Raw genomic sequence first — 46,849 nt, forward strand, 5'->3', positions numbered from 1 at the left:
TTGCGTCTGAGATTGGCCCATCTGGTGCGCAAAAGTCTATCCTTCTGCCGCAAACAAGCCAACCTTGAGACGCTGCTTTGGCTTTTCATCCATCGCTACAACGCGTCATTACCCTGAACCCTCGACCCGTCCCGGCTGCCCGGGCCGGCCCTGGCGGGACCAGGGGAGCGGCCCCAGTCAGCGGCGCAGATATGCCCGCACGTCCCGGTCGAAGGCCCCGAGCAGCATGACGATGCCCAGCAGCGTGCCGACGGGAAAGATCAGCAGGCTGAACACGGCGATGACAATGCTCGCCACCCAGCCCCAGCTCCGGCCCTCCAGCACAGCGCGGCGGGTGAAGTAGAGCAGCAGGATCAGGGCCGCCGTGAGAAAAAACGCTGTCCACAGCACAGTGGTGAGCTGCCCCGACGTCAGGCTGATGGAGGGCTGCCCGGTCGCGGTATTCAGCTCCGCCAGCACCCGGTTGAGGGCTTCACCGGAAAAGGGCAGCGTCAGCAGCGAGAGGGCATTGTAGAACAGGTCGATCAGCAGGGGGACAGTCAGGAACGCGAGGCGCGGTGGGCGCGGGCGGGGGACGGAGGGGGGCGTCGTCATGCGCGCAGGCTAGCGCGGCGGCACGGCCAGGCCAAAAAAGAAGAGGGGAGGAAGCCCGGCTGGACCTCCTCCCCTCTCCCACTGGGAGAGACGTTCTCGCTTCGCCCTAGTCATCCGGGGGGATGACCGCGAAGACTTACTTCTTCATCAGTTGCTGCGCGAGGTTGTTCGGCACCTGAGTGTAGTGGTCGAAGAACATCGAGTAGCTGGCGCGGCCCTGCGTCTTGGAACGCATGTCGGTCGCGTAACCGAACATCTCGCTGAGGGGCACGAAGGCCTTCACGATCTGCGCGTTGCCGCGGGCTTCCATGCCCTGGATCTGGCCGCGGCGGCTGTTCAGGTCGCCGATGATGTCGCCCATGTAATCCTCGGGGGTGGTCACTTCCACGCGCATGACGGGTTCCAGGATGGCGGGGCTGCCCTTCTGGACGGCTTCCTTGAGGCCCATGCTGCCGGCGATCTTGAAGGCCATTTCCGAGGAGTCCACCTCGTGGTAGCTGCCGTCATAGATGGTGACCTTGAGGTCCACGACGGGGAAGCCGAGCATGGGGCCGCTCTGCATGGCTTCCTCGACACCCTTCTGGGCCGGCCCGATGTACTCCTTGGGCACGGTGCCGCCCACGACGGCGTTCTCGAAGATGAAGCCCGCGCCGGGTTCCAGGGGTTCCACGCGCAGCTTCACGTGGCCGTACTGACCGCGACCACCGGACTGACGGGCGAACTTGCTGTCCACCTCGACCTGCTTGGTGATCGTCTCGCGGTAGGCCACCTGGGGCGCGCCCACGTTGGCCTCCACCTTGTACTCGCGCTTCAGGCGGTCCACCAGGATTTCCAGGTGCAGCTCGCCCATGCCCGCGATGGTGGTCTGACCGCTCTCCTGGTCGGACTCGACCTTGAAGGTGGGGTCTTCTTCCGCGAGCTTCTGGAGGCCGATGCCCATCTTCTCCTGGTCGGCCTTGGTCTTCGGCTCGATGGCGAGCTTGATGACGGGCTCGGGCACGTCGATGCTTTCCAGCAGCACGCGGTCCTCACCGTCGGCGATCAGGGTGTTGCCGGTGCCCGCGTCCTTGAGGCCGATCACGGCCCCGAGTTCGCCCGCCTTGAGTTCGGTGACTTCCTCGCGGCTGTTGGCGTGCATCTTCAGCAGGCGGCCGACGCGCTCGCGCTTGTCCTTGGAGGCGTTGTACACGTACGAGCCGCTCTGGAGGGTCCCCGAGTAGATGCGCACGAAGGTCAGGCGGCCCACGTAGGGGTCAGCCATGATCTTGAACGCCAGCGCGGCCAGCTTGCCTTCGGGGTCGGCGGGGAACTCGACGGTTTCCTCGCTGTCTTCGAGCTTGCCCTTGATGGCCGGCACTTCCAGCGGGCTGGGCAGGTAGTCCACGACCGCGTCGAGGAGGAGCTGCACGCCCTTGTTCTTGAGGGAGGAGCCGCACAGCACCGGGAAGATCTTCTTCTCGACGGTGCCCTTGCGGATCGCGGCGACGAGCTGCTCGACGCTGGGTTCCTCGCCCTCGAGGTACATCATCATCAGGTCTTCGTCGACCTCGGCGGCGGCCTCGATCAGCTGCTGGCGCATCTCCGCGACCTTGGCCTCGAACTCGGCGGGCACGTCGTGCTCCTCGATTTCGGTGCCCAGGTCGTTGGTGTAGGTGTAGGCGCGGCGGCGCACGATGTCGATGATGCCCTTGAACTCGTTCTCCTGGCCCATTGGGTACTGGATGGGGGCGGGGATCGCGCCGAGGCGCTCGCGAATATCGTTCACCACGAGTTCGAACGAGGCCCCCGTCTTGTCCATCTTGTTGGAGAACGCGATGCGGGGCACGCCGTAGCGGTCGGCCTGACGCCACACGGTTTCACTCTGCGGCTCCACGCCCTGCGAGGAGTCGAACACCGCGACCGCGCCGTCCAGTACGCGCATGGACCGCTCCACCTCGATGGTGAAGTCCACGTGGCCGGGGGTATCAATGATGTTCACGACGTACTCGTCGTTCGTGCCCGAACGGGTCCAGCGGGCGGTGGTGGCGGCGGCGGTGATGGTGATGCCGCGCTCGCGCTCCTGCTCCATCCAGTCCATCGTGGCCGCGCCGTCGTGCACCTCGCCGATGTTGCGGTTGCGCCCGGTGAAGAACAGGATGCGCTCGGTGGTCGTGGTCTTGCCCGCGTCGATGTGCGCGGCAATCCCGATGTTGCGGAAGTGGGTGAGATAGCTCTGGGCTTTGGTGGTCATATTGACTCCCTTGGGTGCTGGCTGCCTGAAGCTCTCAGCGATCAGCCTTCAGCCAGAAAAGGTGTTGCTGGGTGCTGACCGCTGACGGCTCGCAAAGAGGCGACCTTGCGCCGGACGCGACAGGCCGCCGAGCTTTGCCGCCGGATTACCAGCGGTAGTGGGCGTAGGCGCGGTTGGCTTCCGCCATGCGCTCCACGTCGTCTTTTTTCTTGATGGCCCCGCCACGGCCCTGCGCGGCGTCCATGATCTCGCCCGCGAGGCGCTCGATGGCGGTGCGCTCGGGGCGGCCTTCCACGGCGGCGAGCATCCAGCGCAGCGTCAGGCTCTGCTGACGGCGGGCGCTGACCTCGACCGGCACCTGGTAGGTGCTGCCACCCACGCGGCGGCTGCGAACCTCGACGCGGGGCTTGACGTTGTCGAAGGCCTGCTTGAAGACCTTGAGCGGCTCCTGGCCGGTGCGCTCCTGCACCAGGCGGCAGGCTCCGTAGAAGATGCGGCTGGCGAGGTTCTTCTTACCGTCTTCCATGATGCGGTTGATCATCGCGCTGACCAGCACGTCCTGGTAGACCAGGTCCGGCTGGATGGGGCGCACTTCTGCTCTGCGGCGACGTGCCATGTTCTCTCCTTACAGGTCCTGCTGGGTGTCAGTGGCTGACTCGGTACATGGGCCTCACCCCCGTGGGGCTGGCCCCGATCCGCCGGCTGAGCGGCGGAGGGGACCCGTGCCTCCCCCGGCGCTCGGCGCGGGAGGGGACTTACTTCTTCTTCGCGCCCGCGGCGGCAGCGCCAGCCTTGGGCTTCTTGGTGCCGTACTTGGAGCGGCTCTTGTTGCGGTCCTTGACGCCCTGGGTGTCGAGGGTGCCACGCACGATGTGGTAGCGCACACCGGGAAGGTCCTTGACACGGCCGCCGCGGATCAGCACGACGCTGTGTTCCTGGAGGTTGTGGCCCTCGCCGGGGATGTAGGCGGTCACTTCGAAGCCGCTGGAAAGGCGCACGCGGGCAATCTTACGCAGCGCCGAGTTGGGCTTCTTGGGGGTGGTGGTCTTCACGACGGTGCAGACGCCGCGGCGGAAGGGGCTGCCCTTGAGGGCCGGGACCTTGCTCTTCTTCTGGAGCGTCGCGCGCCCCTTACGGAGCAGTTGCTGGGTGGTAGGCAGGGTGAATCACTCCTCGTCTTGGCAGATGTGCGCGTGGGCCGGCCGAGGCCGGTGAGGGACCGCCCACACAGGGAAACCCTCCTGGGGCCACCCGGGGGCGGGGTCGGGTTGGCAGTGAAGCCTGAGGTGATCGACGCACGTCACCGGAAACTGTCAGCATCAGCGCGGGACGTGGCGTGCCGAGAAACTCCCCTGGTGCAACCCTGTACCGGGCAGTTTTCAACCGGAGAAGTATACCGTGCCGGGGCGGGCGAGCGCAAGAACGCGCCGCGGGCATCAGGCCCCCGGATATCAGGGCGTGGCCGCGACCATCTCCGCGCCGCCGTCCTCGTCCACCCGGAGGCGCGGCGCACCAAAGGCGACGGGCAGCGTAATGCCCGCCAGGTAGGCGCGCAGCCGCTCCGGCACCTCCGCGAGCTGAAAGGGCGTGCGGGGCGCGGCCACCAGCCGGTACACGCCCGCCTCTCCGGGAACGTGGTCGTACACGTAGGCCCCCCGACGCTGCGGCGGCGTGAGATGTTCGTCGAAGCCGCCCGCCGGAGCATGGGCCTCCTCGGTTTCGGGGCGGGTGTCGATCCAGACGTGCAGGGCTTCGAGGAGTTCCTCGGAAGCGAGGGCGGCGGCGGGCACGTAGGGATCGCCCGCGGCGAGGAACTGCGCCACGTGGCCCTGCGCGTCGGTGGCGAACCAGTCGAACTCCACGCCCGTGATTTCCTCGCGGGTGATGACGGTGTGCCCCCCCGTGCCATGCTCGCCCGTCACTCCGCCCCTCCGGCACGGAAGGCCGCGTCCACGACCTCGCGGGCTTCCTCCATGACCTGCCGCAGGTGGTCTTCCCCCCTGAAGCTCTCGGCGTAGATCTTGTACACGTCCTCGGTGCCGCTGGGGCGGGCCGCGAACCAGGCTGCGGCGGTCGTGACCTTCAGGCCGCCGATAGGTTCGCCGTTGCCGGGGGCGCGGGTGAGTTTGGCGGTGATGGGATCGCCCGCCAGGGTGGAGGCCGTGACCTGTTCGGGGCTGAGGTTCGCCAGCACCTTCTTCTGGGCGGCGTTGGCGGGCGCGTCCTGCCGCGCATAGGCGGTTTCCCCGTACTGCGCGGTCAGGGCCGCGAAGCGTTGCGAGGGCGTCTGCCCGGTCTTCGCGGTGATCTCGGCGGCCAGCAGGCCGGGGATGATGCCGTCCTTGTCGGTGCTCCACGCGCCGCCGCCCAGCCGCAGGAAGCTCGCGCCCGCCGACTCCTCGCCGCCGAAGCCCAGCGAGCCGGTCAGCAGCCCCTCCACGAAGTACTTGAAGCCCACCGGCACCTCCACCAGCCGCCGCCCCAGGCCCGCCGCCACGCGGTCGATCAGCGCGCTGCTGACCACCGTCTTGCCCACGCCCGCCCCCGCGCTCCAGCCGGGGCGATGCTGGAAGAGGTAGTCGATCATCACGGCGAGGTAGTGGTTGGGGTTCATCAGCCCGTCCGCCGTCACGATGCCGTGGCGGTCGGCGTCGGGGTCGTTGCCGATGGCGACGTCGAAATCGCCTTTGAGGCGCAGCAGGCCCGCCATCGCGTAGGGGCTGGAGCAGTCCATGCGGATCTTGCCGTCCCGGTCCACCGACATGAAGGCGAACTGCGGGTCAATCACCCGGTTGACGAGGGTGAGGTTCAGGCCGTGCGCCGCCCCGATGGCCTCCCAGACGGGCAGGCTGGAGCCGCCCAGGGGGTCCACGCCGATACGAACGCCGCTCTGGCGGATAGCGTCCAGGTCGATCACCTGATCCAGCTGAGCGACATACGGCGTGATGAAGTCGAAGGGGTCCAGGGCCGCCAGGGCCTCGGCCAGCGGGACCCGCTTCACGTCCCGCAGGCCACCTTCCAGCAGCTCGTTCGCGCGGTTCTGCACGGCCTTCGTGATGTCGGTGTCGGCGGGGCCGCCCGAGGGGGGGTTGTACTTGAAGCCGCCGTCCTGGGGGGGATTGTGGCTGGGCGTGATGACGATGCCGTCCGCCGTGCCCCCCTGCCCCGCCCGGTTGTGGTTCAGGATCGCGTGGCTCACCAGTGGCGTGGGCGTGAAGAAGCCGGGCTGCGCGCGCACCCTCACGCCGTTGGCGACCAGCACCTCCAGGGCGGTGATCCAGGCCGGTTCGCTCAGGGCGTGGGTGTCCAGGCCCATGTACAGCGGCCCGGTCACGCCCGCCGCCGCGCGGTGTTCGGCCACCGCCTGGCTGATGGCGAGGATGTGCGCCTCGTTGAAGGAGCCGTCCAGGGAGGTTCCCCGGTGGCCGCTGGTGCCGAAGGCCACCCGCTGGGCCGGGTCCTGCATGTCCGGGCGTTTCTCGTAGTAGTAGGCGACGAGGCGGGGAATGTTCGTCAGCAGGGATTGCGGGGCGGGTTGCCCGGCCAGAGGACTCAACGTCATGAAGGCAGTGTAAGCAGCGGGGGCACGGGAGGCACGCCCGGCCCGCTTCAGCGACGGCTCATGCGGCCCCTGGCCCGGCTCTCCTCCCCATTTTCCTCTCCCCCGCCCTGCTACCCTCGTCCCATGCGCGAGTTCCTGAACGACTGGTGGCGGCTTCTCAAGCTGGTTGCCGGCACACTGGCGATTCCGGTGCTGATCTGGGGGCTGCTGGTATTGACCGGCGTGCTGCGGTGAGGCGGGCGGCACGATTCTTCGGGCTGGAGGAGGTCGCCGGGGCCGCCCGCCGGGGCGAACTGGCGGGCTGGGTGGACGCGCACCTGCGGCAACCCGGCGGCAATCTTCCGCTGGCGGACGGCTTGCGGCTGGCCCCCCGCCGCTGGGAACGCTGCGGCGCTCCTGCGGGCCAGAACCGCACCTGGAGTACGTGGAGCCGCCCGAACGGTGAAACGCGCGGGTGGGGGCGCTGGCTGCCTTTCTGGAAAGCGGGGGCCGCTGCGCGCCGCTTATCGTCCAGCGGCGACCCGATGGCCTGTCGGTCCGGGACGGCAACCACCGGCTGGCCGCATTGGAACGGCTGGGCGAGCGGGAAGCCTGGGTGCTGATCTGGGCCGACGGACCTGCCACCTGACCCCGCCCAGGTGACGTATGGAACCGTTGCCAGCGGCCATTTTCGGCCCCGGCGTGGTACGGTCCTGGGTATGACGGGCAAAGGCAAGGGGCCGGGAACAGCGGCCAGAACGGACAACTTCGAGCACGCGCTGGTGCTGGAAACGGCGCGGGTCACCGAGGGCGCGGCGCTGGCGGCCAGCCGCTGGGTCGGCATGGGCGACAAGAACGCGGTGGACGGCGCGGGCACCGAGGCCATGCGCGAACTGCTGAACACGCTGGACATCCGCGGCACGGTGGTGATCGGTGAGGGCGAGATGGACGAGGCCCCCATGCTGTACATCGGCGAGACGCTGGGGCAGGGGCAGTACGAGGTGGACATCGCCGTGGACCCGGTGGAGGGCACCAGCGTGACCGCCAAGGGGCTGCCCAACGGCCTGGCCGTGATTGCCCTCAGCGAGAAGGGCGGCCTGATGCACGCGCCCGACTGCTACATGGAAAAACTGGTCGTGCCGCCCCCCGCCGCGGGCCGCGTCCACCTGGAATGGCCGGTGGAGGCCAACCTGGCGGCCCTGGCGCAGAGCCTGGACCGCGGCGTGGAAGACCTGCTGGTCACGATTCTGGACCGCGAGCGGCACGCCGACCTGATCCGGCGGGTGCGGGCGGCGGGGGCGCGCGTCAAGCTGATCGGCGACGGCGACGTGGTCGCCAGCCTCGCGGTCGGCGTGCGCGGCACGGGCGTCCACGCGCTGATGGGGTCGGGCGGCGCGCCGGAAGGGGTGCTGTCGGCAGCGGCCATGAAGTGCCTGGGGGCCGAGATCCAGGGCCGCTTCATCGCGGAGGACGACGCCATGCGCGAGCGCTTCCAGGCGATGGGCGTGGACGAGAACCGGGTGTACCGGACCGAAGAGCTGGCCTCGGGCAGCCAGATGGTCTTCAGCGCGACCGGCATCACCTACGGCGAGCTGCTCAGCGGTGTGCGGCGCTTCGGCGGCGGTGCCCGCACCCACACGCTGGTGATGGGCTACGCCAGCCGGGTGGTGCGCTTTATCGACACCGTCCACTTGGAAGACGACGGGGCGCGCGTCACCATCCGGGTCTGATACGGATTCCAACCGCACCGGGAGCCGGGGCCAGAGCGTCCCGGCTCTTTTCGTTCCCCGAACAGAGTGTGCTTTTACTCAATGAATCCCCAAATTGTTTAATGTTGAATAAATTGGAACGGGCGTGTACTGTGCCGGTATGACGAACTCCAGTCCGGTCCGACTCACCATCGTCTACTACTCCACCTACGGCACCAACCACCAGATGGCCGAGGTGGCGGCCGAGGCGGCCCGCGAGGCCGGGGCAGAGGTCCGCATCGTGAAGGCCCGCGAGACGGCCCCGCAGGAGGTGGTCAACGGCCAGGACGCCTGGAAGGCCCAGCAGGAGCGCACGGCCCATATCCCCGAGGCCACGCCCGCGGACCTGGAGAACGCCGACGCCATCCTGTTCAGCAGCCCCACCCGGTTCGGCGGCGCGGCCAGCCAGATTCGCGCCTACATCGACACCCTGGGCGGGCTGTGGGCGACCGGCGCGCTCGCCAACAAGACCTTCAGCGCCATGACCAGCGCGCAGAACCCCAACGGCGGGCAGGAAACCACCCTCCAGACCCTCTACATCACCGCGATGCACTGGGGTGCGATTCTGGTGCCCCCCGGCTACACCGACCCGGCCATCTTCGCCTCGGGCGGCAATCCCTACGGGGCCAGCGTGACCGCGAACGGCCAGCCGCTCAGCGAGGCGGACCGCGACACCATCCGCCACCAGGCTCGGCGACTGGTCGAGGTCACGCAGAAGCTGAAGGGCTGATACCAACTTGCTCTGATTCCAGAACATCCGGACAAAACACCGGATGTTCTGTAAGGCCACAGGCTCAGGGGCGGCCCTTCGCCTTTCTTGCCGCGAGCAACGTAGGCGGACTCGCTCATGGTCCATCGCCGCAAGCCGGTCTTTTCTTCTTCTCGCTCTGCTCCGCAGCTTTGCAAGTCCGCTCGGGTTCGTCTACGACTCACCTGAAGTTGGTATGAGGCCCCCACAACCTAACCCCCGCGCTTCCCGACACCTGACCGGGGGCGCATTTTTTCAGCTAGCCCTCCTCACCCCGCCCGGCAAAGGTGCCCGAGTGCAGGAGGCGGCCCTCGCCCTCCCCGAAGGGACTGTGTTGCTCCGACCATCGCACGGCGGCCTCGATGTCGTAGGGCACGGCGCGGAAGTCTACGCTCCAGCCTCCCGGCCCGCGCATCAGCAGGGTCCAGCGGGCACGGGGGTCGCCGTCCACCTGGTCGCTGACCGCGCCCGCGTTCACCACCAGCGTGTCGCCCACCCGGGTCGCGCCGGGGCGGTGGGTGTGGCCGCACAGCACGACCTCTGCCCCCAGCGGCCCGACCAGCGCGCACAGCTCGCGGGGTTCGCGCGCCCGGTAGAAGCCGCCGCCCGCGCCATCCGGCTGCCAGACCCACAGCAGGCTGTCCCAGGCACTCTCAGGGGTGCCGTGACAGGCAAAGAGTGCCCCGTCCAGCGCCCGCGCCGTGAGGGGCAGGGCGGCCAGGCGTGCCCGCTCCGGCGCGTCCAGTTGTGTCTCCAGCCACGCGCCGTACTCGCGCGCCAGCGGTGAGCGCCGCCCACCCGGCCAGAACCGCTCCTCGTTGTTGCCGCGCACCTCCACCGCCCCCGCCCGCGCGAGGTCCCGTTGCCGGGCGGCGGCCCGCGCCGGGTCGGCGGACCCCTCGACCTGATCGCCCAGATTGACCGTCAGGTCGGGCGCGGCGGCTTGGAGGTCCCGCAGCACCGCCTCCAGCGCAAAGGCGTTGCCATGCACGTCACTGATAACGGCCACCCTCATACCGGCCAGCCTACCGCCCCACGTTCCGCCCGCTAGCATGCGGCCCATGAGCATCCTCCCGGACTGGCGCATCCGCGAACTCGCGCAAAGTGGCATGATCGACCCCTTCGAGGACCGCCTGGTGCGCACGGCGGAAAACGGCCACGTCATCAGCTACGGCCTTTCGAGCTTCGGCTACGACCTGCGCTGCGCCGACGAGTGGAAGGTCTTTACCAACGCGCACGGCAACACCATCGTGGACCCCAAGGCCTTCGACGAGCGGGCCTTTATCGACATCCAGGCCCCCGAGATCATCATTCCGCCCAATAGTTTCATCCTGGCGCGAAGTGTGGAATACATGCGGATTCCGGAAAACGTGATGGTGGTGGCGCTGGGCAAAAGCACGTACGCCCGCGTGGGCATCGTCGCCAACGTCACGCCGCTGGAACCGGGCTGGGAAGGCCACGTCACGCTGGAATTCAGCAACACCACGCCCCTGCCCGCCAAGATGTACGCCTTCGAGGGCTGTGTCCAGCTGCTCTTTTTCGAGGGCGAGCGGCCCGAGGTCACGTACGGCGACCGCCAGGGCAAGTACCAGAAGCAGACCGGCGTGACCCTGCCCCGCCTGTGATCCGCCGCCGCCAGCCTGAGGACCTGCCCGCCTGCGTGACTGCGCTGCGGCAGGTGTACGCCGCCGACGGCTATCCCTCGCGCTGGCCGGACGACCCGGCCGCCTGGCTGACCCCGCCGGGCGAACAGGCCGCCTGGGTTGCCGTGGCCGCAACTGGCGAGGTCCGGGGGCACGTCCTGCTGCGCCGGGGGAGTCAGGACGCGCCCGCCTGGATGTGGGCGGAACAGCTTCGCCCGGACGGGGTGGCTTACGTGGGCCGCCTGTTCGTGGCCCCGGCGGGACGCGGCATCGGGGCAGGCGCGGCGCTGCTAGCGGAGGCCCTGGCTTTCGCACGTGCGAGGGGCTGGCGCGTGGCGCTGGAAGTCGCGGCGCAGGCTGGGGCCGCCGTCCGCCTGTACGAGCGGGAGGGGTGGCGGAGAGTGGCGACCCAGCAGGCCGGGTGGCGGGACGCACGAGGTGAGTATCCCCTGATGCACGTTTATCTCGCACCGCCCGCCTGACTTCACCACCTCTTCATTTGTAAATCCGGCTTCAGCCTCCGCTCGTATGGGCGGGGGCAAAGGCTGTCAGGCTCGGGCCATGCCGGACAAGGACGACAAGAACAAGGGCCACACCAGCCTCCCCGACGAGTTCGATCGCAACAAGAAGGAAGTCCACGATATCGAGGACGGCCACCAGCCTTCCTTCAAGGGCGTGAACGACCGCGAGGCGAAGGCCGCCCGCAACACCGAACACGACGACCGCAAGGAAGAGCGGGACGTGGAGCAGGCGCGCAACGTGCCCGCCACCAACCAGGGCTGAACGCAGCCATCACAGAAGGGTCGGGCGAGAGGTCCGGCCCTTTCTGCTGCCGCAGAGGGAGAACGTATGCCAGAACTCCAGAAGCCGACGCCGGGCGTGCTGCTGCTCGCGGCCCTGTTTGTCGGGGCGGGCGTCCTGCATTTTGTCCGGCCGGAACCTTTTGACCGCATCGTGCCGCCAGGGCTGCCGCTGCCTGCCCGCACCGCCACCCTGCTGAGCGGCGCGGCGGAACTCGCGGGCGGGCTGGGGCTGCTGCATCCAGCCACCCGGCCTGCCGCCCGCTGGGGCCTGCTGGCCCTGCTGGTGGCGGTCTTCCCGGCGAACGTGTATATGGCGCAGCACGCGGAACGCTTCCGGCCGCTGCCCACCTGGGGCCTGTGGGCGCGTCTGCCCCTGCAACCCCTGCTGATGCTGCTGGTGTGGCGCGCAGGGCGAAAAGGCGACTAGACCCGCAGCCCCTCCAGCGCGGCCCGCAGCACCCCCGGCAGTTCCACCGGGCGGCGCGTTTCCCGGTCCACGTACACGTGAACGAAGTGCCCCTGCGCGCAGGCCGTCTCCTCCCCTTCCCGGAACACCGCCAGCTCGTAGCGCACGCTGCTGCGGCCCAGGTGGGCGACCCGCACGCCGACGCCCAGCATCTCCGGAAAGGCCGCCGGGGCGAAGAACGCGCAGCCCGTTTCCACCACCAGGCCGATAACCGCACCTGCCTGAAGGTCCAGCGCCCCCCGAGCGGCGAGATAGGCGTTCACGGCCGTGTCGAAGTAGGCGTAGTAGGTGACGTTGTTGACGTGCCCGTACATATCGTTGTCGGCCCAGCGGGTGGGGGTGGGGTGGTGGTAGGGATAGGCGCGGCGGGCCTCCGGGGTGGGGCGGGTCATGGGGGCAGCGTAAAGGACCGGCGGCGTTCCGGAAACGGTGACGCGGGGTGTCACGGCGCACCTGCCCCTCCCCGCTAGACTGCGCGCATGGAAACTCTGGTCATCACGGCGGCGCGGCGCACGCCCATCGGCAGCTTTCTCGGTTCGCTGGCGGACGTGAGCGCGGCCGACCTGGGCGTGACAGCGGCGAGGGCCGTTCTGGACGGTGTGAATGGCAACGACGTGGCCGACGTGATTGTCGGGAACGTGCTTCAGGCGGGGCAGGGTATGAACGTGGCGCGACAGATTGCCATCAAGTCCGGGCTGGCGGACCACGTGCCGGGCCTGACGGTGAACCGGGTGTGCGGCTCGGGCCTCCAGGCCATCATCAGCGCGGCGCAGGGGCTGCGGGCGGGTGATGGGCGGCTCTATCTGGCGGGCGGCACCGAGAGCATGAGCCGCGCCCCCTACCTGCTGCCCGGCGCACGCAAGGGCTACCGCCTGGGCCATGCACAGGCCCTCGACTCCATTCTGGTGGACGGCCTGACGGACGTGTTCAACGACTACCACATGGGCATGACCGCCGAGAACATCGCCGCGCATTGGGGCCTCACGCGCGAGGAGCAGGACGCCTTCGCCCACGAGAGCCAGCAGCGCGCCGCACAGGCCATCGAGGCCGGGCACTTCCAGAGCGAGATAGTGCCGGTGGAGGTGCCCGGAAAGAAGGGGCCGACCCTCTTCACGCAGGACGAGCATCCCCGCGCCTCCACCCTGGATGCCCTCGCCAAACTCAAGCCCGCCTTCAAAAAGGACGGCGGCACCGTGACCGCCGGGAACGCCAGCGGCCTCAACGACGGCGCGGCCATGCTGACTGTGACCACCGAGGCTTACGCGCAGGCCAACGGCCTCCCCATCCTGGCCGAGATTGCCAGTTACGCCGCTATTGGCGTGGACCCCAAAGTCATGGGCATCGGCCCCGCCAAGGCCGTGCCTATCGCGCTCGAAAAGGCCGGCATGACCATGAGTGACGTGGACCTGCTGGAGCTGAACGAGGCCTTCGCCGCCCAGAGCCTCGCCGTGGTGCGCGACCTCGGGGCCGACCCCGCGCAGGTGAACGTGACGGGCGGCGCGATTGCGCTGGGCCACCCCATCGGCGCTTCGGGCGCGCGCGTGCTGGTCACGCTGATTCACGCCCTGCGCCGGCTGGGCAAGGAAACGGGCGTGGCGAGCCTGTGCATCGGCGGCGGCATGGGGATTGCCGTGGTGGTGCGGGCGAGGAACTGAGGGCCGGGTGGCTCTTATCGCGCATATCACCACTGGGGCAGCCTGGCAGGAAGCGCATCAGGCCGGGCAATACATCCATCCCAGCCTGATGACGGATGGGTACATTCACTGCTCGACCCCAACCGAGGAGCAGCTTCTCGCGGTCGCCAACGCGCACTTTGCCGGACAAGCTGGCCTGGTGGTGCTGCTGATTGACCGTCAGCGCCTCACCGTGCCGGTCAGGGACGAGGAGTTCGAAGACAGCGGCCGCTTCTATCCACATGTTTACGGCCCCATTCCTGTCGGTGCCGTGGTGCAGGCGCTGGACTTTCCAGCGGGGGTAGGTGGCCGCTTCAGCCTGCCGGACGCCCTCCAGGCTTTCCCGCGTACCCTGTTCCCATGACCTCCGACGCTGCCACGGACCTGTTTCAGGCCATTCATGCCAACAACCTGGAAGGCGTGCGCCTCCTGGTCACGGCCGAGCCGCGCCTCCTGACGGCAGTCAGCCCGACCGGCCTCTCCCCCGTGCTGTTTGCCACCTACTACCGGCGGCCCGAGGTTCTGCGCCTGCTGCTGGAAGCGGGTGCGCCGCTGAGTGTGTTCGAGGCGGCGGCCACCGGCCAGCTCGCGGTGCTGCGGGAGCATCTGGACGCGCGGCCCGATCTGCTGGACACCTTCAGCCCGGACGGCTTCACGCTGCTCGGGCTGGCCGCCTTCTTCGGGCATGAGGAGGTGGCGGCCGAGCTGCTGGCCCGCGGGGCCGAAGTAAACCGCCCCAGCACGAACGCCATGCGGGTTCAGCCGCTGCATTCCGCCGTGGCAGGCGACCACACCCCGCTGGCGCTGCGGCTGCTGGCGGCGGGTGCGGACGTGAACGCGGCCCAGCACGGCGGCTTCACCCCACTGATGAGCGCGGCGCAGAACGGCAACACGCGGCTCGTGGAGGCGTTGCTGGCGGCCGGGGCTGACCCGGCGGCTACCACGGAAGACGGACAGGACGCGGCCGCCCTGGCCCGCGAGGAGGGGCACCAGGCCGTGCTGGACATTCTGAGTGCGCCCCCGCACGACCCTGAAGAAAGCCGGAATGCGCCGCCCCCGCCCACGCGGGAGACTGAGGCATGACTGACCCCCTGCGAGACGGCAAGCCCGACCGTGCGCCCGCCGACGGCGAACAGGTCAACGAGCTGACCGGCACCCCCGACTACAAGACCGGCTACCAGATGCCGGACCCCAAGGACGTTCACGTCGAGCACTACACCACCACGCCCGCCGAGGACCGGGTGGGCAGCGCTGACCAGCAGGAGTACCAGCCGGTCCAGTCCCAGGACCCCAAGGAAGTCACCGGGCAGTTCGACCGCCTTGCCACCCGCGACCCACAGCAGATGGAGCAGGCGCTTCAGGGAACTCCCGAGTTCGCCGGCGCGCAGACCGTGGCGGGCGTGGGTGTGGACACGGCCGCGCCGATGGACCTGGTCGCCCCGGTCGCTATCGGCATGGGCGTGACCTCCAGCATGGCGACCGCCCAGGAAACCGAGGTCGAGGTGCGCGACCCCAACGCCGGCTATATCCCCCCCAGCAAGGAAGTCACGCCCCACGTCCGCGAGCAGCCCGGCGACCTGCTTCCCGGAACCCCCCCCGAAATCAAGGCCGAGGTCGCGGGCGATACCGACAAGCCACTGTAAGCTGCACCCCATCAGCCGCCTTCCAGAGTGAGGGCGGCTTTTTGCTGCCGCGAGAGAAGCGGCTAGCAGAAAGCCCCCACCACATGGGCGGGGACTTTTTTGCTGGCTGCTCGAAGCTGGCGGCTGGCCGCTCAGAGCGAGATCAGGAACGGATCTTCCAGCGACTCGCAGATGGAGCGCAGGAAGCGGGCCGCATCTGCGCCGTCGATCAGACGGTGGTCGTAGGTGAGCGAGAGGGGCAGCATGTTGCGCGGTTCGAAGCTCCCCGTTTCCCGGTTCCACACCGGCTCGATGCCGCCGCGCGACACGCCCAGGATGGCAACCTCGGGCGCGTTCACGATGGGCGTGAAGCCGGTCCCGCCGATGCCGCCCAGGTTGGAGATGGTAAAGGTCGCCCCCTGCATCTCGTCGGGCTTGAGCTTGCGGTCGCGCGCCCTGGCCGACAGCTCGCCCAGCTCCAGCACGATCTCGGTGATGCTCTTGCGGTCGGCGTCCTTCAGCACGGGCACCAGCAGGCCCTGGGGGGTGTCCACGGCCACGCCCAGGTTCACGTAGTCCTTGTAAATCACCTGCTGCGCCGCCAGGTCGAGGCTCGCGCCGAACTTGGGGAACTTGCGCAGGGCGTTCGCCACGACCTTCATCAGGATGTGGGTCAGGGTGAGCTTGCCGCCCGCCTTCTCCACCCGCGCGGCGAACGCCTTGCGGGTCTCCTCCATGCGGGTCACGTCGGCCTTGTCGAAGTGCGTGACCATCGGGATGGTGGTCCACGACTGGGTCATCGAGCGTACCGTGGCCTTGCGGATGCCGCTCATGTCCTCGCGGCGCACCTGGCCCCACTTCTCGAAGTTGGGGAGGGGCTGGGCAGCCACGGCGGGAGCCGGAGCGGCCGCCGCCGGACTGCTGGCCGCTGGCGGCTGGACGCTGGTCGCCGCGACACTGGGCGTCCCCGCCGCCCGGCGCACGTCCTCCTCGCTGATGCGTCCGGCGATGCCGGTGCCATGAACGTCGTGGATGTCCACGTGCATTTCGCGGGCCAGGCGGCGCACGCTGGGCGCGGCGGGAATCACCGGGCGGCCATCGTAGGTCTGGGTGTCGTAGGGGCGCTGGGCACCGGGAGCCTGGGTCGGGGCCGTCGGAGCCGTCACCGTGCCGGAAGCCTGCGCCTTCTGCGCCTCCTGCTGGGCCTGCGCGACCCGGTTGGCGGTGCTGGCGTCAGCGGCCACAGGTGCACTGTCCGGCTCGGCAGCGGGAGCCTGCGCGGTTCCCGGCTGGCCGCCCTGTGCGGCTCCTGCCTGTGCCGTTCCTGCCTGGCCCGCCAGCGTCAGAATCACGCCACCTACCGCCACCGTGTCCCCCACCTGTACCCGCACGTCCTGCACAGTCCCGCCCGCGTTGGCGGGCACCTCGACGACCGCCTTGTCCGTCTCGATCTCGATGACGGGTTGCCCCTCGGCAATCTGGTCGCCGGGCTTGACCAGCACCGTCACGACCGTGCCCTGGGAGATGTTGTCGCCCACGTCGGGGAGGGTAACCTGGGCACCGCTGGCTGGAGTGGCACTGGCTGGCGCGGGGGTAGCAGTGGGCTGACCCCCGGAAGCCGCCTGCGCCTTCTGCGCGGCCTGCTGCTCCTGCGCGACCCGGTTGGCGGTGGCCGGGTCAGGCGCGACCGCCGTGCTTTCCGGCTCGGCCGACGGGGACGCCGGGACAGTGCCGGGCGCGGGTGGCTGGGTAGCGTCCTGCCCTGCCGGGGCTGCCCCACCCCCCGCCAGCGTCAGAATCGTGCCGCCCACCTTCACCGTGTCGCCCACCTTCACGCCCAGGGCCTCGACCGTGCCGCCCTGACTGGCGGGCACCTCGACGACCGCCTTGTCCGTCTCGATCTCGATAACAGGTTGCCCCTCGGCAATCTGGTCCCCAGGGTTGACGAGAACCGTCACGACGGTGCCCTGTTCGATGTTGTCGCCCACGTCGGGCAATTTCAGTTCTGTGGCCATAAGTGGCTCCTTTGGAATGCAGAAGGCGGAAAGCAGAAGGCAAAAGGCCCGGACAGGCTCAAGCTAAAGCGGCTTTTCCCCTTCTGCCTTTAGCCTTCTGCCATCTGCCGGTTAACGCAACACCGGCGCTTCGCGCTCCGGGTCGATCCCGAGGTCCGCCAGGGCCTTCGCCACCACGTCCCCCTTCACCTTGCCGTCGCGCTGGAGGGCGTACAGCGTGGCGAGCACCACGTGCCGGCTGTCCACCTCGAAGAAGTCGCGCAGTTCGGCGCGGTCTTCCGAACGGCCAAAACCGTCGGTGCCCAGCGTCCAGAGCTTGCGGTCGAGGTGCCCGTTCAGGCCGTCCGCGCCCAGCTTCACGTAGTCGCTCACGCTGATCAGCACGCCGGGGGCGTTCTCCGCGCTGAGCTGCCCCGCCACGTAGCTCACACGGGGTTGGTCAGTGGGGTGCAGCATGTTGTGGCGCTGCACCGCCAGCGCGTCCTGGTGGAGTTCCTTGTAACTGGTCACGCTCCACACGTCGGCGGCCACGCCGTAGGCTTCGAGCTTCTGCACGGCGTCGAGGGCCGCTCCCATCGCGGGGCCGCTGGCGAGAATCTGCGCGCGCAGCTTGGCCTTTCCCTTGCCTTCAGACGCTGCCGCGCTGGCCTGGAAGCGGTACATGCCCCGGATAATGCCGTCACGGATCTCGTCGTGGCTGCGGCCATCCTCCGGCATGGGCGGCTGCACCTCGTTCTCGTTGTCGATGGTGACGTAGTAGAACTCGTCGATGCCGTCCACGTACATGCGCTGGATGCCCGCCTCGACAATCACGGCGAGTTCGTAGGCGAAGGCCGGGTCGTACACCTTGAGGTTGGGCACCACGTAGGCCTGGAGCAGGCTGTTGCCGTCCTGGTGCTGCAACCCCTCGCCCGCCAGGGTGGTGCGGCCCGCCGTCGCGCCGAACAGGAAGCCGCGGGCGCGCTGGTCGGCAGCGGCCCACACCAGATCGCCAATGCGCTGCATGCCGAACATCGAGTAGAAGACGTAGAAGGGAATGGTGGGCACGCCGTGGTTCGCGTAGGCGGTGGCGGCGGCGATCCACGAGGACATCGCGCCGTCTTCCGTCAGGCCCTCTTCCAGCATCTGGCCGTCCACGGCTTCCTTGTAGACCATCAGGCTGCCGGAATCGACCGGCGTGTAGGTCTGCCCGCGCGGGGAGTAGATGCCGATGCGCGGCACCAGCGCGTCCATGCCGAAGGTGCGGGCCTCGTCGGGCACGAGGGGCACGATCAGCTTGCCGATTTCCTTGTCGCGCAGCAGCTTGCTCATGATCTGCACGGCGGCCATGGTGGTGCTGACCGCGCGGCCCTTGCTGCCCGCCGCGAATTCCTCGTAGAACTCGCCGGTGGGGACGGTGGGGCGGGGGTACTCGACGATACGCTCGGGCACGAAGCCGCCCAGCGCCGCGCGGCGCTCCAGCATGTACTTGATCTCCGGGCTGTCGGGGCCGGGGTTGTAGTACTCCAGATGCTCGACCTGCTCGTCGGTCAGGGGCAGTTCCAGCAGGTCGCGCAGGTCCTTCATCGCGTGGAAGTCGAGCTTCTTGACCTGGTGGGCCACGTTGCGCGCCTGCGCCGTCTCGCCCAGGCCGTACCCCTTCACCGTGCGCGCGATGATGACGGTGGGGCTGCCCTTGTGCTCGACGGCGGCCTTGTAGGCGGCGTACACCTTCTTGACATCGTGGCCGCCACGGTTGAGCAGTTCGAGGTCGGCGTCGGTCCAGCCCTCGATCAGGGCCTGGAGTTCGGGCGTGTTGAAGAACTTCTCGCGCAGTTCCTTGCCGCCGAAGGCCGCGTAGCGCTGCGACTCGCCGTCCACCAGCGCCTCGAAGCGCTTGACGATGGCCCCGTTGTAGTCCTTGGCGAGCAGCTCGTCCCACTTGGAGTCCCACACGACCTTGATGACGTTCCAGCCCGCACCGCGGAACAGCGCCTCGAACTCCTGAATCACCTTGGAGTTGGCGCGCACCGGCCCGTCGAGGCGCTGGAGGTTGGCGTTCAGCACGAAGACGATGTTGTCGAGGTTCTCGTAGGCGGCAAAGCGCAGCGCGCCCACCGACTGCGGCTCGTCCATCTCGCCGTCGCCCAGGAAGGCCCAGACCTTGGCGTCCCCCTTGGCCTTGAGGCCGCGGTTTTCGAGGTACTTGATGTAGCGCGCCTGGTAGATCGCCTGAATGGGGCCGAGGCCCATGCTGACGGTAGGGAATTCCCAGTAGTGCGGCATCAGCCAGGGGTGCGGGTAGGAGCTGAGGCCGGGGCCGTCGGGGCTGAGTTCCCGGCGGAAGTTGTTCATCTGCGCCTCGCTGAAGCGGCCCTCCAGGAAGGAGCGGGCGTAGATGCCGGGGCTGGCGTGGCCCTGGAAGAAGATCAGGTCGCGGTCTTGCCCCGCGCCGTGCCCGCGGAAGAAGTGGTTGAAGCCCACCTCGTACAGCTCGGCCGAGGAGGCGTAGGTGGCGAGGTGGCCGCCGATGCCCTCCGCCCGCTTGTTGGCCCGCAGCACCATCGCCACGGCGTTCCAGCGCACGGCGTTGCGAATCTTGCGCTCCAGCTCCAGATTGCCGGGGTACTCCGGCTGCGCCTCCACGTCAATCGTGTTGATGTAGGGCGTGTTCTGCTTGAACAGGATCGGCGCGCCGTGAAAGTAGGCGTAGTGGTCGAGGTCTTCGAGCAGTTGCGCGGCCCGGTCGTCGCCCGCGTTCGCCAGCACGTAGGCCAGCGAGTCGAGCCATTCCTGCGTCTCCACGGAGTTGAGCTGCTCACGCTCCTGCGGAGACAGCCCCGTGCGCGGTGGCGTTTTTGTCATGCCTGTAGTGTATGCCCCACCATTCACTGCTTCCAACAGCCAGAATGAGGCAATTCACCATCCAGGCTGGTGAGTGTGGCAGGGTGGGGAGGGTGCGCGGGAGGCAGTGCGCGGTGCGCGGGAAAAGCGGAAAGGCCATAGCTCTTCCCTCTCCTTCCTCTTCTGACTTCTGAAGCCCAGCCCTCACCGCGCACCGCGTCCTGCGCACCGCGCACTGCCTCCCGGAAAGGACCCCGCATGGAACTGCGTCACCTCCGTCATTTCGTCGCGCTGGCCGAGGAAGAACACTTCGGGCGGGCCGCCGAGCGTGTGTTCGTGGTGCAGCAGGCGCTCAGCAACTCGATCAAGAACCTGGAGGACGAGGTGGGCGTGCCGCTGGTGCTGCGGACCACCCGGCGGGTGCAACTGACCCCGGCGGGGCGCGAGTTTCTGGTGGGGGCGCGGGAGACGCTGGCGCAGGCGGCGCAGACGGTGGAGCGGGCGCGGCGGGCGGCGCGGGGCGAGGTCGGGCGGCTGACGGTGGGCTTCGTGAGCGGCCTGGCCTTCGGGGGCCTGCCGGAAATCGTGCGGGCCTTCCGGGAGCTGTACCCGAACGTCAGCGTGGACCTGCGCGAACTGACCGCCCAGGAACAGGAGGCGGCGCTGCGCGGCGGGCAGATCGACGTGGGCCTGCTGCTGCTGCCCGTGCGCGACCCCGGACTGGATACGCAGCCCCTCTGGCGGCAACCGCTGGTGGCGGCCCTCCCCGCCGGGCATGAGATGGCCCGCAAACGTCGGCTGCGCATTGGCGACCTGAGAGACGAGCGCTTCGTGTTCTTTCCCCGCCACCTGCGCGCCACCTATTTCGATCAGGTCATGCGCTGGTGCTCTGGCGCGGGCTTTACACCCAACGTCGTGCAGGAGGCCATCGAGATTCCCACCCTGCTGTCGCTGGTCGCGGCGGGGGTCGGCGTGTTCCTGCCCATCCAGTTCTTCGAGCGCCTCTCGCTGCCCGGCGTGGTGTACCGCCCGCTGGAGGACGCTCCCCTGATTGACATCGTGGCCGCGTGGCGGCGGGACGAGGAAGACGAGCATCCCATCGTCCGCGCCTTCCTGAGGGTGGCGCAGGAGGCACTGGGGGGGCAGGCGGGGGGGTGAGCAGTCAGGGCCATTCCTGGGTCAACTGGTCCAACCACCTGTTCACCTGTCGCACGCCCTCACGCAATTCCTTGGGTTTTGTCAGGGCATAGAGGGCTTCGAGGCGTCGAAGGTCGTCAGCGGGCAAATCAGTAGAAATGTGCTTGAGTCCGTACCCAGGCTTCCCTGGGCAGTAACGCAATCGGAGGAGGTGGACCAGCGGCTCCAACACTTCCCGGTGGTAGTACGCCAGTGCTTCCAGTAGGTGTTCGCGCTGAAGCTCCTTCTCCACCAGGAGGTGCCGCCATCGCTGGTTCAGAATGGCCCGGACTTCCGCCCCCAGATTCAACAGCGTGGACGCTTCGCGTCGCAAAACTCCGGCTCTATCAAACAGGGGCAGGAAAGCGTCTGCCGGGCCGAATACCACGTCCCGCCCCTGCGTCTGCACACACACATCCACGAACAGAAAGGGCGGCAGACCTGACGAACGGTAGAACCGTTGCTGGACCAGGGGGTCAGGGTGCGATCTTTCCTGCGCTACATCCAGTGAACCGAAAGCCTGGAGGACCGTCCCCACCACCTGGAAGGTTCCCTCCTCCTGCCCGGCACTCACGTCCAGCCACAGGTCAAGGTCGGAATACGCATCCACTTTGCCCAGGGCGTCGGCCCCTTCCAGCCACATCGCATTCACGAAGGGTCGGGCCTCAAGCGCCTTCCGGAGTCGCTGGATAAGGTCTTGGCGGAGAGCCAGAGTCAGCATGCACAGACTCTAGGGCGGCGCTCCGTTGCGTTGCCGCAGGTCTCAGGTGTCCACTCCACTGCGCGCCGCCATTGTTGCGCTTCTCGCTTCGCTCGGAGAGGTTGCCAAAAGGCGGCAACCTTTCTGCACCCCGCCCTTCTCCGCCATCTGACGCATTCCCGCCCGGTCCCCACCTCCCTATCCTGCCCCCCATGCAACGTGTCCTGATCATCGGCAGCCCGGGCGCGGGCAAAAGCACCCTGGCAAAGGGGCTGGCGGCGAGAACAGGCCTGCCGCTGATCCATCTGGACGACCTGTACTGGGAAAAGGAGCAACTGGGCCAACAGGAAGTCGCCCGCAGCGTCTGGCAACAGCGGTTACAAGATGCGCTGGACGGCGACGACTGGATCATGGACGGCAACTACAACAGCACCATCGCCATGAGGGCAGCGCGGGCAGACACCGTGCTTTTTCTGGTACCACCGCGTGAACTCTGTCTGTGGCGCGTGTTGCGGCGCGAGCTGTCAGGACGGCATCCCCACTTTGCTGGAACACGCCCCCGCTGGCCGGGTTGGGATTTTCTCCTTTATACCTGGCACTTCCCCAAAAAGGTGACGGCAATGCTTGAGCGGGTGACTGAGCATAGACCCTTAGATCTGGTCATCCTGAGAAGCGACCGAGAAGTGCGGGCCTGGCTGAATACGGTGCAGAACAGCTATGGCGGGCCGGCGGAAGAAACCGCCAGCCCACAAGGCATCCCAGGGAGCGACGATGTTGGGGCGTCCGCCGAAAAACAAAGAGAGGGACACCGCCCATGAAAACCCACCTCCTTGCCCGCGCTGTCATTCAGGACGCCGGGCATGTGCTGGTCGCCCAAGCGCGCGGCTTCGGCCATACCTTTTTGCCCGGAGGACATATCGAACCCGGCGAGGGGATGCAGGCGGCCCTCGCCCGCGAACTCTCCGAAGAACTGGGCCTCAGCGTAGAGGTAGGCAGATTTCTGGGGGTCGTGGAGTTCTGGTGGACGGATCAGCAGGGACAGAAGCACCACGAACTCAATCACCTCTTCTCTGCCTGTTCGCCCCAGCTCCGGCACGACCTCCCCGTGGCGTCACAGGAGGCGCATCTGTCGTTCGACTGGGTGCCGCTGGGACAACTGGACGTCCGGCAATTGGAACCCTTTCCCCTGCGGAACCTGATACGGGAGGGGGCAGCCCACGCCTGGTTCGCCTCCGCCGTGCAGTGAACCTCGCTGTCCCTCCGCCATCCCGCTTACCTTCCCCTTACGCTGTAGGCGTAAACTGGAAGGATGCTCAGGGTCAAGTCCGACTTCACACCGTCCGGCGACCAGCCGACCGCCATTCGCAGCCTGGTGGACGGGCTGGAGTCGGGGCTTCGGTTCCAGACATTATTAGGAGCGACAGGTACGGGCAAAACATACTCCATGGCGAAAGTCATTGAGGAAACCGGCCGCCCCGCCCTGATCATGGCCCCCAACAAGATTCTCACCGCCCAGCTCGCCTCCGAGTTCCGCGAGTTCTTTCCCGATGCAGCGGTCGAGTTCTTCATCAGTTACTACGACTACTACCAGCCCGAAGCGTATGTGCCGGGCAAGGACCTGTTCATCGAAAAGGATGCGGCCATCAACCAGGAGATCGAGCGCCTGCGCCACTCCACCACCCGCAGCCTGCTGACGCGGCGGGACACCATCGTGGTGGCGTCGGTGTCGTGCATCTACGGCCTGGGCGACCCCGCCGAGTACCGCGCGCTGAACCTGATTCTGAAGGTGGGCGAGAAGGTGAGCCGCGACGAGATTCTGGGCCGCCTGGTGACGATGCAGTACGAGCGCAACGACATCGAACTCGCGGCGGGACGGTTCCGCGCCAAGGGCGACACGATTGAGGTCTGGCCCAGCTACGACGAGCAGCCCCTGCGCATTGAGCTGTGGGGCGACGACGTGGACCGCATTCAGGTGGTGCATCCGCTGACCGGCGAGAAGCTGGGCGACCTCGACGCCACCATCGTCTATCCCGCCAAGCACTACGTGTCCAGCGCGGGGAACATCGAGCGGGCCATCGTGACGATTCAGGAGGAACTCGACCAGCGGCTCGAATACTTCAAGTCGGTGGGCAAGCTGCTGGAGGCGCAGCGCATCAAAGAACGCACCCTCTACGACCTGGAGATGCTCAAGGTGCTGGGCTACTGCTCGGGCATCGAGAACTACTCGCGGCACATCGACGGGCGCGCGCCGGGGGCCACGCCGTACACCATGCTGGACTACTTCCCGGACGACTTCATCACCTTCATCGACGAGTCGCACGTGACGGTGCCGCAAATTGGCGGAATGGCGAACGGCGACCGGGCCAGGAAGCAGACGCTGGTGGACTACGGCTTCCGCCTGCCCTCCGCGATGGACAACCGGCCCCTGAACTTCGACGAGTTCATGAGCAAGACCGGGCAGGTCGTGTTCGTGTCGGCCACGCCCGGCCCCTTCGAGCGCGAGCACAGCGACAGCGTGGCCGACCAGATCATCCGCCCGACCGGGCTGGTGGACCCGCCCGTGTCCATGCAGCCCATCCAGGGCCAGGTGGAGGATCTGCTGGGCCGCATCCGGGCACGCTCGGCGCGGGGCGAGCGCGTGCTGGTCACCACGCTGACCAAGCGCATGTCGGAGGACCTGACGGAGTACCTGCTGGAAAAGGGCGTGCGGGCGCGCTACATGCACTCCGACATCGACTCCGTGGAGCGTCAGGTCATCATCCGCGACCTGCGGCTGGGGCACTACGACGTGCTGGTGGGCATCAACCTGCTGCGCGAGGGGCTGGACCTGCCCGAAGTGTCGCTGGTGGCGATTCTGGACGCCGATAAGCCCGGCTTCCTGCGCTCGGAACGCGCCCTGATCCAGACCATCGGCCGCGCCGCCCGCAATGTGAACGGCGAGGTGGTGCTGTATGCCGACACGGTGACGCCCGCGATGCAGTCCGCGATGGAGGAAACGGCCCGCCGCCGCGAGAAGCAGATCGCCTACAACGAGGAACACGGCATCACGCCGACCACGGTCCGCAAGGGCGTGCGCGACGTGATTCGCGGTGAGGAAATCGCGGAAGCCGAGGGAACCGCCGAGCTGGGCAACGACCGCGACGCCCTGACCGCCCAGCTCACCGACCTCGAACTCGACATGTGGCAGGCCTCGGAAGACCTCGACTTCGAGCGGGCCGCCAGCCTGCGCGACCAGATTCGCGCCATCGAGGCCAAGCTTCAGGGCAAGGAGTTCAAGCAGGCGACGGTGCCGGGGCAGAAGGCGCGGGGGCGGCGGAAGGGCGGGGTGCGGTAGGAACTATTAGCGGATGCGCTGGAGGGTGCAGGTGCCATCGCTCAGAGGCTTGAGTCCCCACAGTAAGGCTCGCCGGGAGAGATCCGTGCCGAGTTGAGCCTTTCTCAGTCGCTCGTCCCCCCATTCCGACGAGCCGTAGAGGAGATAGCCCTGGGCGACGTTCGAGCCTGCCGCGAACTGGGCGAAGCAGCGCAGGCTGTTGAGTTTAATGACGGTGGCGTCTATGCCACGCTCCTTGGAATAAGAGTTGATGTTTCCGCCGCCTATTAGCCCTTCTGCGGCGTAAACCTGGCCCGAAGCGTCGTTTGAAAGCGGCTTACCGAGTTTCAACTGCAGGCTGACGCTCAGGCCGTCCTTCCGGGTGGCTGTCAACTTCCACACCTGCCCGGCAGAGAGCGGGAAGCCGGGGCGTGGGCCAGCGCCCCCAGCGAGGGCAGCAGGAGCAAAGAGCAGCAGGGCAACCAGAAACAGGGGACGCATGGGCAAAGCCTACGCCAGCAGCCCTGTACCATTAACCCATGAGCGACCCCGCCTTCAAACGCATGAGCGTGGAGGAGTATCTCCGCACCGAGGAGAAAAGCCCATACAAGCGGGAGTACGTGGGCGGGTTCGTCTATCCACTGCACGGGCAGGCGGGCGTGAGCCAGTCGCATTCCCTCATCAGCGGTAACATCTTTGCCGCCCTTCACCGGGATGCCAGAGCTGCCGGGTGCCGAGTGCATCTGGCCGATATGAAGCTGTTCATGGATGCCAACGGCACGTTCTACTACCCGGACGTCATGCTTGTTTGCGGGCACGACGCCCCAGACAGGTACTACGAAACCTCTCCCTGCCTCCTGGTGGAAGTGCTGTCGGGCAGCACCGCCAGCAATGACCGCGTGGGCAAGTACGCCACCTACACCGCCCTCCCCACCCTGCAAACGTACCTGATCGTCGAGCAGGCCGAGCGGCGCGTGTACGCCTATGGGCGTGAGGGCGGCAAGTGGGAATTGACGGAACTCGCCGGACAGGGCGAAATCTTCCTCCCCTGCCTGGGCCGGACGCTGACGCTGGAGGAGATTTACGCCGGGGTGCTGTAAGAGGGGCCGCCCCATTCCCCCAGAGCGGCCCCCCTTCCTCCCAATGGTCAGTGCAGCACCCGCTCCGGCTCCCCTTCCCCGTCCACTTCCGCCCTTTGCGCGGGCAGCAGCAGGTTCGCCACGATGCCGACCAGCGCGGCCAGGGCCATGCCGTGCAGTTCCAGGGTGGTCCCCGCCGCGTGAATGGGAAAGGACGCCCCGCCCAACCCCAGCACCAGAATCAGCGACACGATAATCAGGTTCCGCGAGTGTGCGAAGTCGATGCGCGCCTCGGCCAGGGTGCGGATGCCCACGCTGGCGATCATGCCGAAGAGCAGGATGGACACGCCGCCCAGCACCCCCGGCGGCAGGCTTTTCAGCACGGCGGCCAGCTTGGGCGAGCAGCCGAACAGGATGGCGAAGACAGCCCCGATGCGGAGAATGGCGGGGTCATAGACGCGGGTCAGCGCCAGCACGCCCGTGTTCTCGGCGTAGGTGGTGGCGGCCGGACCGCCCATCGCGGCGCTGGTCATGTTGGCGATGCCGTCGGCAAAAAGGGTGCGGCTCAGGCCGGGGTTTTGCAGGAAGTTCTGGCCCACCACGCGGCCGTTCACGATCACGTCGCCCACATGCTCGATAAAGGTGACGACGGCGACGGGCGCGATGATGGCGACCGCCCGCCAGTCCAGCGCGGGCGCGTGAAAGTCCGGCAGGCCCAGCAGGGGCGCGGCGCGGATGGCGGCCAGGGCGTCCGGGCCAATCTGCCCGGTGGCGAGAGCGACGAGGTACCCGGCTACCACACCCACCAGAATGGGGATCATACGGAACAGGCCGCGCCCATACACGCTGGCGACCACGGCGGCGACCAGCGTGGCGAGTGCCAGCCACCAGTTCGACTTGGCCTGGTTCACGGCCACGCTCGACAGCCCCAGCCCGATCACGATGATGACCGGACCCGTGACCACCGGGGGAAAGACACGCAGCAGCCGCTCGGTCCCGAACAGTTTCACCAGGCCGCTGAACAGCAGGTACATCACCCCGGCGGCGATCAGGCCGCCCGCCGCCGCGCCCGGCCCCAACTCCTTGACGACGAGTGCGGTGGGCGCAATAAAGGCGAAGCTGGACCCCAGGAAGATCGGCACGCGCCCGCCGGTCAGCAGGTGAAAGATCAGGGTGGCGACCCCGGCAGCAAACAGCGCCACACTGGGCGACAGCCCCACCAGAATGGGCACCAGGACGGTCGCGCCGAACATGGCGATGGCGTGCTGAACGCCCAGGACCAGGCGGCGTTCCGGGCGGGTCGGGCTGGGGGGCGGGGCGGCAGGGGCGGTCTGGGTCATGGGGAGCCTCCGGGCACGCGCGGGCAGGAGTCAGGACCGCTGGGGGGCGGCAACCTGGGCACGTTGTCTTCCGGGAGCCGAGCATACCCCGCGGCGGGGTGGCCCGCGCGTTACCCTGCTGGACATGAACGCCAAGGGAGACTTGATCGCGCGGCTCACGGCGCTGGGCCTGAGCACCCCCACCTTCGACGCGGCGGCGCAAGGCCCCGCGCACGAGCAGGTCTTTCACGTGACCGTCTCGGCCGGCGGGCGCACCCTCGGCCGGGGCGAGGGCCGCAGCAAGCGCGACGCCGAGCGCGCGGCGGCGGAAGCGGCCCTGGCCGGTCTGGACGCGCAGGAGGAGGGCCAGGAAGACCGCCCGCGGGAAAGCGGCGGGCGCTGGCCCATCTATGCGGCGGTGCTGGAGGGCGCGCTGGAGGCAGCCCTGGACCTCGCCCCCGAGGACGCCACGCTCGACGAGGTGCGCGCGGACGCCGCCCGGCTCTACCGCGACCTCCTCGCGGAGCTGGGGCACGGGCCGGAGCCGGTGGGGGGGGAGGACGGGTGAGCCTGACGTTCCCGGCCCGCCCGGCAGGGGTGCTGTTCGACATGGACGGCGTGCTGACCGCCAACAACGCCTTTCACCGCCAGGCGTGGCAGGAGGTGGCCGCCGAGCTGCTGAACCTGACCCTCACGGGGCACGACCTCGACACCAAGGTGGACGGCGGGCGCAACCCCGAGATTCTGGAGCGGCTGACCGGAAAGCCCCCCGAGGAACCCTTTCTGCGCCGCTTCCATGAGGCGAAGGAGGGCCGCTACCGGGAGCTGGCCCACGGGCAACTGCGCGAGGTCGCGGGCCTGAGGGCCTACCTGGACGCGCTGGAGGCCCGCCGCCTTCCCTTCGCCCTGGTCACGAGTGCCGACGCCGTGAATGTCGAGTTCGGCCTGGAGGCGCTGGGCCTCGGCGGGCGCTTCGGGCCGCGGGTGCTGGGCGAACACGTCACCCGCGGCAAGCCCCACCCGGAGCCGTTTCTACGGGGCGCGGCCCTGCTGGGCCTGGACCCGGCCGCCTGCCTCGCCCACGAGGACGCGGTGAACGGCGTCCGCAGCGCGGCGGGCGCGGGCTGCACCGTGGTGGCGCTGACGACCACCGCCCCGGCGGAGGCGCTGCTGGCGGCGGGCGCGGCGCTGGCCGTCCCCGACTTCACACGCTGGGAGACCTGGCTCGCATGAAGGGGCTGGCGTGAAGGGAGCCGACGCCGAGGCCCGCGCCGAGGCACACCTCAGGGCGCTGGGGCGGGAGGTGGTGACCCGCAACTACCGCATTCCGGGCGGCGAGATTGACCTGGTGAGCCGCGACGGGGCGGTGCTGGTCTTCACCGAGGTCCGCCAGCGCCGTTCCGCCCGCTTCGGCAGCGCCGCCGAGAGCGTCACCCTGCGCAAGCTCGCGCTGATGCAGCGCGCCGCCCTGGCCTACCTCCTGCGCGAGCATGGCCGCGACGACCTCCCCTGCCGCCTGGAAGTCCTGACGATTGACGGCCCCGCCGACACGGGCACCCTCACGCTGCTGCCGCTGGAAGGCTAGCGCCGGGGGTCATACGGACTCCGATGGAAAGGTTTACTGGTCAACCTGAAATCCGAGCGGAGCGAGAAGGAGCAAGACGGGTTCCGTCTCATACGGATTCCGATTGAAGGGTGTTGAAAACACCCGGAAATCCGACCAGAGGGAGAAGGAATAAGGGCGGATTTCGGGAGATGGATGAACAGGCGGTGCCCTCCCGACTGTTCAGGAATTGGACGGAATCCGTATCAGAAGGTGGGGGGAGGTGCGGCGGAGTCGCCCTGGTTCTGAAAGAAGCCGTCGGGAGGGAGGGGCAGGTCGCCGCCCTCCTGCGGCTGCTCGGGAACAGAGTACGGGTCGGCGGGGGCAACGTCGGGGGACGGCGTTTCGGGCGAGACGGGTTCGCCGGGTTGAACGTCGGGGAAGGGCACGGAGGGACTGTCCCCCGTGCCGTCCTGGGCGGTGCCGCCGTCTCCGGGGAGGCCGACGCTGTCCTGTGGCTCGGCGGGGGCGGGAGCCGTGTCCCAGGGCAGGGCCTGGTCCGGGGCTTCCGGCACGGGCGGCTCCTGGGTCGGCTCCTCCTGCGGGAAGCCCTCCCCGGTGGGCGGTTCGGGGGGCGGGGGTTCGGCGGGGACCGGCTCGGGCTGGGGGGCCGGGGCCGAGCGCCAGGTACGCCGGCTGAAGAAGCCGCCGCCGTCGCTGCTCCCGCTGCCGTCGCGCGCCACCTGTTCCTGATCGGCCTCTCCCTCACGGAAGGCCATCTCGACCTGCCGCACCACGCGGTAGGTGATGCCGCCGGGTTCGGTAAAGGTCTGGTGGGGTTTGCCTGCCAGCGCCCCCGCCACCGCCTGCTGCCAGACCGGGGTGGGAATCTCGCCGCTGTAGGCCCAGTTCGGCAGCGCGCCGCCCGCCTGCTTGCCCACCCACACGGCCCCCGCGACGGCGGGCGTGACCCCGGCGAACCACAGGTCCTTCACGTCGTTGGTGGTGCCGGTCTTGCCGCCCACGTCCCAGCCGGGAATCAGGGAGCGGGTGGCGAGGCCCCCCTGGTACTCGGTCAGGTCGTTCACCACGCCGCGAATCATGTCCAGACCCAGCCAAGCCGTCTGTGCGTCCCACACGCGCTTGCCCTGGGGCGCGGGCCGGGTGTAGAGCGTCTGGCCGCGCGCGTCTTCCACCCGGCGGACCAGGGTGGGCGCGTAGTAGAGGCCGCCATTGGCAAAGGGCGCGTAGGCGGCGGCCATCTGGAGGGGGCTGGCCTCCAGCGTGCCGATGCTCAGCGACAGCCCCGCATCGGGCGGCGGCGTGAGGCCCAGCTCGCGCAGCTTCTTCTCGAAGTCGGCCAGGCCCACCTCCTGCGCGATGCGGACGGTGGGGAGGTTGAGGCTGTGGTCGAGGGCGTACCGCATGGTGACGTAGCGGCCCGTCCAGCGCCCGTCGTAGTTCTGGGGCTGGTACTCGCCGCTCAGGGGGGCGTCGAGCACGGTGTCGCTCTGCTTCCAGCCCTTTTCGAGCGCCAGGGTGTACAGCAGAGGTTTGATGGAACTGCCCACCTGCCGCTGGGCCTGAAGGGCGTTGTTCCAGTCGGAGGGCCGCCCGCCCGTGAGCTTCTGCCCCACCAGCGCCAGCACCTCGCCGTTCTTCGGGCTGACGAGGGCTATACCCAGGGTCGCGCCGTCGGGCAGCCGGGCATTCAGGCTGGCCTGCTCGGCCGACTGCTGCGCCTGGAGGTCGAGCGCGGTGTAGACCTTGCCACCCCCGAACAGCGCCTTGCGCCCGATTTTGGGAATCAGTTCCTTCTCGACCGCCTGGAGGTAGTGCAGGGCGGTCTGGACGGGGGGCGGCGGCATGTTCTCCTGAAGCCGCCCGGGGCGCTCCAGCACGGCGCTGCGCAGAGTGCCGTCGGGGTTCCAGCCGATGCGCCAGCCCGCCGGGTAGATGGGCGTGCGCCACGCCGCGTCGGCCTCGGCCTGGGTGATGCGGCCGTCTTCCACCATGCGGCCCAGCAGGTCCTTCATCAGGGGGCGGTAGGCCTTGAAGTCCTTGTAGCGGCTGTTGGGGGCGGGCACCAGCGTGGTGAGGTACACGCTCTCGGCCAGGTTCAGCGCCGAGGCAGGCTTCCTGAAGTACGCCCGCGCCGCCGTCTCCGCCCCGACGATGTCGCTGCGGCCCCCGTCGCCCCAGTACACCACGTTGAGGTAGGCGTTGAGAATCTGGTCCTTGTTGAAGTTGCGCTCCAGCTGGTAGGCCAGGATGGCTTCCTTGAACTTGCGCTCGGGCGTGCGGGCGCTGTGCAGGTCGGCCAGCAGGGTATTTTTCACCACCTGCTGCGTGATCGAGGACCCGCCTTCCAGGTCGTTTTTCAGCAGCCCCTTGATCAGCCCGCGCGTGATGCCGATGTAGTCCACGCCGTGGTGCTCGTAGAAGCGGCGGTCCTCGCTGGTCACGATGGCCTTTTGCAACCAGGGGCTGATCTCGTTCAGCTTCAGAAGGTCGCGGTTCACGCTCTGCCCGCTGCCCAGGCTGGGGGTCAGGGTGCCGACCAGCGCGCCGTTGCGGTCATAGACCCGCGTCTTGCCGCTGAGTTCCAGCACGTCCAGGTCCTGCACGCTGGGCAGGTCGCGCCCCCACGCCCACCACATCGCCCCCGCGCCCGCCGTGCCGAGAAGCAGGAGAACGCCGAGGCCAGTGAAAAACCGCATGGCCTTCACTTTAGCGGGCTTTCATGAGCCGGCGGGGGGCACACGTCACGGTCGGGGCAGGGGGGGGAGACATCCTGCCTTCAGCCTACCGGCTTCCCCGCACGGGGTCGTCCGCCCTTAGCATGACGCGCCACGCCGCAGGAAGGGCGAGGCTGAGGCCATGTCTGCCCCCGCCCTCCCGCACCCGGCAGCCCGGCTCTGGCCGCAGCTCCGGCGCTTTGTCCTGGGGCAGGCCGCGTGCTGCACCTTTGCCCTCGCGGTGGTGGGCTTGCTCGCGCTGTCGCGGGCGCTGCCGCTGGGAGCGTGGGGGCTGGCCCGCTACGACTTCCTGCTGCTGGGCTGCCTGCTGGTGCAGGGCGTCCTGCTCGCCCTGCGCTTCGAGACGCCGCGCGAGGCCGCCGTCATCGGGCTGTTTCACGCGCTGGGCTTTGCGCTGGAAGCCTTCAAGGTCGCGCACGGGAGCTGGGCCTACCCCGAGGACGCCCTGAGCAAGGTGCTCGGCGTGCCGCTGTACGCGGGGTTCATGTACGCCAGCGTCGGGAGCTACATGGCGCAGGCGTGGCGCAGGTTCGACCTGGCCCTCTGCCACGCCCCGCCCCTGCGCCTTCAGGCCTGGCTCGCGGCGGCGGCCTACCTCAACTTCTTCACGCACCACCTGGGGCCGGACCTGCGGTACGTGGTCACGGCGGCGCTGCTGCTGGCGTACCGCCGGACGCGGGTGGGCTTCAGCGTGGGGCAGGTGCGGTACGGAATGCCGCTGGGCCTCTCCTTTGCGCTGATCGGCGGCTTCGTCTTTCTGGCCGAGAACGCCGCGACCCGGCTGGGCGCGTGGGTCTACCCCCATCAGGCGGGCGGCTGGCAGCCCGTCCACCTCGCCAAATGGCTGGCCTGGACCTTGATGGTGGTCGTGGCCTTTTTGATCGTGTCGGGATTGAAAGCCTGGGAGGAGCGCCGCCAGGGCGCGAGCCGCTAGCATGGCGCTCTGCCCCGCCCCCGCGCGGGAGCGACCACAAGCGAGGCCGCCATGACCCACACCCTCCCCCCGCAGACGTCCAGCCCCGAAACCCACAAGCTCTTTTCCCCCCTCGTCAAGGGCGCGGCCCAGGCCATCACCGACTACCGCATGATCGAGGAGGGCGACCGCGTGATGGTCTGCCTCTCCGGCGGCAAGGACAGCTACACGCTGCTCGACATCCTGCTGCACCTGCAAAAGCGCGCCCCCATCGACTTCGAGGTGGTCGCCGTGAACCTCGACCAGGGCCAGCCGGGTTTTCCCACCCACGTGTTGCCCGAGTACCTGACGCGCCTGGGCGTGCCCTTTCACATCCTGACGGAAGACACCTACTCCATCGTCAAGGAGAAGACGCCGGAGGGCAAGACCACCTGCGCGCTGTGCAGCCGCCTGCGCCGGGGTATCCTGTACCGCCACGCGCGGGAAATCGGCGCGACCAAGATCGCCCTGGGCCACCACCGCGACGACATCCTCGAAACGCTGTTCATGAACATGTTTTTCGGGGCGCGGCTCAAGGCCATGCCGCCCAAACTGCAATCGGACGACGGCACCAATGTGGTGATCCGGCCCCTGGCCTACCTCGCGGAGAGCGAAATCGTGCGGTACGCGGAGGCCAAGAACTTCCCCATCATCCCCTGCAACCTGTGCGGCAGCCAGGAGAACCTCCAGCGCAAAGTGGTGGGCGAGATGCTGGAAGGATGGGAGCGGGCACATCCGGGCCGCCTCCAGAACGTGCTGCGCTCGCTGACGCGCGTGACGCCTAGCCACCTGCTCGACCGCGACCTCTTCGACTTCGCCCGCCTCAGCGTGCAGCCCGCTGAGGGCGACCGGGGCTTCGACGGCGAGGAGTACCCGGAGCGCGAGTTTCTGGCGGGGCTGAGCGAGTTGGGGATGCTGGGTTAGCTCCCGGCCTGTGGCCCCGCGCAGAGCCAAAGCTGAAGCGCCGGGCCGCAGCCTCAGCCTCTACAGCAGCCGCCCCTCCCCCTCCTCCCCCGGCTCCGGTGTCTGCACCGGCACGCCGCGCGCGTTCAGGGCCTCGCGCAGCATGGGGATGTTCTTGAGGGCGTGCCCCTGGGTCGTGTTCTCGAAAAACACGTACAGCTCGGACAGGTCGTCCGCCACCAGCGCGATTTTCTCGGCCCACTCGTCCATCTCGGCGCGGTTGTAGAGGTAGTCGTGGCGTTCCGAGGCACTCTGGCCTTCCCACCAGCTGCCCTTGTTGCGCCCGTGGAGCCGCAGATACCCCACGTCGGTGGTGACGTGAACCTGCGGCTCGGGCATGCCGCCGACGGGGGGGTAATCGGGGCTGACCCAGATCAGGCCGTATTCGGCCATGCCCTCGCGGACCTCCGGCTTGTCCCAGGAGGCGTGGCGCAGCTCGACCGCCAGCTCGTGCCCGGCGAAGCGCTCGGCGAGGCCCAGCAGGTACTTGCGGTTGTCCCCCGTGCGGTGGAAGGAATACGGAAACTGGGCCAGATACGGTCCCATCACCCCGGCCTCACGCAGCGGCTCGGGGCTTTGCAGCATCCGGTCGAAGTCGGCGTCGGTGGGGGCGCGGTCGTGGGTAAAGGCCCGGTTCAGCTTCACGGCAAAGCGGGTGCGCCCGCCCGACTTGCGCGCCATGCCCTCGAAGGCCTTCAGGCCGGGGATGGCGTAGAAGGAGGAGTTCAGCTCCACGGCGTCGAAGTGCCGCGAGTAGGTTTCCAGGTAGGCGTCCTTTTTCACGCCCTCGTAAATCAGGCCGGGGGCCGTCCAGTCGTCGTTGGTGTAGCCGCCACAACCGATCCATACGCGCATGGGGTCAGGCTAGCGGTCAGCGGCGCGCGGGGAGGCGCGGGTAAATGCCGCCTCAAGACGGGCGGGGCTGGCCGAAACACGGGGGGTGGTTCAGGTGCGCCCAGAAGGCCATGATGGTGTGCATCGCCTGGCGGAACTGCGTGAAATCCAGCGGCTTGACCACGTAGGCGCTCGCCCCGTGCGCGTAGCTGTCGCGGATATCGCGCGCCTCGGCGCTGGTGCTGAGCATGACCACCGGGAGGTCGCGGGTGCTGGCCTCGCCGCGCAGGGCGTCCAGCACGGCCAGCCCGTCCATCTGCGGCATCTTGAGGTCCAGCAGGATCAGGTCGGGCAGGGGGGCTGGGCCGCGCAGCACCCGCAGGGCCTCGGGGCCGCTGCCCGCGACCATCAGCTCACAGTGCGCGTCCTCGTCCTGAAAGGCGCTGAGGGCCAGTTCCACGTCGTATACGTTGTCGTCTACCAGCAGAATGCGTCGGCGCTCCACAGGCTCCCCCCTTTGCCGCCCCAGCACTTGCCCCCCGAAGAGATATGAAGATTTTCTCAATTCTGCCTGACCTGCTGTGACCAGACGGTGACGGGCCTCGCTCTGTCTGCCTGACCGGGCGGAAGGGCGGCGGCGGGCGGGCTAGACTGCGCCCGTGTTGACGAAGCGCATCATTCCCTGCCTGGACGTGCAAAACGGGCGGGTGGTGAAGAACGTGCGGTTTTTTGAGAACCACCGCGACGCGGGCGACCCCCTGGCCCTGGCCCAGCTCTACGAGGCGCAGCAGGCCGACGAACTGGTCTTCTACGACATCACCGCCACCTATGAGGGCCGCTCCCTGATGCTGGACGTGGCCGCCCGCGTGGCCGAGCAGGTGATGATGCCCCTGACCGTGGGCGGCGGCGTGAATGCCGTGGCCGACTTCCGGCAACTGCTGCTGGCGGGGGCCGACAAGATCAGCGTGAACAGCGGCGCGGTGCGGCGGCCCAGTCTCATCCGCGAGGCCTCGGACCACTTCGGCGCGCAGTGCGTGGTGCTGAGCATCGACGCCAAACGCCGACCAGACGGGAGGGGCTGGAACGTCCATGTGGGCGGCGGCCGGGTGGACACCGGCCTGGACCTGCTGGAGTGGGCCGAGCAGGGGCAGCGCCTCGGCGCGGGCGAACTGTGCCTGAACGTGATGGACGCCGACGGCACCCGCGCGGGCTTCGACCTTGCCGCCACCCGCACCGTCGCCGCCGCCGTGGACCTGCCCGTCATCGCCTCGGGCGGGGCCGGGAAGCTGGAGGACTTCCGCGACGTGCTGCGGGGTGGCGAGGCGGGGGGCCGGGCGGACGCGGCCCTGGCCGCCAGCGTCTTTCACTTCGGGGAGCTGACGGTGCCGCAGGTGAAAACCTACCTGCGGGGCGAGGGGCTGCCCGTGCGCCCGGAGTGGCGGGAGGAGCAGGTGGACCGTGGGAGGTAGGTCGCGGCGAGAAGACCGTTTTCCGTTCCTCCCCCCATCCCCCAGGAGTTGCCCGAGATGACCCCCGACCTTTCCCGACTGAAGTTCAGCCTCCCAGGCCCAGGCACCGACGGCCTGATTCCCGTCGTGACGCAGGACGCCCGCACCGGCGCGGTGCTGATGCAGGCGTATGCCGACCGCACGGCCGTGCAGCGCACCCTGGACACCCGCGAGGCCACCTACTACAGCCGTTCGCGCGGCGAGCAGTGGGTCAAGGGGCAGAGCAGCGGCCACACGCAGCGGGTGGTCAGTGTCCACGCCGACTGCGACGGCGACAGCCTGCTCTACCGCGTGGAGCAGACCGGCCCGGCGTGCCATACCGGCGAGTATTCCTGCTTTCACACGCCGCTGCTGGAGGAGGCCCCCGCATTGACGGGCCTGGACGGCACGCTGGAGCGCGTGTACGGCACCATCACGGAGCGCCTCGCCACCCTGCCGGAGAACAGCTACGTGGCGCGGCTGCACGCCGGGGGCCTCGACCGCGTGCTGAAAAAGATCAGCGAGGAGGCGGGCGAGGTGCTGCTGGCCGCCAAGAACGCCGACCGCGCCGAACTGGCGACCGAGGTGGCCGACCTGCTGTTTCATACCCTCTTTGCGATGGCGGAAGTGGGCGTCTCGCCCGCCGACGTGGCCGCCGTCCTGCACGAACGGGAAGGCCGCAGCGGGCTGAAGGGGCCGAAGGAAGTGGGCTAGCGTGTTCCCCTCCCCTCCCCCAGCCCAGGCCCCCAAAGCCGGGTGGCGCACCTGGGCGCGGGAGACGCGGGCGGCCCTGCCGGACCTCTCGGCCGACCTCACCGCCCACCTCGCCGCCTTTCTGCGGGCGCGGGGCGTGCGGCGGGTCCTGGCCTACCGCGCCCTGCCGGGCGAGCCGGACGTGTCGGCCCTGGCCGCGGCCTTCGAGCTGCTGACCACCCGCGCCCGCTTCCGGCCCGAACCGCACCTCACGCTGCATCCCTGGGACACGGCCACCGAGCCGAGCCGCTTCGGGGCGCTGCAACCCCCGGCGGACGCGCCGCGTGTCGCCCTCGAAACGGTGGACGCCGTGCTGCTCCCCGCCCTGGCCTTCGACCGCCGGGGCGTGCGCCTGGGCTACGGGGGCGGCTTCTATGACCGTCTGCTGCCCGGCTTCACCGGCCTGACCGTGGGCGTGGTCTGGGAGGCGCTGGTGGTGGACGAGCTGCCCAGTGAGGCGCACGACCTGCGGGTGGGGTGGCTGGCGACGGAGACAGGGGTGCGGGCCGTTCAGCCCTGACCCAGTGCCTGACCCAGCGGCCACGCCTCCTCCGGCACGTACAGCCCGCCCGGTCCGGGTTTCCGCATCACCCACACTTCCTGCGCGGTGAATGTAAGGGGTTGGGCGGCGAGGTCGGCAAACTCCGCCCCGGCTGCCGCCAGAACCGCGTGCAAATCCACCCCGCGCCGCCGCAGGGCCAGCGTCAGGTGGGGGGTCATCTGCGGCCCCTCGTAACCGAAGCGCGCGGGCGGCCTCAGGGCATCCAGCAGCCGCAGATGCAGCGCCACCGCCTCCGGGGAGTGAACGGCGAGATACACGGCGCTCCCGTTGCCAAAGGCCCGCGCCCCCCCGACCCGCAGTGTGATGGGCGGAACCCCGGACACGGCGGCCCGCGCGGCGGGGACCCAACTTGATTCTGGGCCTGATTCCGGGGTCAGCCCGCTGCGCGCCTTGATGGTCACGTGCGGCGCACTTTCCCGCACCCCCAGCCGCAGCCGCCAGGCCTCCACCCGCGCGGCGAGGTCGGGCGGCGGCAGCAGGGCCAGCAGGAAGGCGGGGGTCATACGGATTCCGTCCAATTCCTGAACAGTCGGGAGGGCACCGCCTGTTCATGCATCTCCCGAAATCCGCCCTTGTTCCTTCTCCCTCTGGTCGGATTTCCGGGTGTTTTCAACACCCTTCAATCGGAATCAGTATCATCCGGCACGCCCCCACGAACAGGCCGCACGCACACGGGAAAACTCGCTGTCCGCCACAGCCCAATGTACCCCCGCCGCGCTCCTGCCGCCGTCCAGCGGCACCGGACGTGATCTCACCTTCCTCCGGTACAGTTCAGGAGTGACCAGCACTTCTGGCAGTAGCAGCACCCCCGATGCGGCGCTCAAGCGGACGCCCCTGCACGCCGCGCACCTGCGGGCGGGTGCCCGGATGGTGCCCTTCGGGGGGTGGGACATGCCCGTGCAGTACGCGGGCGTGAAGGCCGAGCACGACGCCGTCCGCACCCGCGCGGGCGTCTTCGACGTGTCGCATATGGGCGAGTTCCGCGTGCAGGGGCCGGACGCGGAGGCCTTCCTCCAGCGCGTGACCACCAACGACATCGGCAAGCTGAAACCCGGCCGCGCCCAGTACAACTGGCTTCCCAACGAGGCGGGCGGCCTGGTGGACGATATCTACGTCTACCGTGTGGGCGCAGAGGAGTTCCTGCTGGTGGTGAATGCCAGCAATGTCGCCAAGGACTGGGCGCACCTCCAGGCCCACGCCGCCGGCTCTGACGTGCAGCTCACCGACGAGTCCGGCCGCTGGGGCCTGCTGGCCGTGCAGGGGCCGGAGGCGGCGGCGCTTCTGCAACCGCACCTGGACGTGGACTTGGGCGCGAAGAAGAAGAACGCTTACTTCCCCGCGCGCCTGTTCGGCCAGGACGTGTGGCTGGCCCGCACCGGCTACACGGGCGAGGACGGCTTTGAAGTGTTCGTGGATGCGGAGGGGGCCGAGGCCCTGTGGGAGAAGCTCCTGACCCTGGGACTGACCCCGGCGGGCCTGGGCGCGCGTGACACCCTGCGCCTGGAAGCGGGCTTTCCGCTGTACGGCCACGAGTTCGCGGAGGACCTCCATCCCCTCGCCAGCACCTACACCTGGGTCGTCAAGGACAAGGAGCACGTGGGCCGCGCCGGGATTCAGGCCCAGCCGCCCGTGAAACTCATCGGCCTCGCCCTGGAGCGCGTGCCCGTGCGCGAGGGCTACCCCGTGCTGCTGAACGGCCAGCCGGTGGGCCACGTCACCAGCGGCACCAGCAGCCCCACCCTGGGCCACCCCATCGCCATGGCCCTGGTCCAGGCCGACGCCGCCCACGAAGGCGCTTACGAGGTCGAGGTGCGCGGTAAGGCGCAACCGGCGCGGCGGGTGGAGTTGCCCTTCTACAAGAGGTAGGCGGGAGGCGGGGCGCGGTACGCAGGAAAAAACCGCGCACTGCGTACCGCGCACCGCCTCCCACACCCCGCGTCCCGCTCCCCACACTTCCCCCCTCCCCAATACAGGAGAATCAACCCCATGCAGACCCCCAACGAACTGAAATACGCCGCCTCCCACGAATGGCTCGCTTCCGACGGCACGGTCGGCATCAGCGATTTCGCGCAGGACCAGCTCGGCGACGTGGTGTATGTCGAACTGCCCGAGGTGGGCCGCGTCGTCACGGCGGGCGAGTCCATCGCCGTCGTGGAGAGCGTGAAGACCGCCTCCGACATCTACGCCCCCGCCAGCGGCACCATCGTCGCTGTCAACGAGCAGCTTTCCGGCAACCCCGAACTGGTCAACAGCGGCCCCTACGGTGACGGCTGGCTTTTCAAGCTGGACGTGACCGAGGAAGGCGGCGACCTGATGGACGCCGAAGCGTACACCGCCGCGAACGGCTGAACGGAGCTTCCAGCGGCCAGCTTCCAGCGACCAGTCCAACGGGGCCTGTGCTTCTTGCTGGTCGCTGGCGGCTGGCAGCCGGCTGCCCCCCAAGGAGAACCCATGCGCCCCCTCAACGAACTCCTCCAAACCAATGATTTCACCCGCCGTCACATCGGCCCCTCGCCGGAAGAACAGGCCGAGATGCTGGCCGTCCTCGGCGTTTCCAGCCTGGACGAGCTGACCGAAACCACGCTGCCCGAGAGCATCCGCTTCACGGGCGAGCTGAAGGTCGGCGGCCCCGTCACCGAAGCGCAGGCCCTGGCCGACCTCCGGGCCGTGGCCGACAAGAACCAAGTCTTCCGCTCGTACATCGGCATGGGGTATTACGGGACGCTCACGCCCAACGTCATCCTGCGGAACATGCTGGAAAATCCCGGCTGGTACACGGCGTACACGCCCTACCAGGCCGAGATCTCGCAGGGCCGCCTGGAGATGCTGCTCAACTTCCAGCAGATGGTGATGGACCTGACCGGGATGCCCGTCTCCAACGCCTCGCTGCTGGACGAGGCCACCGCCGCCGCCGAGGCAATGACGCTGGCGAAGCGACAGGTCAAGAGCAAGGGCAACGTCTTCTATGTCGCGGACGACGTTCACCCGCAGACGCTGGACGTGATTCGCACCCGCGCCGAGTACTTCGGCTACGAGGTCGTGACCGGCACCGCGAACGGCGACCTGCCGGAAGGCACCTTCGCCGCGCTGGTGCAGTCTCCCGGCACCTACGGCGACCTGCACGACCTCTCCCCCATCGCGGAGCGGGTCCACGCCGCACACGGAGCGCTGATTGTGGCGACCGACCTGCTGGCCGACGCGCTGGTGAAGCCGCCGGGCGAGCAGGGGGCGGACATCGTGATGGGCAGCGCCCAGCGCTTCGGTGTGCCGATGGGCTTCGGCGGGCCGCATGCGGCATTCCTGGCCTGCCGCAGCGAATACCAGCGGTCCATGCCGGGCCGCGTCATCGGCGTCAGCAAGGACGCGCGGGGCAAGACCGCCCTGCGCATGGCGATGCAGACCCGCGAGCAGCACATCCGCCGCGAGAAGGCGACCTCCAACATCTGCACCGCGCAGGCGCTGCTGGCGAACATGGCCGCCGCGTATGCCGTGTACCACGGCGCGGAGGGCATCCGCACGATTGCGGAGCGGGTTCACCGGATGACCGGGATTCTGGAAAGGTTCCTCGTTGAAGCAGGCATCACGCCGCTGAATGAAACGTTCTTCGACACGCTCAGCTTTGAAGGCGACGCCGCTGCAATTCGCGCTCGTGCCGAGGCTAAAGGCATCAATCTGCGTTACGAGGGCAACCGCATCAGCGTCAGCCTGGATGAGACGGTGACGCCGAGCGATGTTGAAGACTTGATCGAAGTGATTGCCGGAACTCGGTTCAATCCTCAAACGGGGCAAGAATTCAAGGTCTTGTCGGACTACCAGTACAAGGCTGGCGACGGCATTCCCGACAACCTCAAGCGCACCTCCGACTACCTCCAGCACCCCGTGTTCAACACGCACCACAGCGAACATGGGATGCTGCGCTACCTCAAGACGCTGGAGAACCGCGATTACAGCCTCGTTCACGGCATGATTCCGCTGGGAAGCTGCACCATGAAGCTCAATGCCACCGCCGAGATGATTCCGGTGACGTGGCCCGAGTTCGGCAGCCTGCACCCCTTCGCGCCGCAGAACCAGACGGGGGGTTACGCGCAGATGCTGGCCGAGCTGGAAGCGTGGCTGGCCGACATCACCGGCTATGACGCGGTTTCCCTGCAGCCCAACAGCGGCGCGCAGGGCGAGTACGCGGGCCTGCTCGCCATCCGCAAGTACCACGAGAGCCGCGGCGAGGGCCACCGCACCGTCTGCCTGATTCCCGCCAGCGCCCACGGCACCAACCCCGCCAGCGCCGCCATGCTGGGGATGCAGGTCGTGGTCGTCAAGACCGACGAGAACGGCAACATTGACCTGGACGACCTGAAGGCGAAGGCCGAGGGGCACGCCGACAAGCTGGGCGCGCTGATGATCACCTACCCCAGCACCCACGGCGTGTACGAGGAGCAGGTCACCGAGGTCTGCGACATCATCCACCAGCACGGCGGGCAGGTGTACCTCGACGGCGCGAACATGAACGCGATGGTGGGCCTCGCCAAGCCGGGCCTGATCGGCAGCGACGTGTCGCACCTCAACCTGCACAAGACCTTCGCCATCCCGCACGGCGGCGGCGGGCCGGGCATGGGGCCGATTGGCGTCAAGGCGCACCTCGCGCCCTTCCTGCCCAACCATGACGTTCGTCCGGTCAGCGAGAGCCACACCGGGGCCGTCAGCGCCGCGCCCTACGGCAGCGCCAGCATCCTACCCATCAGCTACCTCTACATCCGCCTGCTGGGACCGGAAGGGCTGAAAAAGGCCACCCAGGTCGCGCTGCTGAACGCCAACTACATCGCGCAGCGGCTGGGCGGCGCGTTCCCCGTACTGTACACCGGGCGGGGTGGCCGCGTGGCGCACGAGTGCATCCTCGACATCCGCCCGCTCAAGCAGGCGAGCGGCATCACCGAGGAGGACATCGCCAAGCGGCTGATGGACTACGGCTTCCACGCCCCCACCATGAGCTTCCCGGTGCCCGGCACGCTGATGATCGAGCCGACCGAGAGCGAGCCGAAGGCCGAACTCGACCGCTTCATCGACGCGATGCTGAATATCCGCCGCGAGATTCAGGAAGTGCAGGACGGCCTGATGAAGGCCGAGGACAGCCCGCTGCGGCACGCGCCGCACACCCAGGACGACCTGATGACGGATGAGTGGAACCGCGCCTATAGCCGCGAAACCGCCGCCTTCCCCACCCGCGCGCAGCGGGCCTGGAAGTACTGGCCCGCCGTCAACCGCGTGGACAACGTGTTCGGCGACCGCAACTTCGTCTGCTCATGCCCACCCATCGAGGAGTACGCGGAGTTCGAGTTCAGCGAGTAAGATGGACTCCGATTGAAAGGTTGACATGTCAACCTGAAAATCCGAGCGGAGCGAGAAGGAGAAAGACGGGTTCCGGGCGTGGAGTGAACAAGCCGGCGCTTTCCCGGTTTGTTCATGAAACAGACGGAATCCGTACAAAGCAGCGAGCAAAGGGAGGGGGCAGGCCATGCGGCTCGCCCCTCTTCTCTTGTGCAGCCGGCCCCAAATGGCTGGACGGCCCATCCTGTCAAAATAGGCCGACGGATTCGCCATCCAGCAAGGAGAACCCCATGCCGAACCCTTCTGACCCACACACCCCACCCACCCTCGACCCCGAAACGCTGGAATTCTTGCAGGGCATCTTCGAACTTGTCCGCGCCGGGGACGCCGGCCGCCTCGGCCCGCTGCTGGATCAGGGGCTGCCGCCCAACCTCCGCAACCAGAAAGGCGACAGCCTGCTGATGCTCGCCAGCTACCACGGGCACCAGGAGGTGGCCCGGCAACTGCTGGAACACGGAGCCGACCCCGAGCTGCACAACGACCAGGGGCAGACGCCACTCCAGGGAGCGGTATTCAAGGGCGACGTGCCGATGGTCGAACTGCTGCTCGCGCAGGGCGCGGCAGTGAACGGGGCCGGGCCGGACGGCAAGACGGCGCTGATGCTGGCCGCCATGTTCAACCGGACAAACCTCATTGACCTCCTCCTCGAACGCGGAGCCGACCTCCACGCCCGCGACTTCCGGGGGCTGTCCGCGCTGGACGTGGCCCGGATGATGGGCGCGCCCGAGACGGCGGCCCAGTTGGAGGAGCGGCTGAGGCAGGCCCAGTCATAGCAGCCCAGTCGTAACGCCCAACCCGCCTTACGCCGCCTCTCAAGTGCCGGGCGGGCAGGCGGCGGACAATACGGGTGGAGGAATGCCTATGTCAGATGATCGCCGGGAAAGCTACAACCCACCTGTGGACGTCAACCCCTCGCCGGGTGAGAACAGCACCACCGAGGGCACCGTTCGCGACACCACCAGCCTCGACACGACGCTGGGGACCTCCCGCACCGGGGGCATGGGCGGGATGGCGGGCACGCTGGATGTGGATACCGACATGGCCGGGACCACGTCAACCACGGAGTTGGAAGACTTATAAGCCCTCTGGCCCGTCCTCACTCCTCACCCCGCTCCGGTCTGACCTTCAGGGCCTGCCGGGCGAGCAGGGCGGCCAGCAGCAACCCGGCGACATGCCCCAGCGGGTGCTGGGCCTCCAGGGCAAACGCGGCGTCCGCGACCACCAGCAGCCCGGCCAGCCCAACGCCCACCCGCGGCACCCGGCCCTGGTGGGGCGTGTCGTACATGGGTGTTCGGGGGTAGGGGTCGGTCATGGCGTCGCGGGCCTCGATATAGCGGATCAGGGCCAGCACCCCGTAGACCAGCAGCAGCCCGGCCAGCAGCATCAGGGCCAGCCCCGGATAACGTCCGGCCCCGGTGTAGTCCAGTGCCCCCAGCGTGAAGTGCCACAGGGCCGTGACCAGGGCCAGCAGCGCCAGGCCCAGCATGGCGGGCGTGCTGTAGGTGGGAGGGGCACCCAGGGGCGGCATAGCAGAGGCCCCCAGGGTACGCCCTAGGAGGGGCGGCAACCGTGGGGGCAACAGCGAAATGGACCGCCGAATGGCCGATCAGCGATCGGTGGCGGGCGTATTGACCTCGACCGCCGTCAGCGTCTCGGTGATGCGGAAGGTGTGCGGGGTGTTGCGCGGGACGTGGTAGCTGTCGCCGGGCTGGAGGCTGACCGTCTCGTCATTCACAATCAGGTCGACTCGGCCCTCGATGACGTACCCGAGAGTTTCATAGGGGTGGGTGGACATGGGCTTGTCCGCGTTCGGCTCCTCGCGGTGCCACAGCCGCATGCTGCTGCCCTCGCCGCGAACCAGGTGGTGCTCGCCTTCCGGACCGTGGGTGGTACTGCCCCGGCTGACCTTGTACCGACTTCCCTCGTTCTGAGTCATACCTCAGCCTGCCGGGACCGCGCGAGCGGGGGGTGAGGGGAAGGTTGAGGGGTACTTACGGCCGAGGTCGCCCGCGCGGGCCGCGCCAGCACGCCTTCCCCAGCTTGTGCCCGAAAATCACGTGCTGGACGTTCTTTTGCGGACTTGGCGGCGGGGGGGGCAGCGGCGTACACTGACGGTCTACCGTTGCGCCTGGCAACGTGGCGAGGGGGTGAGGGAGCAACGTGGGAACCAAGGAGGACGTGCGTGCGCGGCTGAGTATCGCGGACGTGATCGGGGAACACGTGCGCCTCACCCCGGCGGGCAAGGGCCGCCTGAAGGGGCTGTGTCCCTTTCACAAGGAAAAAAGCCCGTCCTTTCAGGTGGACACCGAGCAGGGGTACTTCTACTGCTTCGGCTGCAAGGCCGGGGGCGACGTGTTCAGCTTCGTGCAGCGCGTCGAGAACCTGAGTTTCGGGGACGCCCTGCGCAAGCTCGCGGACCAGGCGGGCATCCAGGTCGAGGCCCGCTACGGCGAGCGCAGCAGCCGCGACCTCTACGACGTGAACGCCTTCGCGCTGGAGTATTTCCGCGAGCATCTCCCCGGCCCCGCCCTGGACTACCTGCGGCGGCGCGGCCTGACGGACGAGACCATTGCCGCCTTCGAGCTGGGCTACGCGCCCGACGGCTGGGACGGCCTACTGAAGCGCGCCCGCAACCGCAACCTCACCGAGCGGCAACTGCTGGAGGCCGGGCTGCTGACCGAGAACCCCGAATCGGGCCGGGTCTACGACCGCTTCCGCGGCCGCGTGATGTTTCCCATCCGGGACCACCTGGGGCGGCTGGTGGGCTTCGGGGGCCGCGTGCTGGACGACAGCAAACCCAAGTACCTGAACACGCCCGAAACGGACGTCTTCAAGAAGGGCGAGCTGCTGTATGGCCTCGACAAGGCGCGAGCGGGCCTGGGCAGCGGCAGCGAGCTGATCGTGGTCGAGGGCTATATGGACGTCATCACCCTGCACCAGCACGGGTTTACCGGCGCGGTGGCAAGCCTGGGTACGGCGCTCACTGCCGAACACGCCACGCTGCTCGAACGCCTGGGTGCCCAGCGGCTGACCCTGATGTTCGACCGCGACGAGGCGGGGCTGAAAGCCACCCTGTCCGGGCTGGATCAGGTCCTGGGGGCCAAGTTCCGTGTGCGGGCCACCAGCGTTCCCAGCGGCAAGGACCCGGCGGATGCCCTGCTCGCCGGGGACGACCAGGGCATCCGCGCGGCACTGGCAGGCGGCCTGGACGAGGTGGAGTACCGGATTCAGGCAGCGGTGGAGGCCCACGGCCTGGGCACCAGCGAGGGCAAACGCCGGGTCCTGCTGGCCCTGCTGCCCCGCATGCAGAACCTGGACCCTCTAGACGACGGGGCCGAGCGAATGCGCGCCCTGGCCTGCGACCGCCTGGGCATCAAGCCCGAAGCCCTGCTGGAGTGGATCGGCAGCAAAGCCAAGCGCCGCAGCCTCACCGATACCCACCTCGCGGGCATGAGCACCCAGCGCACCGAGGAGGACCGCGAACTCGCCCTGCTGCGGCAACTGCTGGTGGACCCCAGCCTGCTTGCCAAACTCGACGGCAGTATGCCCTGGCGCAACGAGGCCGTCCGCAAGGTGATGCTGGCGGCCCAGGGTGCGCGCAGCCCGGATGACATCCTGGAAGTCTTTCGCGGCCAGCCCGAGGAACAACTGCTGATTAGGTTGCTGTTTGAGGGCCGTGACACGGGAGCCCTCTCCCGCGACACCAACCAGATCTATGAGCAGAAGGTGGAAGCCTATGCCGCCGCAGCCGTTGATGATATTCAGGTCGGCCTCAGTATCGACTCCATGCGCGCCGAGGTCGACCTCCTGAAGAGGCAGGTCCTCCAGGCCTCTGCCGCAGAACAGGCAAGTCTCCTGCGTCAGATTCAGGAATTGCAGCGCGCCATCGAGGCAGAGAAACGCTCCCGCCGGGCAACGGCGTAAGCGAGCAAGCAAAGGCGAGTAGCTGGAGAATGAAAAGCGTTTCTCCAGCCACTCTTTAAAACAAGCCAACAAAAAGCCCCCACCGACTGAGGGTGGGGGGGTGGGGAATGGAGCGGGAGACGAGATTCGAACTCGCGACATCTACCTTGGCAAGGTAGTGCTCTACCAGCTGAGCTACTCCCGCACAGTGTTGTGCA

General features: G+C 68.3%; 49 protein-coding genes and 1 tRNA gene. 30 read left to right on the top strand and 20 right to left on the bottom strand.

Features of this window, described 5'->3' with window-relative positions:
• Nucleotides 1-177: 177 nt before the first annotated feature.
• From ABEA67_RS17450 to pgm, 6 genes are all read right to left on the bottom strand, one after another.
• The gene (locus ABEA67_RS17450) at nucleotides 178-594 is read right to left on the bottom strand and encodes a hypothetical protein (RefSeq protein ID WP_345467742.1); all 417 of its coding nucleotides are present in this window, start codon (nucleotides 592-594) and stop codon (nucleotides 178-180) included.
• Nucleotides 595-730: 136 nt separating this feature from the next.
• Nucleotides 731-2,824 carry an elongation factor G gene (fusA, locus tag ABEA67_RS17455; RefSeq protein WP_345467744.1) on the bottom strand — a complete coding sequence of 698 codons (2,094 nt, stop codon included), beginning with the start codon at nucleotides 2,822-2,824 and terminating at the stop codon, nucleotides 731-733.
• A 145-nt stretch (nucleotides 2,825-2,969) separates the two neighbouring features.
• Nucleotides 2,970-3,440 carry a 30S ribosomal protein S7 gene (gene rpsG, locus ABEA67_RS17460; protein ID WP_345467746.1) on the bottom strand — a complete coding sequence of 157 codons (471 nt, stop codon included), beginning with the start codon at nucleotides 3,438-3,440 and terminating at the stop codon, nucleotides 2,970-2,972.
• 139 nt (nucleotides 3,441-3,579) lie between these two features.
• Entirely contained in the window at nucleotides 3,580-3,984 is a 405-nt protein-coding gene (rpsL, locus tag ABEA67_RS17465; protein WP_345467844.1) for a 30S ribosomal protein S12, read from the bottom strand.
• Nucleotides 3,985-4,275: 291 nt separating this feature from the next.
• Nucleotides 4,276-4,746 (bottom strand): hypothetical protein, encoded by a 471-nt coding sequence (locus ABEA67_RS17470; RefSeq protein WP_345467748.1) that lies wholly within the window; start codon nucleotides 4,744-4,746, stop codon nucleotides 4,276-4,278.
• Complete coding sequence (pgm, locus tag ABEA67_RS17475; protein WP_345467750.1) at nucleotides 4,743-6,386, bottom strand: phosphoglucomutase (alpha-D-glucose-1,6-bisphosphate-dependent); 1,644 nt, start codon at nucleotides 6,384-6,386, stop codon at nucleotides 4,743-4,745. Before pgm ends, ABEA67_RS17470 begins: the two co-directional genes overlap by 4 nt.
• A 454-nt stretch (nucleotides 6,387-6,840) precedes the next feature.
• Between pgm and ABEA67_RS17480 the strand changes: the two genes are divergently transcribed.
• From ABEA67_RS17480 to wrbA, 3 genes are all read left to right on the top strand, one after another.
• On the top strand, nucleotides 6,841-7,014 hold the full coding sequence (locus ABEA67_RS17480) for a ParB N-terminal domain-containing protein (RefSeq protein ID WP_345467752.1): 174 nt from the start codon (nucleotides 6,841-6,843) through the stop codon (nucleotides 7,012-7,014).
• A gap of 70 nt (nucleotides 7,015-7,084) precedes the next feature.
• Nucleotides 7,085-8,095 (top strand): class II fructose-bisphosphatase, encoded by a 1,011-nt coding sequence (glpX, locus tag ABEA67_RS17485; RefSeq protein WP_345467755.1) that lies wholly within the window; start codon nucleotides 7,085-7,087, stop codon nucleotides 8,093-8,095.
• 139 nt (nucleotides 8,096-8,234) lie between these two features.
• Nucleotides 8,235-8,843, top strand: a complete 609-nt coding sequence (gene wrbA / locus ABEA67_RS17490; protein ID WP_345467757.1) for an NAD(P)H:quinone oxidoreductase — start codon at nucleotides 8,235-8,237, stop codon at nucleotides 8,841-8,843.
• Between the two features lie 277 nt (nucleotides 8,844-9,120).
• Here wrbA and ABEA67_RS17495 read toward each other — a convergent pair whose 3' ends face one another.
• Nucleotides 9,121-9,876, bottom strand: coding sequence for a metallophosphoesterase family protein (locus ABEA67_RS17495; RefSeq protein WP_345467759.1), 756 nt, complete (start codon nucleotides 9,874-9,876; stop codon nucleotides 9,121-9,123).
• A 46-nt stretch (nucleotides 9,877-9,922) separates the two neighbouring features.
• On the opposite strand from ABEA67_RS17495, the gene dcd reads away from it, so the two are divergent.
• The 4 genes from dcd (at nucleotide 9,923) to ABEA67_RS17515 (ending at nucleotide 11,734) form a co-directional block, all read left to right on the top strand.
• Nucleotides 9,923-10,486, top strand: coding sequence for a dCTP deaminase (gene dcd, locus ABEA67_RS17500; protein ID WP_345467761.1), 564 nt, complete (start codon nucleotides 9,923-9,925; stop codon nucleotides 10,484-10,486).
• Nucleotides 10,483-10,986, top strand: coding sequence for a GNAT family N-acetyltransferase (locus tag ABEA67_RS17505; protein WP_345467764.1), 504 nt, complete (start codon nucleotides 10,483-10,485; stop codon nucleotides 10,984-10,986). The genes dcd and ABEA67_RS17505 overlap by 4 nt, the downstream gene beginning before the upstream one ends.
• A gap of 79 nt (nucleotides 10,987-11,065) precedes the next feature.
• Entirely contained in the window at nucleotides 11,066-11,287 is a 222-nt protein-coding gene (locus ABEA67_RS17510) for a hypothetical protein (RefSeq protein WP_345467766.1), read from the top strand.
• Nucleotides 11,288-11,353: 66 nt separating this feature from the next.
• The gene (locus tag ABEA67_RS17515; protein ID WP_345467769.1) at nucleotides 11,354-11,734 is read left to right on the top strand and encodes a DoxX family protein; all 381 of its coding nucleotides are present in this window, start codon (nucleotides 11,354-11,356) and stop codon (nucleotides 11,732-11,734) included.
• On the opposite strand, the gene ABEA67_RS17520 is transcribed toward ABEA67_RS17515, so the two are convergent.
• Entirely contained in the window at nucleotides 11,731-12,165 is a 435-nt protein-coding gene (locus tag ABEA67_RS17520) for an acyl-CoA thioesterase (RefSeq protein WP_345467771.1), read from the bottom strand. The two genes, ABEA67_RS17515 and ABEA67_RS17520, sit on opposite strands and share 4 nt — an antisense overlap.
• Before the next feature lie 87 nt (nucleotides 12,166-12,252).
• Here ABEA67_RS17520 and ABEA67_RS17525 point away from each other — a divergent pair, with 87 nt between their 5' ends.
• Genes ABEA67_RS17525 through ABEA67_RS17540 form a run of 4 tightly spaced genes read left to right on the top strand, consistent with a single transcriptional unit; the run spans nucleotide 12,253 to nucleotide 15,089 of the window.
• Nucleotides 12,253-13,428, top strand: coding sequence for an acetyl-CoA C-acetyltransferase (locus tag ABEA67_RS17525; protein WP_345467773.1), 1,176 nt, complete (start codon nucleotides 12,253-12,255; stop codon nucleotides 13,426-13,428).
• A gap of 7 nt (nucleotides 13,429-13,435) precedes the next feature.
• On the top strand, nucleotides 13,436-13,810 hold the full coding sequence (locus ABEA67_RS17530; RefSeq protein ID WP_345467775.1) for a DUF952 domain-containing protein: 375 nt from the start codon (nucleotides 13,436-13,438) through the stop codon (nucleotides 13,808-13,810).
• On the top strand, nucleotides 13,807-14,529 hold the full coding sequence (locus ABEA67_RS17535) for an ankyrin repeat domain-containing protein (RefSeq protein ID WP_345467777.1): 723 nt from the start codon (nucleotides 13,807-13,809) through the stop codon (nucleotides 14,527-14,529). Before ABEA67_RS17530 ends, ABEA67_RS17535 begins: the two co-directional genes overlap by 4 nt.
• A complete protein-coding gene (locus tag ABEA67_RS17540; protein WP_345467780.1) occupies nucleotides 14,526-15,089 on the top strand; it encodes a hypothetical protein in 564 nt (187 codons plus the stop codon). Before ABEA67_RS17535 ends, ABEA67_RS17540 begins: the two co-directional genes overlap by 4 nt.
• A 131-nt stretch (nucleotides 15,090-15,220) precedes the next feature.
• On the opposite strand, the gene ABEA67_RS17545 is transcribed toward ABEA67_RS17540, so the two are convergent.
• Nucleotides 15,221-17,083, bottom strand: coding sequence for a 2-oxo acid dehydrogenase subunit E2 (locus tag ABEA67_RS17545; RefSeq protein ID WP_345467783.1), 1,863 nt, complete (start codon nucleotides 17,081-17,083; stop codon nucleotides 15,221-15,223).
• A gap of 111 nt (nucleotides 17,084-17,194) precedes the next feature.
• Complete coding sequence (gene aceE, locus ABEA67_RS17550; RefSeq protein WP_345467785.1) at nucleotides 17,195-19,927, bottom strand: pyruvate dehydrogenase (acetyl-transferring), homodimeric type; 2,733 nt, start codon at nucleotides 19,925-19,927, stop codon at nucleotides 17,195-17,197.
• A 237-nt stretch (nucleotides 19,928-20,164) separates the two neighbouring features.
• Between aceE and ABEA67_RS17555 the strand changes: the two genes are divergently transcribed.
• A complete protein-coding gene (locus ABEA67_RS17555; RefSeq protein WP_345467787.1) occupies nucleotides 20,165-21,064 on the top strand; it encodes a LysR family transcriptional regulator in 900 nt (299 codons plus the stop codon).
• A 4-nt stretch (nucleotides 21,065-21,068) separates the two neighbouring features.
• Here the strand turns inward: ABEA67_RS17555 and ABEA67_RS17560 are convergent, their stop codons facing one another.
• Entirely contained in the window at nucleotides 21,069-21,803 is a 735-nt protein-coding gene (locus ABEA67_RS17560; RefSeq protein WP_345467788.1) for a hypothetical protein, read from the bottom strand.
• A 191-nt stretch (nucleotides 21,804-21,994) separates the two neighbouring features.
• On the opposite strand from ABEA67_RS17560, the gene ABEA67_RS17565 reads away from it, so the two are divergent.
• The 3 genes from ABEA67_RS17565 (at nucleotide 21,995) to uvrB (ending at nucleotide 25,116) form a co-directional block, all read left to right on the top strand.
• Nucleotides 21,995-22,600 carry a P-loop NTPase family protein gene (locus ABEA67_RS17565; protein WP_345467789.1) on the top strand — a complete coding sequence of 202 codons (606 nt, stop codon included), beginning with the start codon at nucleotides 21,995-21,997 and terminating at the stop codon, nucleotides 22,598-22,600.
• Complete coding sequence (locus ABEA67_RS17570) at nucleotides 22,597-23,028, top strand: NUDIX domain-containing protein (protein ID WP_345467791.1); 432 nt, start codon at nucleotides 22,597-22,599, stop codon at nucleotides 23,026-23,028. The genes ABEA67_RS17565 and ABEA67_RS17570 overlap by 4 nt, the downstream gene beginning before the upstream one ends.
• Before the next feature lie 63 nt (nucleotides 23,029-23,091).
• Nucleotides 23,092-25,116, top strand: a complete 2,025-nt coding sequence (uvrB, locus tag ABEA67_RS17575; protein WP_345467793.1) for an excinuclease ABC subunit UvrB — start codon at nucleotides 23,092-23,094, stop codon at nucleotides 25,114-25,116.
• A gap of 6 nt (nucleotides 25,117-25,122) precedes the next feature.
• On the opposite strand, the gene ABEA67_RS17580 is transcribed toward uvrB, so the two are convergent.
• Nucleotides 25,123-25,596 carry a hypothetical protein gene (locus tag ABEA67_RS17580; RefSeq protein WP_345467795.1) on the bottom strand — a complete coding sequence of 158 codons (474 nt, stop codon included), beginning with the start codon at nucleotides 25,594-25,596 and terminating at the stop codon, nucleotides 25,123-25,125.
• 38 nt (nucleotides 25,597-25,634) lie between these two features.
• Between ABEA67_RS17580 and ABEA67_RS17585 the strand changes: the two genes are divergently transcribed.
• Nucleotides 25,635-26,195: a Uma2 family endonuclease gene (locus ABEA67_RS17585; RefSeq protein ID WP_345467798.1), complete on the top strand. Its 561-nt coding sequence runs from the start codon at nucleotides 25,635-25,637 to the stop codon at nucleotides 26,193-26,195.
• A 47-nt stretch (nucleotides 26,196-26,242) separates the two neighbouring features.
• On the opposite strand, the gene ABEA67_RS17590 is transcribed toward ABEA67_RS17585, so the two are convergent.
• Complete coding sequence (locus tag ABEA67_RS17590; RefSeq protein WP_345467800.1) at nucleotides 26,243-27,514, bottom strand: uracil-xanthine permease family protein; 1,272 nt, start codon at nucleotides 27,512-27,514, stop codon at nucleotides 26,243-26,245.
• 124 nt (nucleotides 27,515-27,638) lie between these two features.
• Here ABEA67_RS17590 and ABEA67_RS17595 point away from each other — a divergent pair, with 124 nt between their 5' ends.
• Genes ABEA67_RS17595 through ABEA67_RS17605 form a run of 3 tightly spaced genes read left to right on the top strand, consistent with a single transcriptional unit; the run spans nucleotide 27,639 to nucleotide 29,078 of the window.
• Nucleotides 27,639-28,061 (top strand): putative dsRNA-binding protein, encoded by a 423-nt coding sequence (locus ABEA67_RS17595; protein WP_345467803.1) that lies wholly within the window; start codon nucleotides 27,639-27,641, stop codon nucleotides 28,059-28,061.
• A complete protein-coding gene (locus ABEA67_RS17600; protein ID WP_345467805.1) occupies nucleotides 28,058-28,726 on the top strand; it encodes an HAD family hydrolase in 669 nt (222 codons plus the stop codon). Before ABEA67_RS17595 ends, ABEA67_RS17600 begins: the two co-directional genes overlap by 4 nt.
• 10 nt (nucleotides 28,727-28,736) lie before the next feature.
• Nucleotides 28,737-29,078, top strand: a complete 342-nt coding sequence (locus tag ABEA67_RS17605; protein WP_345467806.1) for a YraN family protein — start codon at nucleotides 28,737-28,739, stop codon at nucleotides 29,076-29,078.
• Nucleotides 29,079-29,302: 224 nt separating this feature from the next.
• On the opposite strand, the gene ABEA67_RS17610 is transcribed toward ABEA67_RS17605, so the two are convergent.
• Nucleotides 29,303-31,756 carry a transglycosylase domain-containing protein gene (locus ABEA67_RS17610; protein ID WP_345467809.1) on the bottom strand — a complete coding sequence of 818 codons (2,454 nt, stop codon included), beginning with the start codon at nucleotides 31,754-31,756 and terminating at the stop codon, nucleotides 29,303-29,305.
• Between the two features lie 160 nt (nucleotides 31,757-31,916).
• Here ABEA67_RS17610 and ABEA67_RS17615 point away from each other — a divergent pair, with 160 nt between their 5' ends.
• Together ABEA67_RS17615 and ttcA are read left to right on the top strand one after the other, a co-directional pair.
• The gene (locus tag ABEA67_RS17615) at nucleotides 31,917-32,729 is read left to right on the top strand and encodes a DUF817 domain-containing protein (protein WP_345467811.1); all 813 of its coding nucleotides are present in this window, start codon (nucleotides 31,917-31,919) and stop codon (nucleotides 32,727-32,729) included.
• A 51-nt stretch (nucleotides 32,730-32,780) separates the two neighbouring features.
• On the top strand, nucleotides 32,781-33,671 hold the full coding sequence (gene ttcA / locus ABEA67_RS17620; protein WP_345467813.1) for a tRNA 2-thiocytidine(32) synthetase TtcA: 891 nt from the start codon (nucleotides 32,781-32,783) through the stop codon (nucleotides 33,669-33,671).
• Between the two features lie 60 nt (nucleotides 33,672-33,731).
• On the opposite strand, the gene ABEA67_RS17625 is transcribed toward ttcA, so the two are convergent.
• A complete protein-coding gene (locus tag ABEA67_RS17625) occupies nucleotides 33,732-34,565 on the bottom strand; it encodes a DUF72 domain-containing protein (protein ID WP_345467814.1) in 834 nt (277 codons plus the stop codon).
• Between the two features lie 52 nt (nucleotides 34,566-34,617).
• Nucleotides 34,618-35,049: a response regulator gene (locus ABEA67_RS17630; RefSeq protein ID WP_345467816.1), complete on the bottom strand. Its 432-nt coding sequence runs from the start codon at nucleotides 35,047-35,049 to the stop codon at nucleotides 34,618-34,620.
• A 154-nt stretch (nucleotides 35,050-35,203) separates the two neighbouring features.
• On the opposite strand from ABEA67_RS17630, the gene hisF reads away from it, so the two are divergent.
• The 3 genes from hisF to ABEA67_RS17645 are packed head-to-tail and all read left to right on the top strand — an operon-like array spanning nucleotide 35,204 to nucleotide 37,304.
• Nucleotides 35,204-36,013, top strand: a complete 810-nt coding sequence (hisF, locus tag ABEA67_RS17635) for an imidazole glycerol phosphate synthase subunit HisF (protein WP_345467819.1) — start codon at nucleotides 35,204-35,206, stop codon at nucleotides 36,011-36,013.
• Nucleotides 36,014-36,070: 57 nt separating this feature from the next.
• On the top strand, nucleotides 36,071-36,745 hold the full coding sequence (gene hisIE, locus ABEA67_RS17640; RefSeq protein ID WP_345467821.1) for a bifunctional phosphoribosyl-AMP cyclohydrolase/phosphoribosyl-ATP diphosphatase HisIE: 675 nt from the start codon (nucleotides 36,071-36,073) through the stop codon (nucleotides 36,743-36,745).
• A 1-nt stretch (nucleotide 36,746) separates the two neighbouring features.
• The gene (locus ABEA67_RS17645; RefSeq protein ID WP_345467823.1) at nucleotides 36,747-37,304 is read left to right on the top strand and encodes a 5-formyltetrahydrofolate cyclo-ligase; all 558 of its coding nucleotides are present in this window, start codon (nucleotides 36,747-36,749) and stop codon (nucleotides 37,302-37,304) included.
• Here the strand turns inward: ABEA67_RS17645 and ABEA67_RS17650 are convergent.
• Nucleotides 37,295-37,849 carry a 2'-5' RNA ligase family protein gene (locus ABEA67_RS17650; RefSeq protein WP_345467826.1) on the bottom strand — a complete coding sequence of 185 codons (555 nt, stop codon included), beginning with the start codon at nucleotides 37,847-37,849 and terminating at the stop codon, nucleotides 37,295-37,297. The genes ABEA67_RS17645 and ABEA67_RS17650 overlap by 10 nt on opposite strands.
• A gap of 274 nt (nucleotides 37,850-38,123) precedes the next feature.
• Between ABEA67_RS17650 and gcvT the strand changes: the two genes are divergently transcribed.
• The 5 genes from gcvT to ABEA67_RS17675 all read left to right on the top strand — a co-directional run bounded on the left by gcvT (nucleotide 38,124) and on the right by ABEA67_RS17675 (nucleotide 43,808).
• Nucleotides 38,124-39,212 (top strand): glycine cleavage system aminomethyltransferase GcvT, encoded by a 1,089-nt coding sequence (gene gcvT / locus ABEA67_RS17655; RefSeq protein ID WP_345467828.1) that lies wholly within the window; start codon nucleotides 38,124-38,126, stop codon nucleotides 39,210-39,212.
• 120 nt (nucleotides 39,213-39,332) lie between these two features.
• Nucleotides 39,333-39,695, top strand: a complete 363-nt coding sequence (gcvH, locus tag ABEA67_RS17660; protein ID WP_345467830.1) for a glycine cleavage system protein GcvH — start codon at nucleotides 39,333-39,335, stop codon at nucleotides 39,693-39,695.
• Between the two features lie 102 nt (nucleotides 39,696-39,797).
• Nucleotides 39,798-42,689 carry an aminomethyl-transferring glycine dehydrogenase gene (gcvP, locus tag ABEA67_RS17665; protein WP_345467832.1) on the top strand — a complete coding sequence of 964 codons (2,892 nt, stop codon included), beginning with the start codon at nucleotides 39,798-39,800 and terminating at the stop codon, nucleotides 42,687-42,689.
• Between the two features lie 269 nt (nucleotides 42,690-42,958).
• Nucleotides 42,959-43,501 (top strand): ankyrin repeat domain-containing protein, encoded by a 543-nt coding sequence (locus ABEA67_RS17670; RefSeq protein ID WP_345467834.1) that lies wholly within the window; start codon nucleotides 42,959-42,961, stop codon nucleotides 43,499-43,501.
• 88 nt (nucleotides 43,502-43,589) lie between these two features.
• Complete coding sequence (locus tag ABEA67_RS17675; RefSeq protein WP_345467836.1) at nucleotides 43,590-43,808, top strand: hypothetical protein; 219 nt, start codon at nucleotides 43,590-43,592, stop codon at nucleotides 43,806-43,808.
• Nucleotides 43,809-43,824: 16 nt separating this feature from the next.
• Here ABEA67_RS17675 and ABEA67_RS17680 read toward each other — a convergent pair whose 3' ends face one another.
• On the bottom strand, nucleotides 43,825-44,256 hold the full coding sequence (locus ABEA67_RS17680) for a hypothetical protein (protein ID WP_345467838.1): 432 nt from the start codon (nucleotides 44,254-44,256) through the stop codon (nucleotides 43,825-43,827).
• Between the two features lie 78 nt (nucleotides 44,257-44,334).
• Nucleotides 44,335-44,664, bottom strand: a complete 330-nt coding sequence (locus ABEA67_RS17685) for a cupin domain-containing protein (RefSeq protein WP_345467839.1) — start codon at nucleotides 44,662-44,664, stop codon at nucleotides 44,335-44,337.
• A 224-nt stretch (nucleotides 44,665-44,888) separates the two neighbouring features.
• Between ABEA67_RS17685 and dnaG the strand changes: the two genes are divergently transcribed.
• Nucleotides 44,889-46,652 (top strand): DNA primase, encoded by a 1,764-nt coding sequence (gene dnaG, locus ABEA67_RS17690; RefSeq protein WP_345467842.1) that lies wholly within the window; start codon nucleotides 44,889-44,891, stop codon nucleotides 46,650-46,652.
• A gap of 108 nt (nucleotides 46,653-46,760) precedes the next feature.
• Here the strand turns inward: dnaG and ABEA67_RS17695 are convergent.
• Nucleotides 46,761-46,836, bottom strand: a tRNA-Gly gene (locus tag ABEA67_RS17695).
• Between the last annotated feature and the right edge of the window lie 13 nt (nucleotides 46,837-46,849).

The sequence above is a fragment of the Deinococcus carri genome, assembly GCF_039545055.1.
In the GTDB taxonomy this organism is placed as follows: Bacteria; Deinococcota; Deinococci; order Deinococcales; family Deinococcaceae; genus Deinococcus; species Deinococcus carri.

Excerpts from the sequence above, each read along its gene's own strand:
- ABEA67_RS17450 (WP_345467742.1), bottom strand. The coding sequence starts at position 594 with ATGACGACGCCCCCCTCCGTCCCCCGCCCGCGCCCACCGCGCCTCGCG.
- fusA (WP_345467744.1), bottom strand. The coding sequence starts at position 2,824 with ATGACCACCAAAGCCCAGAGCTATCTCACCCACTTCCGCAACATCGGG.
- rpsG (WP_345467746.1), bottom strand. The coding sequence starts at position 3,440 with ATGGCACGTCGCCGCAGAGCAGAAGTGCGCCCCATCCAGCCGGACCTG.
- pgm (WP_345467750.1), bottom strand. The coding sequence starts at position 6,386 with ATGACGTTGAGTCCTCTGGCCGGGCAACCCGCCCCGCAATCCCTGCTG.
- glpX (WP_345467755.1), top strand. The coding sequence starts at position 7,085 with ATGACGGGCAAAGGCAAGGGGCCGGGAACAGCGGCCAGAACGGACAAC.
- wrbA (WP_345467757.1), top strand. The coding sequence starts at position 8,235 with ATGACGAACTCCAGTCCGGTCCGACTCACCATCGTCTACTACTCCACC.
- ABEA67_RS17495 (WP_345467759.1), bottom strand. The coding sequence starts at position 9,876 with ATGAGGGTGGCCGTTATCAGTGACGTGCATGGCAACGCCTTTGCGCTG.
- dcd (WP_345467761.1), top strand. The coding sequence starts at position 9,923 with ATGAGCATCCTCCCGGACTGGCGCATCCGCGAACTCGCGCAAAGTGGC.
- ABEA67_RS17510 (WP_345467766.1), top strand. The coding sequence starts at position 11,066 with ATGCCGGACAAGGACGACAAGAACAAGGGCCACACCAGCCTCCCCGAC.
- ABEA67_RS17515 (WP_345467769.1), top strand. The coding sequence starts at position 11,354 with ATGCCAGAACTCCAGAAGCCGACGCCGGGCGTGCTGCTGCTCGCGGCC.
- ABEA67_RS17520 (WP_345467771.1), bottom strand. The coding sequence starts at position 12,165 with ATGACCCGCCCCACCCCGGAGGCCCGCCGCGCCTATCCCTACCACCAC.
- ABEA67_RS17525 (WP_345467773.1), top strand. The coding sequence starts at position 12,253 with ATGGAAACTCTGGTCATCACGGCGGCGCGGCGCACGCCCATCGGCAGC.
- ABEA67_RS17535 (WP_345467777.1), top strand. The coding sequence starts at position 13,807 with ATGACCTCCGACGCTGCCACGGACCTGTTTCAGGCCATTCATGCCAAC.
- ABEA67_RS17540 (WP_345467780.1), top strand. The coding sequence starts at position 14,526 with ATGACTGACCCCCTGCGAGACGGCAAGCCCGACCGTGCGCCCGCCGAC.
- ABEA67_RS17545 (WP_345467783.1), bottom strand. The coding sequence starts at position 17,083 with ATGGCCACAGAACTGAAATTGCCCGACGTGGGCGACAACATCGAACAG.
- aceE (WP_345467785.1), bottom strand. The coding sequence starts at position 19,927 with ATGACAAAAACGCCACCGCGCACGGGGCTGTCTCCGCAGGAGCGTGAG.
- ABEA67_RS17555 (WP_345467787.1), top strand. The coding sequence starts at position 20,165 with ATGGAACTGCGTCACCTCCGTCATTTCGTCGCGCTGGCCGAGGAAGAA.
- ABEA67_RS17560 (WP_345467788.1), bottom strand. The coding sequence starts at position 21,803 with ATGCTGACTCTGGCTCTCCGCCAAGACCTTATCCAGCGACTCCGGAAG.
- ABEA67_RS17565 (WP_345467789.1), top strand. The coding sequence starts at position 21,995 with ATGCAACGTGTCCTGATCATCGGCAGCCCGGGCGCGGGCAAAAGCACC.
- ABEA67_RS17570 (WP_345467791.1), top strand. The coding sequence starts at position 22,597 with ATGAAAACCCACCTCCTTGCCCGCGCTGTCATTCAGGACGCCGGGCAT.
- uvrB (WP_345467793.1), top strand. The coding sequence starts at position 23,092 with ATGCTCAGGGTCAAGTCCGACTTCACACCGTCCGGCGACCAGCCGACC.
- ABEA67_RS17580 (WP_345467795.1), bottom strand. The coding sequence starts at position 25,596 with ATGCGTCCCCTGTTTCTGGTTGCCCTGCTGCTCTTTGCTCCTGCTGCC.
- ABEA67_RS17585 (WP_345467798.1), top strand. The coding sequence starts at position 25,635 with ATGAGCGACCCCGCCTTCAAACGCATGAGCGTGGAGGAGTATCTCCGC.
- ABEA67_RS17590 (WP_345467800.1), bottom strand. The coding sequence starts at position 27,514 with ATGACCCAGACCGCCCCTGCCGCCCCGCCCCCCAGCCCGACCCGCCCG.
- ABEA67_RS17595 (WP_345467803.1), top strand. The coding sequence starts at position 27,639 with ATGAACGCCAAGGGAGACTTGATCGCGCGGCTCACGGCGCTGGGCCTG.
- ABEA67_RS17610 (WP_345467809.1), bottom strand. The coding sequence starts at position 31,756 with ATGCGGTTTTTCACTGGCCTCGGCGTTCTCCTGCTTCTCGGCACGGCG.
- ABEA67_RS17615 (WP_345467811.1), top strand. The coding sequence starts at position 31,917 with ATGTCTGCCCCCGCCCTCCCGCACCCGGCAGCCCGGCTCTGGCCGCAG.
- ttcA (WP_345467813.1), top strand. The coding sequence starts at position 32,781 with ATGACCCACACCCTCCCCCCGCAGACGTCCAGCCCCGAAACCCACAAG.
- ABEA67_RS17625 (WP_345467814.1), bottom strand. The coding sequence starts at position 34,565 with ATGCGCGTATGGATCGGTTGTGGCGGCTACACCAACGACGACTGGACG.
- hisIE (WP_345467821.1), top strand. The coding sequence starts at position 36,071 with ATGACCCCCGACCTTTCCCGACTGAAGTTCAGCCTCCCAGGCCCAGGC.
- ABEA67_RS17650 (WP_345467826.1), bottom strand. The coding sequence starts at position 37,849 with ATGACCCCCGCCTTCCTGCTGGCCCTGCTGCCGCCGCCCGACCTCGCC.
- gcvH (WP_345467830.1), top strand. The coding sequence starts at position 39,333 with ATGCAGACCCCCAACGAACTGAAATACGCCGCCTCCCACGAATGGCTC.
- gcvP (WP_345467832.1), top strand. The coding sequence starts at position 39,798 with ATGCGCCCCCTCAACGAACTCCTCCAAACCAATGATTTCACCCGCCGT.
- ABEA67_RS17670 (WP_345467834.1), top strand. The coding sequence starts at position 42,959 with ATGCCGAACCCTTCTGACCCACACACCCCACCCACCCTCGACCCCGAA.
- ABEA67_RS17675 (WP_345467836.1), top strand. The coding sequence starts at position 43,590 with ATGTCAGATGATCGCCGGGAAAGCTACAACCCACCTGTGGACGTCAAC.
- ABEA67_RS17680 (WP_345467838.1), bottom strand. The coding sequence starts at position 44,256 with ATGCCGCCCCTGGGTGCCCCTCCCACCTACAGCACGCCCGCCATGCTG.
- ABEA67_RS17685 (WP_345467839.1), bottom strand. The coding sequence starts at position 44,664 with ATGACTCAGAACGAGGGAAGTCGGTACAAGGTCAGCCGGGGCAGTACC.